General features: G+C 64.2%; 55 protein-coding genes and 1 tRNA gene (2 of these 56 running past the window's edge). 30 read left to right on the forward strand and 26 right to left on the reverse strand.

The annotated features are described in order from the left end of the window. A protein-coding gene (locus H1B27_RS22475) for a vanadium-dependent haloperoxidase (RefSeq protein ID WP_246515613.1) crosses the window boundary here: on the forward strand, positions 1 to 803 show its 3' portion. Its footprint begins 448 nt before the window's first position; the window shows 803 of its 1,251 coding nt (coding positions 449–1,251); its start codon lies beyond the left edge, outside the window; it ends in the stop codon at positions 801 to 803. Between the two features lie 142 nt (positions 804 to 945). Here the strand turns inward: H1B27_RS22475 and H1B27_RS22480 are convergent, their stop codons facing one another. Both H1B27_RS22480 and H1B27_RS22485 read right to left on the reverse strand, forming a co-directional pair. After that, on the reverse strand, positions 946 to 1,869 hold the full coding sequence (locus H1B27_RS22480) for an HpcH/HpaI aldolase/citrate lyase family protein (RefSeq protein ID WP_197967563.1): 924 nt from the start codon (positions 1,867 to 1,869) through the stop codon (positions 946 to 948). A gap of 2 nt (positions 1,870 to 1,871) precedes the next feature. Then, positions 1,872 to 3,038 carry a CaiB/BaiF CoA transferase family protein gene (locus H1B27_RS22485; RefSeq protein ID WP_197967564.1) on the reverse strand — a complete coding sequence of 389 codons (1,167 nt, stop codon included), beginning with the start codon at positions 3,036 to 3,038 and terminating at the stop codon, positions 1,872 to 1,874. A 527-nt stretch (positions 3,039 to 3,565) separates the two neighbouring features. On the opposite strand from H1B27_RS22485, the gene H1B27_RS22490 reads away from it, so the two are divergent. Then, complete coding sequence (locus tag H1B27_RS22490; protein WP_197967565.1) at positions 3,566 to 3,901, forward strand: hypothetical protein; 336 nt, start codon at positions 3,566 to 3,568, stop codon at positions 3,899 to 3,901. A 339-nt stretch (positions 3,902 to 4,240) separates the two neighbouring features. Next, the gene (locus H1B27_RS22495; RefSeq protein ID WP_061880428.1) at positions 4,241 to 4,918 is read left to right on the forward strand and encodes an AAA family ATPase; all 678 of its coding nucleotides are present in this window, start codon (positions 4,241 to 4,243) and stop codon (positions 4,916 to 4,918) included. A 159-nt stretch (positions 4,919 to 5,077) separates the two neighbouring features. On the opposite strand, the gene H1B27_RS22500 is transcribed toward H1B27_RS22495, so the two are convergent. The 5 genes from H1B27_RS22500 to trxB form a co-directional block, all read right to left on the reverse strand. Beyond that, on the reverse strand, positions 5,078 to 5,224 hold the full coding sequence (locus tag H1B27_RS22500; RefSeq protein ID WP_197488731.1) for a hypothetical protein: 147 nt from the start codon (positions 5,222 to 5,224) through the stop codon (positions 5,078 to 5,080). Positions 5,225 to 5,353: 129 nt separating this feature from the next. Further along, positions 5,354 to 5,503, reverse strand: a complete 150-nt coding sequence (locus H1B27_RS22505) for a hypothetical protein (RefSeq protein ID WP_165935876.1) — start codon at positions 5,501 to 5,503, stop codon at positions 5,354 to 5,356. 169 nt (positions 5,504 to 5,672) lie between these two features. Beyond that, positions 5,673 to 6,581 (reverse strand): 4-hydroxy-tetrahydrodipicolinate synthase family protein, encoded by a 909-nt coding sequence (locus H1B27_RS22510; RefSeq protein WP_197967566.1) that lies wholly within the window; start codon positions 6,579 to 6,581, stop codon positions 5,673 to 5,675. Positions 6,582 to 7,026: 445 nt separating this feature from the next. After that, on the reverse strand, positions 7,027 to 7,950 hold the full coding sequence (locus tag H1B27_RS22515; RefSeq protein ID WP_028178742.1) for a LysR family transcriptional regulator: 924 nt from the start codon (positions 7,948 to 7,950) through the stop codon (positions 7,027 to 7,029). A 4-nt stretch (positions 7,951 to 7,954) separates the two neighbouring features. Continuing rightward, entirely contained in the window at positions 7,955 to 8,920 is a 966-nt protein-coding gene (gene trxB / locus H1B27_RS22520; protein ID WP_061880430.1) for a thioredoxin-disulfide reductase, read from the reverse strand. Positions 8,921 to 9,187: 267 nt separating this feature from the next. Between trxB and H1B27_RS22525 the strand changes: the two genes are divergently transcribed. Next, positions 9,188 to 9,667, forward strand: coding sequence for an Lrp/AsnC family transcriptional regulator (locus H1B27_RS22525; protein ID WP_028178740.1), 480 nt, complete (start codon positions 9,188 to 9,190; stop codon positions 9,665 to 9,667). Between the two features lie 152 nt (positions 9,668 to 9,819). On the opposite strand, the gene greA is transcribed toward H1B27_RS22525, so the two are convergent. The 3 genes from greA to H1B27_RS22540 all read right to left on the reverse strand — a co-directional run bounded on the left by greA (position 9,820) and on the right by H1B27_RS22540 (position 15,077). Next, the gene (greA, locus tag H1B27_RS22530; protein ID WP_035710309.1) at positions 9,820 to 10,293 is read right to left on the reverse strand and encodes a transcription elongation factor GreA; all 474 of its coding nucleotides are present in this window, start codon (positions 10,291 to 10,293) and stop codon (positions 9,820 to 9,822) included. Between the two features lie 214 nt (positions 10,294 to 10,507). Then, positions 10,508 to 13,972, reverse strand: a complete 3,465-nt coding sequence (gene carB / locus H1B27_RS22535; RefSeq protein ID WP_061880431.1) for a carbamoyl-phosphate synthase large subunit — start codon at positions 13,970 to 13,972, stop codon at positions 10,508 to 10,510. A gap of 403 nt (positions 13,973 to 14,375) precedes the next feature. Next, on the reverse strand, positions 14,376 to 15,077 hold the full coding sequence (locus H1B27_RS22540) for a class I SAM-dependent methyltransferase (protein ID WP_061880432.1): 702 nt from the start codon (positions 15,075 to 15,077) through the stop codon (positions 14,376 to 14,378). 114 nt (positions 15,078 to 15,191) lie between these two features. Here H1B27_RS22540 and H1B27_RS22545 point away from each other — a divergent pair, with 114 nt between their 5' ends. Further along, the gene (locus tag H1B27_RS22545; RefSeq protein ID WP_197967567.1) at positions 15,192 to 15,713 is read left to right on the forward strand and encodes a Dps family protein; all 522 of its coding nucleotides are present in this window, start codon (positions 15,192 to 15,194) and stop codon (positions 15,711 to 15,713) included. Between the two features lie 110 nt (positions 15,714 to 15,823). Here H1B27_RS22545 and H1B27_RS22550 read toward each other — a convergent pair whose 3' ends face one another. Beyond that, on the reverse strand, positions 15,824 to 16,345 hold the full coding sequence (locus H1B27_RS22550) for a hypothetical protein (protein ID WP_197967568.1): 522 nt from the start codon (positions 16,343 to 16,345) through the stop codon (positions 15,824 to 15,826). A gap of 146 nt (positions 16,346 to 16,491) precedes the next feature. Here H1B27_RS22550 and H1B27_RS22555 point away from each other — a divergent pair, with 146 nt between their 5' ends. Further along, positions 16,492 to 16,707 carry a hypothetical protein gene (locus H1B27_RS22555; protein WP_061880434.1) on the forward strand — a complete coding sequence of 72 codons (216 nt, stop codon included), beginning with the start codon at positions 16,492 to 16,494 and terminating at the stop codon, positions 16,705 to 16,707. Between the two features lie 46 nt (positions 16,708 to 16,753). Here the strand turns inward: H1B27_RS22555 and carA are convergent, their stop codons facing one another. Continuing rightward, positions 16,754 to 17,944, reverse strand: a complete 1,191-nt coding sequence (gene carA / locus H1B27_RS22560) for a glutamine-hydrolyzing carbamoyl-phosphate synthase small subunit (protein WP_197967569.1) — start codon at positions 17,942 to 17,944, stop codon at positions 16,754 to 16,756. 146 nt (positions 17,945 to 18,090) lie between these two features. Between carA and H1B27_RS22565 the strand changes: the two genes are divergently transcribed. The 7 genes from H1B27_RS22565 to H1B27_RS22595 all read left to right on the forward strand — a co-directional run bounded on the left by H1B27_RS22565 (position 18,091) and on the right by H1B27_RS22595 (position 23,677). Continuing rightward, complete coding sequence (locus H1B27_RS22565; protein WP_197967570.1) at positions 18,091 to 18,801, forward strand: alpha/beta fold hydrolase; 711 nt, start codon at positions 18,091 to 18,093, stop codon at positions 18,799 to 18,801. Positions 18,802 to 18,852: 51 nt separating this feature from the next. After that, positions 18,853 to 19,308, forward strand: a complete 456-nt coding sequence (locus H1B27_RS22570) for a GatB/YqeY domain-containing protein (protein WP_131869263.1) — start codon at positions 18,853 to 18,855, stop codon at positions 19,306 to 19,308. A 126-nt stretch (positions 19,309 to 19,434) separates the two neighbouring features. Then, the gene (locus tag H1B27_RS22575; RefSeq protein WP_197967571.1) at positions 19,435 to 20,571 is read left to right on the forward strand and encodes an epoxide hydrolase family protein; all 1,137 of its coding nucleotides are present in this window, start codon (positions 19,435 to 19,437) and stop codon (positions 20,569 to 20,571) included. A gap of 129 nt (positions 20,572 to 20,700) precedes the next feature. Continuing rightward, positions 20,701 to 22,311 (forward strand): acyl-CoA synthetase, encoded by a 1,611-nt coding sequence (locus H1B27_RS22580; protein ID WP_197967607.1) that lies wholly within the window; start codon positions 20,701 to 20,703, stop codon positions 22,309 to 22,311. Between the two features lie 9 nt (positions 22,312 to 22,320). Next, a complete protein-coding gene (locus H1B27_RS22585; RefSeq protein WP_197967572.1) occupies positions 22,321 to 22,788 on the forward strand; it encodes a MarR family winged helix-turn-helix transcriptional regulator in 468 nt (155 codons plus the stop codon). A 74-nt stretch (positions 22,789 to 22,862) separates the two neighbouring features. Beyond that, positions 22,863 to 23,231 (forward strand): nuclear transport factor 2 family protein, encoded by a 369-nt coding sequence (locus H1B27_RS22590; protein ID WP_197967573.1) that lies wholly within the window; start codon positions 22,863 to 22,865, stop codon positions 23,229 to 23,231. 2 nt (positions 23,232 to 23,233) lie between these two features. Beyond that, on the forward strand, positions 23,234 to 23,677 hold the full coding sequence (locus tag H1B27_RS22595; RefSeq protein ID WP_028178727.1) for a hypothetical protein: 444 nt from the start codon (positions 23,234 to 23,236) through the stop codon (positions 23,675 to 23,677). Between the two features lies 1 nt (position 23,678). Here H1B27_RS22595 and H1B27_RS22600 read toward each other — a convergent pair whose 3' ends face one another. Continuing rightward, a complete protein-coding gene (locus H1B27_RS22600) occupies positions 23,679 to 25,910 on the reverse strand; it encodes an ATP-binding protein (RefSeq protein ID WP_197967574.1) in 2,232 nt (743 codons plus the stop codon). Positions 25,911 to 26,149: 239 nt separating this feature from the next. Here H1B27_RS22600 and H1B27_RS22605 point away from each other — a divergent pair, with 239 nt between their 5' ends. Further along, positions 26,150 to 26,923, forward strand: a complete 774-nt coding sequence (locus H1B27_RS22605; protein ID WP_197967575.1) for a DUF2189 domain-containing protein — start codon at positions 26,150 to 26,152, stop codon at positions 26,921 to 26,923. Positions 26,924 to 27,104: 181 nt separating this feature from the next. On the opposite strand, the gene H1B27_RS22610 is transcribed toward H1B27_RS22605, so the two are convergent. The 3 genes from H1B27_RS22610 to H1B27_RS22620 are packed head-to-tail and all read right to left on the reverse strand — an operon-like array spanning position 27,105 to position 28,391. Then, positions 27,105 to 27,617, reverse strand: coding sequence for an SRPBCC family protein (locus H1B27_RS22610; protein WP_197967576.1), 513 nt, complete (start codon positions 27,615 to 27,617; stop codon positions 27,105 to 27,107). Beyond that, the gene (locus tag H1B27_RS22615; protein WP_197967577.1) at positions 27,614 to 28,084 is read right to left on the reverse strand and encodes an SRPBCC family protein; all 471 of its coding nucleotides are present in this window, start codon (positions 28,082 to 28,084) and stop codon (positions 27,614 to 27,616) included. The genes H1B27_RS22610 and H1B27_RS22615 overlap by 4 nt, the downstream gene beginning before the upstream one ends. Further along, positions 28,077 to 28,391 carry an ArsR/SmtB family transcription factor gene (locus H1B27_RS22620; protein WP_061880471.1) on the reverse strand — a complete coding sequence of 105 codons (315 nt, stop codon included), beginning with the start codon at positions 28,389 to 28,391 and terminating at the stop codon, positions 28,077 to 28,079. Before H1B27_RS22620 ends, H1B27_RS22615 begins: the two co-directional genes overlap by 8 nt. Before the next feature lie 126 nt (positions 28,392 to 28,517). On the opposite strand from H1B27_RS22620, the gene H1B27_RS22625 reads away from it, so the two are divergent. After that, positions 28,518 to 29,138 (forward strand): LysE family translocator, encoded by a 621-nt coding sequence (locus tag H1B27_RS22625; protein ID WP_082822079.1) that lies wholly within the window; start codon positions 28,518 to 28,520, stop codon positions 29,136 to 29,138. A 3-nt stretch (positions 29,139 to 29,141) separates the two neighbouring features. Here H1B27_RS22625 and H1B27_RS22630 read toward each other — a convergent pair whose 3' ends face one another. After that, the gene (locus H1B27_RS22630) at positions 29,142 to 29,945 is read right to left on the reverse strand and encodes an N-formylglutamate amidohydrolase (RefSeq protein WP_061880445.1); all 804 of its coding nucleotides are present in this window, start codon (positions 29,943 to 29,945) and stop codon (positions 29,142 to 29,144) included. 76 nt (positions 29,946 to 30,021) lie between these two features. Here H1B27_RS22630 and H1B27_RS22635 point away from each other — a divergent pair, with 76 nt between their 5' ends. Beyond that, positions 30,022 to 30,420 (forward strand): gamma-glutamylcyclotransferase family protein, encoded by a 399-nt coding sequence (locus tag H1B27_RS22635; protein WP_197967578.1) that lies wholly within the window; start codon positions 30,022 to 30,024, stop codon positions 30,418 to 30,420. On the opposite strand, the gene H1B27_RS22640 is transcribed toward H1B27_RS22635, so the two are convergent. Next, complete coding sequence (locus H1B27_RS22640) at positions 30,417 to 30,980, reverse strand: chlorite dismutase family protein (protein ID WP_197967579.1); 564 nt, start codon at positions 30,978 to 30,980, stop codon at positions 30,417 to 30,419. The genes H1B27_RS22635 and H1B27_RS22640 overlap by 4 nt on opposite strands. A gap of 242 nt (positions 30,981 to 31,222) precedes the next feature. Between H1B27_RS22640 and dnaG the strand changes: the two genes are divergently transcribed. Together dnaG and rpoD are read left to right on the forward strand one after the other, a co-directional pair. Continuing rightward, positions 31,223 to 33,241 (forward strand): DNA primase, encoded by a 2,019-nt coding sequence (gene dnaG, locus H1B27_RS22645; RefSeq protein ID WP_197967580.1) that lies wholly within the window; start codon positions 31,223 to 31,225, stop codon positions 33,239 to 33,241. A 375-nt stretch (positions 33,242 to 33,616) separates the two neighbouring features. Next, the gene (rpoD, locus tag H1B27_RS22650; protein ID WP_197967581.1) at positions 33,617 to 35,761 is read left to right on the forward strand and encodes an RNA polymerase sigma factor RpoD; all 2,145 of its coding nucleotides are present in this window, start codon (positions 33,617 to 33,619) and stop codon (positions 35,759 to 35,761) included. 153 nt (positions 35,762 to 35,914) lie between these two features. Here rpoD and H1B27_RS22655 read toward each other — a convergent pair whose 3' ends face one another. The 3 genes from H1B27_RS22655 to H1B27_RS22665 all read right to left on the reverse strand — a co-directional run bounded on the left by H1B27_RS22655 (position 35,915) and on the right by H1B27_RS22665 (position 37,713). Continuing rightward, positions 35,915 to 36,151, reverse strand: a complete 237-nt coding sequence (locus H1B27_RS22655) for a hypothetical protein (protein WP_197967582.1) — start codon at positions 36,149 to 36,151, stop codon at positions 35,915 to 35,917. A gap of 496 nt (positions 36,152 to 36,647) precedes the next feature. Next, a complete protein-coding gene (locus H1B27_RS22660) occupies positions 36,648 to 36,992 on the reverse strand; it encodes a hypothetical protein (protein WP_197967583.1) in 345 nt (114 codons plus the stop codon). A gap of 211 nt (positions 36,993 to 37,203) precedes the next feature. Further along, on the reverse strand, positions 37,204 to 37,713 hold the full coding sequence (locus H1B27_RS22665; protein ID WP_197967584.1) for a hypothetical protein: 510 nt from the start codon (positions 37,711 to 37,713) through the stop codon (positions 37,204 to 37,206). Positions 37,714 to 37,872: 159 nt separating this feature from the next. On the opposite strand from H1B27_RS22665, the gene H1B27_RS22670 reads away from it, so the two are divergent. Next, complete coding sequence (locus H1B27_RS22670) at positions 37,873 to 38,679, forward strand: lytic murein transglycosylase (protein WP_197967585.1); 807 nt, start codon at positions 37,873 to 37,875, stop codon at positions 38,677 to 38,679. Positions 38,680 to 38,805: 126 nt separating this feature from the next. On the opposite strand, the gene H1B27_RS22675 is transcribed toward H1B27_RS22670, so the two are convergent. Continuing rightward, positions 38,806 to 39,636, reverse strand: coding sequence for an SDR family NAD(P)-dependent oxidoreductase (locus tag H1B27_RS22675; protein ID WP_197967586.1), 831 nt, complete (start codon positions 39,634 to 39,636; stop codon positions 38,806 to 38,808). A 120-nt stretch (positions 39,637 to 39,756) separates the two neighbouring features. On the opposite strand from H1B27_RS22675, the gene H1B27_RS22680 reads away from it, so the two are divergent. The 4 genes from H1B27_RS22680 (at position 39,757) to H1B27_RS22695 (ending at position 43,395) form a co-directional block, all read left to right on the forward strand. Then, on the forward strand, positions 39,757 to 40,131 hold the full coding sequence (locus H1B27_RS22680; protein WP_061880456.1) for a response regulator: 375 nt from the start codon (positions 39,757 to 39,759) through the stop codon (positions 40,129 to 40,131). A gap of 55 nt (positions 40,132 to 40,186) precedes the next feature. Further along, positions 40,187 to 40,798, forward strand: a complete 612-nt coding sequence (locus H1B27_RS22685; protein ID WP_197967587.1) for a LysE family translocator — start codon at positions 40,187 to 40,189, stop codon at positions 40,796 to 40,798. A 734-nt stretch (positions 40,799 to 41,532) separates the two neighbouring features. Beyond that, the gene (locus tag H1B27_RS22690; RefSeq protein WP_197967588.1) at positions 41,533 to 42,735 is read left to right on the forward strand and encodes a GGDEF domain-containing protein; all 1,203 of its coding nucleotides are present in this window, start codon (positions 41,533 to 41,535) and stop codon (positions 42,733 to 42,735) included. A 33-nt stretch (positions 42,736 to 42,768) separates the two neighbouring features. Then, positions 42,769 to 43,395: a peptidoglycan recognition protein family protein gene (locus H1B27_RS22695; RefSeq protein ID WP_197967589.1), complete on the forward strand. Its 627-nt coding sequence runs from the start codon at positions 42,769 to 42,771 to the stop codon at positions 43,393 to 43,395. A gap of 189 nt (positions 43,396 to 43,584) precedes the next feature. Here the strand turns inward: H1B27_RS22695 and H1B27_RS22700 are convergent, their stop codons facing one another. Then, positions 43,585 to 44,481, reverse strand: coding sequence for a LysR family transcriptional regulator (locus H1B27_RS22700; RefSeq protein ID WP_197967590.1), 897 nt, complete (start codon positions 44,479 to 44,481; stop codon positions 43,585 to 43,587). A gap of 269 nt (positions 44,482 to 44,750) precedes the next feature. On the opposite strand from H1B27_RS22700, the gene H1B27_RS22705 reads away from it, so the two are divergent. From H1B27_RS22705 to H1B27_RS22715, 3 genes are read left to right on the forward strand one after another with little or no spacing between them, the layout of a single operon-like run. Beyond that, positions 44,751 to 45,485 carry an SDR family NAD(P)-dependent oxidoreductase gene (locus tag H1B27_RS22705; RefSeq protein ID WP_197967591.1) on the forward strand — a complete coding sequence of 245 codons (735 nt, stop codon included), beginning with the start codon at positions 44,751 to 44,753 and terminating at the stop codon, positions 45,483 to 45,485. Between the two features lie 49 nt (positions 45,486 to 45,534). Continuing rightward, the gene (locus H1B27_RS22710; RefSeq protein ID WP_197967592.1) at positions 45,535 to 46,287 is read left to right on the forward strand and encodes an SDR family NAD(P)-dependent oxidoreductase; all 753 of its coding nucleotides are present in this window, start codon (positions 45,535 to 45,537) and stop codon (positions 46,285 to 46,287) included. A gap of 32 nt (positions 46,288 to 46,319) precedes the next feature. Further along, positions 46,320 to 46,919, forward strand: coding sequence for an NADPH-dependent F420 reductase (locus H1B27_RS22715; RefSeq protein ID WP_197967593.1), 600 nt, complete (start codon positions 46,320 to 46,322; stop codon positions 46,917 to 46,919). Between the two features lie 321 nt (positions 46,920 to 47,240). Here H1B27_RS22715 and rpoH read toward each other — a convergent pair whose 3' ends face one another. Then, the gene (gene rpoH / locus H1B27_RS22720) at positions 47,241 to 48,140 is read right to left on the reverse strand and encodes an RNA polymerase sigma factor RpoH (RefSeq protein WP_061880464.1); all 900 of its coding nucleotides are present in this window, start codon (positions 48,138 to 48,140) and stop codon (positions 47,241 to 47,243) included. Between the two features lie 219 nt (positions 48,141 to 48,359). After that, positions 48,360 to 49,178 carry an RluA family pseudouridine synthase gene (locus tag H1B27_RS22725; protein WP_210343449.1) on the reverse strand — a complete coding sequence of 273 codons (819 nt, stop codon included), beginning with the start codon at positions 49,176 to 49,178 and terminating at the stop codon, positions 48,360 to 48,362. On the opposite strand from H1B27_RS22725, the gene H1B27_RS22730 reads away from it, so the two are divergent. Together H1B27_RS22730 and H1B27_RS22735 are read left to right on the forward strand one after the other, a co-directional pair. Beyond that, positions 49,177 to 49,521 (forward strand): hypothetical protein, encoded by a 345-nt coding sequence (locus H1B27_RS22730; protein WP_061880466.1) that lies wholly within the window; start codon positions 49,177 to 49,179, stop codon positions 49,519 to 49,521. The two genes, H1B27_RS22725 and H1B27_RS22730, sit on opposite strands and share 2 nt — an antisense overlap. A 57-nt stretch (positions 49,522 to 49,578) precedes the next feature. After that, positions 49,579 to 49,653: transfer RNA gene (locus tag H1B27_RS22735), tRNA-Glu, on the forward strand. A 438-nt stretch (positions 49,654 to 50,091) separates the two neighbouring features. Here the strand turns inward: H1B27_RS22735 and H1B27_RS22740 are convergent. Beyond that, on the reverse strand, positions 50,092 to 50,238 hold the full coding sequence (locus H1B27_RS22740) for a hypothetical protein (RefSeq protein WP_197967594.1): 147 nt from the start codon (positions 50,236 to 50,238) through the stop codon (positions 50,092 to 50,094). A gap of 183 nt (positions 50,239 to 50,421) precedes the next feature. Between H1B27_RS22740 and H1B27_RS22745 the strand changes: the two genes are divergently transcribed. Next, positions 50,422 to 51,756: an alpha-amylase family protein gene (locus H1B27_RS22745; RefSeq protein ID WP_197967595.1), complete on the forward strand. Its 1,335-nt coding sequence runs from the start codon at positions 50,422 to 50,424 to the stop codon at positions 51,754 to 51,756. A 1,188-nt stretch (positions 51,757 to 52,944) separates the two neighbouring features. Beyond that, positions 52,945 to 54,192, forward strand: partial view of an ABC transporter substrate-binding protein gene (locus tag H1B27_RS22750; RefSeq protein ID WP_197967596.1) — the 5' portion only. Its footprint extends 111 nt past the window's final position; the window shows 1,248 of its 1,359 coding nt (coding positions 1–1,248); its start codon is at positions 52,945 to 52,947; its stop codon lies beyond the right edge, outside the window.

The following is a 54,192-nucleotide window of genomic DNA, read 5'->3' on the forward strand; positions in this document are numbered from 1 at the left end:
GTGACGTCCAGGAGACTTATCGTCCCTATACGGCCCCGGGGGCCTATGTGCCGACCGTGGTGCCGATCGGCACGACGGCTGGAAGAATGTTCCCTTGGGTCATGACATCGGTCTCACAATTCCGTCCAGCGCCACCACCGACGCTTGATTCCGAGACCTGGACCAGAGACGTCAACGAAATTCGGGAGCTCGGCGCTCGCAACAGCACCACCCGAACGGCAGAGCAGACCGCCATCGGACGAGTCTGGTTTCTGGTCGGGCCTCCCAGCTTCAATCCGATCGTCCGGCAGGTCGCCTTGGCCAAGCAGTTGGACGTCGTTGACTGCTCGCGCCTCTTCGCCCTCACTGAGATCGCTGCGAACGACGCAATCGTTGCCGTCCTTGATGCGAAGTATCACTACAACTTCTGGCGGCCTGTAACGGCCATACGCAACGCGGACATCACGCACAATCCGATGACGCCACGCGAACCGTCCTGGTTGCCGCTGGGTGAAACGCCGATGCATCCCGAATACCCCTGCGCTCACTGCATCGTATCGGCGGCGGTTTCCACGGTTCTCCGGTCCATCACGGGCGACGAGGTCGGAGAGCTAACGATGACCAGCCCCACTGCGCCAGGGGTGACTCGTAAATGGACCAAGCTCCAGGATTATAGCGATGAGGTCGCCAATGCCCGCATCTATGCCGGTTTCCATTACCGTTTCTCGACAGAGGTCGGAAAGGACATGGGCCGTAAGATCGGTGACTTGACTGTCGGGACACAGCTTCGCGGGCTGGAAGCGCGAGCTGAACCGAAGCAGTAAACCGCTTCGCAGCCTCCTCAGGATGAGGCTCAACGGCATTGGTGCCCATCGAAACTGCCGCTGCGCACTCCGTCCTCATCCTGAGGGCCCGCGAAGCGGGCGTCTCGAAGGATGCGCCGCAGGGGACTCGACCCCAATGCCGCTACGACCCCAACCCAATAATCCTCCGCGCCATCCGCACATTGGCATAGTCGATCATCTTGCCGTCCAGCGTCACCGCGCCCTGGCCTTGCGCCTCAGCCGTCTCCATCGCCTCGACCACCCGACGCGCCTGGGCCAATTCCTCGGCCGACGGCGTGAACGCGCGCAGCGTCGGTTCGATCTGGTCGGGGTGGATGACCTGCTTGCCGTCAAAGCCCATCGCGGCGGCCTTCTGCGCGCTGGCCTCAGTCAGCCTGGCGTCACGGAATGCGCCGCAGGGACCGTCGATGGCGCGCAGGCCGCACGCGCGGGCGGCCACGAGCAGGCGCATCATGGGATAGGCGAACAGGTCGAGCGGCGCTGTGGCGTAGCCGCTTTGCGCCGAGCCAACGTGGCGGTAGCCGTCCGGCGAGATTCCGATGTCGGAGGTGCGGGCGCCGAGCGAGGCCGCGAGATCGCCGACGCCGAGATGCAGCGCGGCGACGCTGTCGTGCGCAGCGGCGAGCGTGTCGACATTGACGAGGCCGAGTGCGGTCTCGATCAGCAGTTCGAGCGTAACAGGCGCAGCGCGATCCGGCGCGGCGGCGCGCAGCTGCTCGGCGATGGCGGCGATGTCGCCGGCGCGCTCCGCCTTCGGCACGATCACCGCATCCAGCCGCGGCAGTGCCGCCAGCGTGCGGATCTCCTCTGCGATGAACGGGCTGTCGACGGCGTTGAGCCTGACCGTAACGCGCTTGTTGCCCCAGTCGAGCGAGGACAGCGCGCCGGCGGCTTCCCCCAGCGCAACGCCTTTCTCGGCGGGCGGCACGGCGTCCTCGAGGTCCATGAACACGGCATCCGCGCCTGACGCCGCCGCCTTGGCGACGAGGCGGGCGCGATGCGCGGGAACAGCCAGATAGGCCCGGCTCGGGCGCTGCAAAGCCATCGTCACGTCTCCCTGGCCAGGCCGAGTTCGGCGAGGATGGCCTCGTTGTGCTCGCCGACATCGGGCACCGGATCCATCCGCGGCGTCACGCCGGGAAGGGTCAGCGCCGGCAGGAAGCTCATCACCGGCCCGCTCGGCGATCCCACGCTCTGCACGCGCCCGCGTGCATGAAGCTGCTCGTGCTTCAGGAAGGCCTCGACCGAGTTCAGATGCGCATTGGCGATCGCGGCGTCATCCAGCAGCCGCAGCACCTCTTCGCTGGTCATGGAGGCGAAGCGCTGCTCGATATGCGCCTGCAGCTCGTCGCGGTTCTGCATGCGCAGCGGATTGGTGCGGAAGCGCAGGTCGTCGGCAAAGCCGGCATCGCCGAGGACGATGCGGCACAGCGACCGCCATTCCCGGTCGTTCTGGATGCCGAAGAAGATGGTGTTGCCGTCGCCGACCCGGAACGGGCCGTAAGGCGCGATCGTCGCATGCTTTGCGCCGGTGCGCGGCAGCGGCCGGCCGGTGCTCTCGGTGTAGAACGCGGGATAGCTCATCCAGTCCGTGATGGAATCGAACAGCGAGGCCTGAAAGGCCGTGCCCTTGCCGGTCCGCTCGCGGGCGTACAGCGCCATCAGCACGCCGTTCAGGATGTACATGCCGGTTGCGATGTCGACTACCGATAGCCCGACCTTGGCGGGCTCCGCCTCGGTGCCGTTGACCGCGAGCACGCCGGCCTCGCACTGCACCAGCAGATCATAGGCCTTCTTGCTGCTGTAGGGGCCGCCGGTGCCATAGCCCGAAACGTCGCAGGCGATGAGGCGCGGAAATTTTCGCACCAGCGATGCCGCATCGAGGCCGAGCCGCTCCGCCGCGCCGGGCGCGAGGTTCTGGATGAACACGTCGGCGCGCGGCAGCAGCGCGTCGAGCACCTTGCGGCCGCCCTCGCTCTTGAGGTCGATGGCGAGGCTTTCCTTGGAACGGTTGGTCCAGACGAACTGGCTCGATAGGCCGTTCATGACATGATCGTAGTCCCGGCAGAAATCGCCGCTTCCGGGGCGCTCGATCTTGATGACACGCGCGCCCCAGTCCGCCAGATGCCGGCTGGCCAGCGGCGCGGCGATGGCCTGTTCGAGCGAGACAACCGTTACGCCCGCGAGCGGCAGTTCCGCCTCATTCCCATCCATGCGATCGCCTCCACTCCCGCCAACGCTTTCGACCGGCGCAGGAGACAGGCCGACCACCCCACGCGCATCCTTTTTTGATGATGCCATCATGCCCCTGTTTTGCCCGACAAGTCAAATTCGGATTCGCTAAATCCTAAGAACGGAAATGCCGAGGGATTGCCGTCACTTGGCTACTGTGCATGGGGTTGTTTTCGCAGTTTGTGTTTGGCGGGCTCGGAAACTGGTCGAGGTGACCCACGCTCTCTTCCGGCGCACGACTGTCATCCTCCGCGAAAGCGGGGGATCCAGTACGCCGCGGCGTCTCGTGGAACATTCGGTGTCTCTGGAATACTGGATCCCCGCCTTCGCGGGGATGACGCCGATGGGCGGAAACGACTCCGCATCACACGGAGTCCTTGCCCTCTCTGGTGCCAGAGCCCGGCCCCTGTTGCCGAGACCGCACACGTCGCGGCTTTCGCATCTGCCCTCGTTGCCAACGCACCTCCGTTCACCCACTATTCCCAAGGACTCATCACGTGGGGACATCGATGCCGGCATTTCGCTTCAAGACGTCATTGGCCGTTGCAAGCCTCTCGCTTGCCCTGGCCGTCCTGGCCCTGCCGCGCCCCGGCTTCGCCTACACCCAGGAGGAGCAGCAGGCCTGCTCGCCGGATGCGATGCGGCTGTGCAGCGAGTTCGTTCCGAACGTCGATGCCATCACCGCCTGCATGATCAAGAAGAAGTCGCAGCTCTCGCCACAATGCCGGGTGTTCTTCCGCCCCGGTCCCGAGCCGGGCGAGGCCCGCGCCGGCAAGCCGACCAACATCGCGCCCAAGAAGAAGCCGGCGCCGAAGGTGGCCAGGAAGAAATCCAGCGAAGGCTGAGCGCGGACGCCGGCTTCGCGACAGCCACTGGACTCCTTTTGTTCACGCGAGGCCGCGCGAGGCGTGCGGCCATGACAGCCCCGGGCGACGGAAAAGAGGCGCCCGCAGGTTTGCCCGGCAAGGTTGCGTTGTCCCGCTTGTTGCTCAAATAACGCACAAATGCCCGCGCGAGCGGTGTTTCGCCTGGGTCCGCGTCTCCGTCCGGCGATGCAGTGTGACTCAAAAGCCAACACGCCTTGTTATTTCGTGGCCGTAACGCAACCCCTGATAAATTTTTCTTTCCCGAATCAGCGCGCTGATTCATTTTCACGGCCTGGGGTCAATCTGGAGGCCGAAGGTATGAACGTTATTGTTTTTGCATCGCGTAAGGGCGGCTCGGGCAAGAGTACCCTGGCTGCACATCTCGCCGCGCAGATCAAGGCGAGCAAGCAGGTCATGCTCGTGGATGCGGATCCGCAGGGCTCGCTCACGCTGTGGCACAAGCTGCGTGGCACCAACGAGCCGCCGATCAAGGCTGCCGTGAACTCCGTCAGCGGCATCGTCTCCGCCGCCAAGCGCGACGGCTATGAATGGGTGTTGATCGACACGCCGCCGAACCTGTCGGCCGTCGTCGACGACGCGATCAAGAACGCCACCATGGTGGTGATCCCCGCCCGTCCCGGCGTGTTCGACGTCAACGCGGTGCAGGAAACCATCCAGATGTGCCGCGCCGCGCGCAAGCCCTATGCGGTCGTGCTCAACGGTGCGCCGGCCAAGCGCGACGAATCCGAAAGCCCGATCGTCACCATCGCCCGCGAAGCGCTGGCGAAATTCCGTGCTCCGGTGTGGGGCGGCCAGATCACCAATCGTTCGGACCTGCTGATGGCGCTGAGCCACGGCGAGGGTGCGCGCGAGTATCAGGCCGAGAGCCGTGCAGCCCAGGAGATTGCAAGGCTGTGGGCTGCGATCGAGCGTTCGGTCAAGGCTATTCGCGGCACGGCGTCGGCTTCCGGCGCAATGCACAAGCAGGCAGCTTAATTTTCATTGTTCATTCCCCGGACGACAAACGCGCGGACAAGCCGCGCGTTTTGCGTTTCTGCCTGGCCCGTCATTCCGGGATGGCGCGCACGCGCCAGACCCGGAATCTCGAGATTCCGGATTCGCCCTTCGGGCGCTCCGGAATGACGGGATGAAACCTCACGCCACCATCAGCATGTAGAACACGATGACCGGCGACAGGGTCAGGATCACCGACCAGATGCCGGCGGCCCAGAGAATGTCCTCGGTGGTAAAGGCCTGCTGTCCGGCGTCGTAATGCGACGCCAGTTCATTATGATTATTCACAAACGCCTCCGCGATTTCTTCGCTTATGGGCGTCCGTGTTAGCGGGGATGTTTTAAGATCCGGATCGCAGCTGTCCCTGCTTTTTGAACACAGGCGCTACCGCGGGTTAACCATCCCGCGCCGCGTCCGTCAGCCGACCAGCCAGAGGCGAAACAGCAGCACCGGCATCAGGCCGAGCATCACCGCCCAGAACCCGAACGACGACACCACCAGAATTCCCTGCAAGAGATCGGCCGGCGCGAATTGCCGCGCGGCCGTCGGCCGGATGCGATGTCCCATGGTCATTCCCCCTCTGTAGGTCCCGGAGGGTAGGCGCGATTGTGTAAACGAGCCGTGGATGCGCCATGCGGCAACAGCGAAGGCCGTTGATGCGCGGTTAACCACAGTCTCCTCTTGCCCTCTCCAACAAGCGGAGAGGCAGCGCAGCGAGCGCGTTGAGAGAGAGCCGCTACGCCGCGACCTTCGTCCGCCGCTCGATCTCGCGATCGATCGCGGCTGCGAGCTCGCTGCTCACTTCAACCATCGGCAGGCGCACTTCGGGGCTGTCGATCAGGCCGCTGCGCCAGAGCCAGTACTTCGCCGGCGCGGGGCTCGGCTCGGCGAACAATAGCCGCGTCAGCCCGGCGACTTCGTTCCAGCGCGCCAGCGCAGCATCATGATTGCCGCGCTTCAGCTCGGCATGGACGGCTGCGAACGTCGCGGTCTCGACATGGGCCGACAGCACGATGCCGCCGTCGGCGCCGTCGCTGAGCGCCTCGAAATAGTTGGCATCCTCGCCGGTGAGCACGCGGAATGACTTGGGACGGTCGCGCAGCAGCGCGATCGACTGCTCGCGGCTCGCGCCGCAATCCTTCAGCCCGACGATGTTCCTGTGCTCGGCGAGCCGCAGCAGCGTCTGGTTGGTGATGTTCACGGAGGTGCGATAGGGGATATTGTAGAGCGCGAGCGGCCATGCCGCGTGGTCGGCGAGCGCCTCGAAATGCGCCAGCAGCCCGCGCTGCGACGGCCGCACATAGTAGGGGCTGGCGATCAGGTAGCCGTCGATCGGCCAGTCCGCGGTCTCGTCGAGGCGCTCCTTCAGCCGCGCGGTGTTGGCACCCGAGAGCCCGAGGCAGATCGGCACGATGCGGCCGCTCGCCGCCATCTCCTCGCGCACGACGGCGACGAGGCGTTCGAGCTCGGCCTCGCGCAGCGTCATGCCTTCGCCGGAGGTCGCGCCGAGGATGAAGCCGTCGACGGCGCCCGCGCCGTAGTGCCGTGTCAGCCGCCGCAGCGATCTCTCGTCGAGCGCGCCGTCCTGAAACGGCGTCACCAGCGGCAGCCACAGCCCGTGCAACTGATCTTCAAGTCCGGTCATGTTCCATCTCCTTCCAGGGAAGAAGCCTGAGACGGAGGGCACATGAAAAAACCCCGTCCAGGCGGCGGGGTTTTCGGGATTTGCAGCGATGACGAAGTCAGCTAGTGCGCGCAAAAATCCGAGGTCCCCGGATGGGGACCTTTTTTCGAGACGACTGCGCACGACTTCGTGATCATGCGCAAATGATGCGAGGTATGCCTGGAACTGTCAATACACGCGGAGGGTGAAGGCCGGATGCGACAGAAAAAAAGCCGGACCCGAAGGGCCCGGCTTAGGTATTGGCCACGTGAGGCCGACACAATCACCTTCCAAGAGGGATTACTGAACTCCCGCGCCACTGGAGGAGGGGGACAAATGCGCAACGCGAAGGCTCAGCGTGCAAACATTATGGGCTTGGCCAGCGTCATGCAGCAACAGCCGAGGCCGCATGTCAGTCATGCGGAAATCAGGACGGCCAGCGCTGCGCCTTGCTCACCACGAAGTCGCGGAACACCTGCACGCGCGCGACCGTCTTCAATTCCTCGGGATAGACGAAGTAGGTGTCGAGCTGGATCGAATCCGACTCGCCGAACAGCTGCACGAGTTTGTTCTGCTCCTCGACGAGATAGTCCGGCAGCGCGGCGATGCCGAGGCCCTGCTGACAGGCGCGCACGAGACCGAGGATGTTGTTGACCTTGAAATAGGCTTCGCGCGGGCCGGAGCCGTTGCGTCCGGCTTCGATCAGCCAATTGCGATTCTGAAGATGCGGCGCGAAGCTGCCGTCGCTCAGCGTGATGATGCGGTGGGAGTCGAGCTCCTCCAGCGTGCGCGGCGTGCCGAAGCGCTTGATGTATTCCGGCGAGCAATAGGCGTGGAAGCCCATCGCGAACAGCTTGCGCTGGATCAGGTCCGGCTGCGTCGGCTTGCGGGTGCGGATCGCGACATCGGCCTCCCGCATCGACAGATCGAGCTCCTCGTCGGTGACGATCAGCGAGATGCGGATCTCCGGATAGAGCGCGGTGAACTCGCCGAGCCGCGGGATCAGCCAGTTGATGCCGACGCCGGGCGTGGTGGTGATCTTGAGGTCGCCGCTCGGCCGCTCGCGGCTGTCGGTCAGCTTGGCGCGCGCCGCCTGCAGCTGCATGAACACGTCATGCGCGGTGCGGAAGAGCAGGTCGCCCTGCTCGGTGAGGATCAGGCCGCGGGCGTGGCGGTGGAACAGCGAGACCGAGAGCTCCTGCTCCAGCGCCGAGACCTGGCGCGACACCGCCGATTGCGACAGGCCGAGCTGCTCGCCCGCATGCGTGAAGCTGCCCGCTTCCGCCGCAGCGTGAAACACCTTCAGCTTGTCCCAATCCATATCCGTAAATCCGTCGCGTGTTCGAGGCATGATGTTATTCCGCTGCCGCGCGCTCGCTGGCGCGAAGGGCCAAGAAACGTTCGGCTTCGAGTGCGGCCATGCAGCCGAGGCCGGCGGCCGTCACGGCCTGGCGATAGGTTTCGTCGGCGACGTCGCCGGCGGCGAACAGGCCGGGCACCGAGGTGGCGGTCGAGTTCGGGGCGACCTCGACATAGCCCGACGGTTTCAGCTTGACCTGGTCCTTGACAAGCTCCGTCGCCGGCGCGTGGCCGATGGCGATGAAGACGCCGTCCGCCTTCACGTCCGTGAGCGCGCCGGACTTGACGTTCTTGAGCCGGACATGGGTGACCTTGTTCGGGTTCTCGGTGCCGCAGATCTCGTCGACGGCCGAGTCCCAGATCACCTTGATCTTCGGGTGCTTGAACAGGCGTTCCTGCAGGATGCGCTCGGCGCGGAAGTGATCGCGACGATGCACGATGGTGACCTGCGAGGCGTGGTTGGTGAGGTACAGGGCTTCCTCGACCGCGGTGTTGCCGCCGCCGACCACGATCACGTCCTTGCCCCTGTAGAAGAAGCCGTCGCAGGTGGCGCAGGCCGACACGCCGCCACCCTGGAACTTGGCTTCGGACGGCAGCCCGAGCCAGCGCGCTTGCGCGCCGGTGGCGAGGATCACGGTGTCGGCGAGATAGACGTCGCCGCTGTCGCAGGTGAGGCGGAACGGCCGCTGCGCCGTCTCCAGCCTGGTAACCAGATCGGTGACGATCCTGGTGCCGACATGGACCGCCTGCTTCTCCATCTGCTCCATCAGCCAGGGGCCCTGGATCACGTCGGCGAAGCCCGGATAATTCTCGACGTCGGTGGTGATGGTGAGCTGGCCGCCGGGCTGGATGCCCTGGATCAGGATCGGCTCGAGCATCGCCCGCGCGGCATAGATCGCCGCCGTGTAGCCGGCGGGGCCGGAGCCGATAATGACGACCTTTGCATGAACAGGAGCGGACATTTCGATGGACGCCTTTTCACGGGGGATTTGCAGCGCGGGCGCGGAAGGTGCCGGGAGGCCTCGCGGAGGCGCTGAAATATCAGAGCTAATCTAAGCCTTCTGGTGAGCTATGCAAGAATTGCATTCCCTCTCGGCGGATTTTTCCAACAGGGAACAAAAGTCGATTGCGTTGCACGCGCAATAAAATTGCGCTGCCCGTGCCGACTGGGCTATGAGGATTTCGACAAACCATCCAATACCGCTGCAAAGGGCAGGAGTTCCAATCACGTGTCGCGGAACCTAGACGAGATCGACCTGAAGATTCTCACCGAGATTCAGGCCGACGGTCGAATCACGAATGTCGAGCTGGCCAAGCGCGTCGGCATCTCGCCGCCCCCCTGCCTGCGCCGTGTCCGGGCGCTGGAGGAGGAGGGCTACATCCACGGCTATCGGGGCCTGCTCGACGCCCGCAAACTCGGCTTCGACGTCACCGTGTTCGCGGCCGTGCACCTGTCCAGCCAGGCCGAGGCGGATTTGCGCGCTTTCGAGGATTTCGTCCGCGCCGAGCCCCTGGTGCGGGAATGCTGGATGCTGTCGGGCGAGGTCGATTTCATCCTCAAATGCGTTGCGCCCGACATGGCGACCTTCCAGGATTTCGTCACGCACCTGACGGCCGCGCCACATGTCCGCAACGTGCGGACATCATTGGTGCTGCACAATTCGAAGTATGAAGCCGCCGTGCCGCTGGACGTGAAGGGACGAAGGTAGATTTTCCGTTCTCGTGCCCCGGACGCAGCGCTCCGGGACAGGAAGAGATGCTGCTGCTCCACGCTCCGTCATAGAGAGCGACACGCAGATACGAAAAAGGCCGCGCGTCGCGCGGCCTTTTGAAGACATCGTCGTACGCAGGCGGCAAATCCTTACCGCCACTCCACCTTGGTGATCTCATACGCCTTGGCGCCGCCGGGTGCGTTGACTTCGACGGTCGATCCCTTCTTCTTGCCTATCAACGCGCGCGCGAGCGGCGAGGTGATGGAGATGCGGCCCTTCTTGGCGTCGGCCTCGACCTCGCCGACGATCTGCCACACCGTCTTCTTCTCGGTGTCCTCGTCGACCAGCGTCACGGTGGCGCCGAACTTGATGGTGTCGCCGGAGAGCTTGGAAATGTCGATGATGTCGGCGCGCGCGAGCTTGTCCTCGAGCTCGGCGATGCGGCCTTCATTGTGGGACTGCTCTTCCTTCGCGGCATGATATTCCGCGTTTTCCGACAGGTCTCCGTGCGAGCGCGCCTCCGCGATATGCTCGATGATCCGCGGACGGTCCACGGACTGGCGCTGCTTCAATTCTTCCCCGAGCGCGACAAAGCCGGCCTGGGTCATCGGAACCTTTTCCATCGTCTCTCTCGTCCTTCGATCGTGCGCCCCAAACGCGGATGGGCGCCGCAACCTTGATTCGTCAGTGTTTCCGGAGCCCAACGCAGGGACTGCCAGACGTTGACAGATATGGGCTTTTAGCGCCGGAACAGAACCACCACCTGGCCGGACAGTTCCTCCGGCCATTGTGGCTTCATCGCCAATCACTTAGCAGCGGCTTCGCCGGAGCTAGCGATCAGGTTTCCGAAAAGTAGCTCTGCAGGGTACGAACCTCAAGGTCCCCGCCCAAATAGGCGCGGATGCCCTGCGCGGCCGCCACGGCCCCGGAAAGAGTGGTGTAATACGGCACTTTATGCAAGAGGGCCGCGCGCCGCAGCGAACGGCTGTCGGCCAGCGCCTGCGGGCCTTCGGTGGTGTTGAAGACGAGCTGGACGTCCCCGTTGGTGATGGCATCGACGATGTGCGGCCGCCCCTCCAGCACCTTGTTCACCTTTTCGGTCGGGATGCCCTGGTCGGTCAGGAAGCGCTGGGTGCCCGAGGTCGCCAGCACCTTGAAGCCGAGCGAGTGCAATTCGCGAACGGCCTCGGCGATGCGCGTCTTGTCGCTTTCGCGCACCGACACGAACACCGTGCCCTTGCGCGGCACCCGCGTGCCGCCGCCGAGCTGGCTCTTGGCGAAGGCCACCGCAAACGAACGGTCGATGCCCATGACCTCGCCGGTCGAGCGCATCTCGGGGCCGAGCACGGTGTCGACGCCGGGGAAGCGCGCGAACGGGAAGACCGATTCCTTGACGCCGACGTGCTTGAGCCTGGCCTTCTTCAGCTTGAAATCGGCGAGCTTCTCGCCCGCCATGATGCGCGCGGCGATCTTGGCGACCGGCGTGCCGACCACCTTGGCGACGAACGGCACCGTGCGCGAAGCGCGCGGATTGACCTCGAGCACGTAGATCTCGCCGTCCTTGATGGCATATTGCACGTTCATCAGGCCGACGACGTCGAGGCCGAGCGCGAGCTCGCGGGTCTGGCGCTCCAGCTCCTCGATCATCTCAGGCTCGAGCGAGTGCGGCGGCAGCGAGCAGGCGCTGTCGCCGGAATGGATGCCGGCTTCCTCGATGTGCTCCATGATACCGACGATGAACGTGTCCTTGCCGTCGGAGAGGCAGTCGACGTCGATCTCGGTCGCGTCCGACAGATAGCGGTCGAACAGCAGCGGGTTCTTGCCGAGCACCGTGTTGATCTGCCCGGTCTTGTCGTTCGGATAGCGCGCCTTGACGTCGGCCGGCACCAGCTCCGGCAGCGTGCCGAGCAGATAGTCGTTGAGCTGGTTCTCCTCGCGGATGATCTGCATGGCGCGGCCGCCGAGCACGTAGGACGGGCGGACCACCAGCGGCAGGCCGAGGTCGGCGGAGACGAGCCGCGCCTGTTCGACCGAATAGGCGATGCCGTTCTTCGGCTGCTTGAGACGAAGCTTGTCGAGCACGCGCTTGAAGCGGTCGCGGTCCTCCGCGAGGTCGATGGCGTCCGGGGAGGTGCCGAGGATCGGCACTTCGGCGGCCTCCAGCGCGCGCGCCAGCTTCAGCGGCGTCTGGCCGCCGAACTGCACGATCACGCCGTGCAGCGTGCCCTTGCTGCGCTCCTTCGCGATGATCTCCAGCACGTCCTCGGCGGTGAGCGGCTCGAAATAGAGCCGGTCGGCGGTGTCGTAGTCGGTCGACACCGTCTCCGGATTGCAGTTGACCATGATGGATTCGTAGCCGGCGTCATGCAGCGCGAAGCAGGCGTGACAGCAGCAATAGTCGAACTCGATGCCCTGGCCGATGCGGTTTGGACCGCCGCCGAGAATGATGACCTTCTTCTTGTCGGACGGCGTGCTCTCGTCGGCAGGGGCGCCCGCAAACGGCGCCTCATAGGTCGAATACATGTAGGCGGTGGGGGAGGCGAACTCGGCCGCGCAGGTGTCGATGCGCTTGTAGACGGGGCGAACGCCGAGCGCGTGGCGCTTCGCCGTCACCTCCGCTTCCGTCGTCTCGGCGAGCACGGCGAGGCGTGCATCGGAGAAGCCCATGGCCTTGAGCGTGCGCATGCCGAAGGCGTTGCCCGGCAGGCCGTTCTTCCTGACCTTCTCCTCCATGTCGACGATGCCGCGCATCTCGCCGAGGAACCAGGGATCGATCTTGCAGGACTTGAAGATGTCCTCGTTCGACCAGCCGAGCCGCATGGCCTGGGCGACCTGGAGCAGACGGTTCGGCGTCGGCGTGCCGAGCGCGGCGCGGATGGCGTTCTTGTCGTCGTCGCGGCCGAGGCCCTCGATCTCGATCTCGTCGAGGCCGGTCAACCCGGTCTCGAGCCCGCGCAGCGCCTTTTGCAGGCTTTCCTGGAAGGTGCGCCCGATCGCCATGACTTCGCCGACCGACTTCATCGACGTGGTCAGCGTGGTCGAGGCGCCCGGGAATTTCTCGAAGGCGAAGCGCGGCACCTTGGTGACGACGTAGTCGATGGTCGGCTCGAACGAGGCGGGCGTGGCGCCGCCGGTGATGTCGTTGGCGATCTCGTCCAGGGTGTAGCCGACGGCGAGCTTGGCGGCGACCTTGGCGATCGGAAAACCGGTGGCCTTAGAGGCCAGCGCGGAGGAGCGCGACACGCGCGGATTCATCTCGATGACGACCATGCGGCCGTCTTCGGGATTGACGCCGAACTGCACGTTGGAGCCGCCGGTCTCGACGCCGATCTCGCGCAGCACCGCCAGCGAGGCGTCGCGCATGATCTGGTATTCCTTGTCGGTCAGAGTCAACGCCGGCGCCACCGTGATGGAATCGCCGGTGTGCACGCCCATCGGATCGAGGTTCTCGATCGAGCAGACGATGATGCAATTGTCGTTCTTGTCGCGCACGACCTCCATCTCGTACTCTTTCCAGCCGAGCACGGATTCTTCGATCAGCACTTCGTTGGTGGGAGACGCATCGAGGCCGCGTTCGATGATGTCGAGGAACTCTTCCTTGTTGTAGGCGATGCCGCCGCCGGTGCCGCCCATGGTGAAGGAGGGGCGGATGATCGCGGGCAGGCCGATCTCGGACAGTGCCATCATCGCCTGTCCGAGCGCATATTCCTGATAGCGCTTGCGCCGGTCGCCTTCGCCGAGTGTCCATTGCCGGTCGTGCTCTTCGAGCGCCGCGCCCGACAGCTTCTCGCGTTCGGCTTGGTGTTTGTCGCGGAACGACTTCTTCAGCTCGGACGCGTTGGCGAGCCGCGACTTCGGCGTCTGCAGCCCGATCTTCTCCATGGCATTGCGGAACAGCTGGCGGTCTTCGGCCTTGTCGATCGCGTCGGCGGTGGCGCCGATCATCTCGACGTCGAACTTCTCCAGAGTGCCCTGACGGCGCAGCGACAGCGCGCAGTTCAGCGCGGTCTGTCCGCCCATGGTCGGCAGCAGCGCGAAGCCGCCGGGAATGACGTGACGTTCCTTCTCGATGATCTTGGCGACGATCTCGGGCGTGATCGGCTCGATATAGGTCGCATCGGCCAATTCCGGGTCGGTCATGATGGTGGCCGGGTTGGAATTGACGAGGACGATGCGATAGCCCTCTTCCTTCAGCGTCTTCACCGCCTGCGTGCCCGAATAGTCGAACTCGCAGGCCTGGCCGATCACGATGGGACCGGCGCCGATGATCAGGATGGTCGAGATGTCGGTTCGTTTGGGCATCACCGCTCACGGGCTGGAATCTGGGCACAAAAAAAGGGCGCGCTTGCCGCGCGTCCCCATTTGGCGAGAGCGCGGGGTCTCCCTCGCGCGCGGGTGGGTCTTAGACCAGTTTTAGGGGCGGCGAAACCCCGAAAAATGCCCATCAACCGGCAATTTTCAGGGGTTTGGGGGGCAGTCCGCCGAGCGCGCCCAGCTTCGCCCTTCGGGCTTCGCCGCGGCAGCCTTCGCCACGATAGGGCTTGCCGAGCCGAAGCTGGCGGAGCCAGCGAAGGCTGGAGACCCGGCCTGGATTTGAACCAGGATGAAGAGCGATGCACCGCCCCCGCGTAGACACTTCCGCCACCGGGCCGCGGCGATTATGTCCGATTGCAGTGCGACAAGCTACAACGGCTAATTGTTATGCTTAACGAACCAGAGGTGGCCGGGCGATGAAGGTCATGCGCCAGCGATTGTGGCCGATATTGCCTTGGGCGCGCTGGACCGCGAATCCGGCCGCCTTCAGCTTGGCGGTGATCTCGTCCTCGCTGTAGCGCTGCAGCCCGATTTTCGAACGCAACTGCCGGTAATCCGACAGCGCGGTGCTGATCAGCCCGATCAGCGCGTCCTTCAGGAAGCCATGGCGCAGGCCGAAGCCGAGCAGCGCCATCACGTCCCTGCCCATGCCGACATTGGGCTGGAGAATGTCGCCGAGCACCAGCTTGCCGGAAGGCTTCAGGATACGGCGGATGTTGAGGAGGGCGGCGTCGAGCTCCTCCGGCGTCATGTATTGCGCGACCGAGTTCATCACCACGAGGTCGATCGACTGGTCCTGCATCTTGCGGATGTCGTCGAGCGAGCGGACGCGGATCTTGGTGTTCGGGGCAAACCGCGCGATCAGCCGCCCACGCACGCCCGGCGCAGGCTCGGCCAGAATCAGCTTGCCGCAGGCGGCCGCCACCTCGCTCGCCGACAGCGCTTCCCCACAGGCATAGTCCAGCACCGTCGCATCGGGCGAGGGGATGTAGCCGATGATGTCCCGCGCAATGATCTGGAAGTGCAGGTCGCGATGCAGCTTGCTGACATAGATCGTATGCGTCGAGTCGTAATAATCGATCCAATCGTCCATGCTATTCAAAGGTCCCGGCCAAACGGTTCCGATGGAGGAACCGGCGCTGCCCGCCTTGCGTTAGGGGTGCGACGGCGTGCCGTCAATGTCCGCGTCCTAACAGGAAGGTCTCCCGTGAGCAAAACCAGCAAGGTCTCGCCCGATCTCGATACCCCCACTGACCTGTCGTCCGATGGGGTCAAGAAGGTCTCGGAGGCGCTCAACGTGCTTCTGGCCGACGCGTTCGCGCTTTACCTCAAAACCAAGAATTTCCACTGGCACATCAGCGGGCGCCACTTCCGGGATTATCATCTGCTGCTCGACGAGCAGTCCGACCAGATCTTCGCCACCACTGACCAGCTCGCCGAGCGCGTCCGCAAGATCGGCGGCGCCACGCTGAAGTCGATCGGCCAGGTCGCAAAGCTCCAGACCATCAAGGACAACAACGAGGACTACGTCCCGCCGCGCGAGATGCTGCGCGAGCTGATGCAGGACAACAAGCACGTCGCCGCCGCGATGCGCAAGGCGCACGAGGTCTGCGACGAGGCCGGTGACGTTGCCAGCGCCAGCATCCTCGAAAACTTCATCGACGAGACCGAGCGCCGCACCTGGTTCCTGTTCGAGGCGACGCGGCAGGAAGGTGCGAACGAGGCGTAGCAGGGATCCTTGGGTGGGTTAGCCAAAGGCATAGCCCACCACGTCTGTCTCGGCGGAACGGAAGAGGTGGATTGCGCTTTGCTAATCCACTTGCGGCACCGCTTTTGCGGCTACCGCCACAGCCGCATCAGCGCGCCATCCTTGCCCGTCACCGGATCGGCCGGCGGCAGCGCGACTTGCGGAATCGTCTTCAGCGCCTTGGCGTGGTTGTCCGGCGTCGCCCTCGTGATCTCCATCCGGCTTCCCGGCGGATAGGCGCCGATCACGCAGAAATCATCGCTCGCCTGGATGCGCTGATGCCCGGTGCCGGCCGGCAGGATCGCGACGTCGCCGGCCTTGATCTGAAGCTCCTGGCCATGATCGCCGCCGAAACGGACGCTTGCACTGCCGCGCGCGACGCCGAGCACTTCGTGCACCGTCGCGTGATAATGCAGATAGCCGTAGACGCCGTTGCGCCACGTCCCGCCCCAGCCATTGCGTTCGAACAGGTCTTCGTTGGTCTCTTCCGGATGCTTCGGATCGAGCTTCACCGCGCCCTGGTAGACCAGGAACGGAAGGATGTTGTTCGGCACGAGGCCATCGTCTTCGAACACGATGGCGAGCGGCTCGGCATTGTCGCGGACGACGGACATGGGGGCCCCTAACTGGCAACGGACCGGAATCAAGAGAGCGCAGGCCCTCTTGTTCCTCACGACACTCCATATGCCGGCTTGACCGAGATCAAGGCGCTGGCGGCCAATGGCGGGCACGCAGATCGAAGCGAAGGAGGGGGAACGCCATGTACGCATCCGACGTTGCGCAGCGTCATTTTTCGGCGGCCGTCGACGAGGCGGAGACGGCCGGCCTCGGGCACGAAGCCGTCTGCCGGGCGTTGCTCGGTTTGGTGATTTCGAAATATCTGGAGACGAGGTCGGTCGCCGACATCCAGGCAGAGCTGCGCTTCATCGCCGAGAACTGCGATCCCGACACGGATTTCATGTTCATGCGTCCGTGACAGAGCCCCACCCCGGCGGACTCGTCCGCCGGGCGATCTTGTCGCCTTACGCGCTTTTTCTCTGCCGCATCAGGTCGGCGAAGCGCTTGAAGAGATAGTGCGAGTCGCGCGGGCCCGGTGAGGCCTCCGGGTGGTACTGCACCGAGAACACCGGTTTGCCGTCGAGCTGGATGCCGCAATTTGAGCCGTCGAACAGCGAGATGTGGGTCTGCGTCGCGCCCTTCGGCAGCGTCGTCTCGTCGACGGCAAAACCGTGGTTCATCGAGGTGATCTCGACCTTGCCGGTGGTCTCGTCCTTGACGGGATGATTGGCGCCGTGATGGCCCTGGTGCATCTTCTTCGTCTTGGCGCCGACGGCAAGGCCCAGCATCTGGTGGCCAAGGCAGATCCCGAAGGTCGGCGTGCCCGACTTGATCACGTCCCGGATCACAGGCACGGCATATTTGCCGGTCGCAGCCGGATCGCCCGGGCCGTTGGACAGGAACACGCCGTCCGGCTTCATCGCCAGAATGTCCTCGGCTGAGGTCGTCGCCGGCACCACCGTCACCTTGCAGCCGACCCCGGCGAGCAGGCGCAGGATGTTGCGCTTGATGCCGTAGTCGATCGCGACGACGTTGAATTCCGGATTCTCCTGCCGGCCGAAGCCTTTGTCCCACAGCCAGGGCGTCTCGTCCCAGCTGAAGCGCTGGCCGGAGGTGACCAGCGGCACGAGATCCATGCCCTCGAGGCCCGGCCATTCGCGCGCTTCTTCCTTCAGGCCATGCAGATCGAACTCGCCGGTCCTGGAATGCGCGATCACGGCGTTGGGCATGCCCTTGGAGCGGATCAGCGCGGTCAGCGCGCGGGTGTCGATGCCGGAGAGACCGATGATGCCGCGCGCCTTCAGCCAGCCGTCGAGATGCTTGGTGGCGCGGTAGTTCGAGGGATCGGTGATCGCGGTGCGCAGGATCACGCCGCGCGCGCCCGGCGTCGCCGCCATGTTCACCGTCTCGATGTCGTCCTCGTTGATGCCGACATTGCCGATATGCGGGAAGGTGAAGGTGATGAGCTGTCCGGCATAGGAAGGATCGGTGAGGATCTCTTCATAGCCGGTCATCGCGGTGTTGAAGCAGACTTCACCGACGGCGTGGCCTTCGGCGCCGAGACCGAAGCCCTCGAGCACCGTACCGTCGGCAAGCACGAGGAGCGCGGTCGGTTTGTGGTCCGGCCAAGCGGTATCGTTGTCATGTTGTGTCATGAGCCCGCTTCATAGTCCCCGCAGGCGCCGCCGTCAAAGCGGAGAAGCGCCGATTCACATGCGTTTTTGCATATTTGACAGCTCGTCTCGGGCACTTAAGCTCGGCCGCACAATTTCCGGCAATTTCCTGGGCTTGCGAGGCAATAATGGACCAGACCACCCCGATTCTGCTGGTTCCGGGGCTGGCCTCCTCGGCCCGGATCTACGCCCCGGTGATCCCGCCGCTATGGCAGTTTGGCCCCGTGACGATCGCCAACCACATCCGCGACGACAGCATCGCGGCGATCGCCCGCCGCATCCTCGCCGAGGCGCCGCCGCGCTTCGCCCTCGCCGGCCATTCCATGGGCGGCTACATCGCCTTCGAGATCATGCGCCAGGCGGGTGAGCGCGTGACCAGGCTTGCGCTGATCAACACGCAGGCGCGGCCCGACACGCCGGAGGCGACCGCGCGCCGATATGCCCAGATGGAGCGCGCCAGGCGCGGCGAGCTTCGCGCCGTCCGCCAGGAGAGTTTTCCGGAGCTCGTGCATCCGTCGCGGCGCGATGATGCCGATATTCTCGCGCTCGTGCATGCGCAGGACGAGGACGTCGGCGTCGAAGGCTATCTGCGGCAGCAGACCGCGATCATCGCACGGGTGGATTCGCGCCCGACGCTTTCAGCCATCAGGTGCCCGACGCTGGTGCTGACGGGCGATACCGACAACACCATCCCGAACGCACTCTCCAAGGAGATGGCCGAAGGCATCGCCGGCGCCAGGCTCGTGATCCTGGATCGTTGCGGGCACCTGCCGCAAGCCGAACAGCCGGAAGCGACAGTGCGGGCGCTCACCGAATGGCTCGGAACCGAGGTTGTCTGAAGGCCACGAACGGCCTAGATCAGGCGTCGGATATTCGAAGGGATCACGATCATGCTGCGCGACGACATCAACAATGCGGTCAAGGAGGCCATGAAGGCCAAGGACGAGCGCAAGCTGTCCACGCTGCGCATGGTCAACTCGACCATCAAGAATGCCGACATCGATGCCCGCGGCAACGGCAAGCCGCCGCTGTCGGATGCCGACATCCTCGCCGTGCTTCAGAAGATGATCAAGCAGCGTCAGGAGGCGGTCGAGCTCTACGACAAGGGTGGCCGCGCCGAGCTTGCCGCGCAGGAGCGCGAGGAGATCGCGGTGATCTCGGCCTACCTGCCGAAGCAGATGTCGGAGGATGACGTGAAGAAGGCGATCGCGGATGCGATCGCAGAGACCGGCGCTAGCGGCATGAAAGACATGGGCAAGGTGATCGCCGTGCTGCGCGCGAAATACGCGGGACAGATGGACTTCGGCAAGGCCAGCGGTTTGGTGAAGGCGGCGCTGTCGGGCTAGCCGTCATTCCGGGGCGTGCGAAGCACGAGCCCGGAATCCATCGGGCCGCCAACTCTGTTGATCAATGGATTCCGGGCTCGCGCTACGCGCGCCCCGGAATGACAAGAAGAACAAGGGAGGCAACCGATGACCGCCATCAAACCGTTTCGCATCGACATCAGCGACGATATCCTCTCCGATCTCAGGTCACGCCTCGCTCGCACGCGCTGGCCGGATGCCGAGCTGGTCGACGACTGGAGCCAGGGCGCGCCGTTGCGATGGATCCGGGAGATCTGCACCTATTGGGCCGACAGTTATGACTGGCGCTCGCGCGAGGCAAAACTCAATCGCTTCGCGCAGTTCACCGCCGAGATTGACGGGCTCGACATCCATTTCATTCACGCGCGCTCGAAGGAGCCTTCGGCGCTTCCGTTGATCATCACCCACGGCTGGCCCGGCTCCATCGTCGAGTTCCAGAAGGTGATCGCGCCGCTCACCGATCCCGCCGCGCATGGCGGCAATCCTGCCGATGCCTTCCACGTGATCTGTCCGTCGCTGCCGGGCTTCGGCTTCTCCGCCAAGCCGAAGACCACCGGCTGGGGCGTCGACCGCATCGCCGCGGCCTGGGCGAAGCTGATGGACCGGCTCGGCTATGCGCGCTACGGCGCGCAAGGCGGCGATTGGGGTTCGGCGGTGACGACCTCGCTCGGCGCGCAGGACCCCACGCATTGCGCCGGCATCCACATCACGCTCGCCTTCAATGCGGCGCCCAAAGTCGAGGGCGAGCCGACGGCTGAGGAGAAGCGCGCTCTCGCCGGCCTCAAGCACTATGTCGATCTCGACTCCGGCTACTCCAAGCAGCAGTCCACGCGCCCGCAGACGCTCGGCTATGGCCTCACGGATTCACCGAGCGGGCAGGCGGCCTGGACCCTGGAAAAGTTCTGGGCCTGGACCGACTGCAACGGGCACCCTGAGAACATCTTCAGCAAGGACGAACTGCTCGACAACGTCATGCTGTATTGGGCGACGCAGACGGCGACCTCCTCGGCGCGGCTCTACTGGGAGAGCTTTGGCAAGCGCCGCACCACGCCCGTGGTGAAGGTGCCGACGGGCGTCGCGGTGTTTCCCAAGGAGATCGTCACGCCGGTGCGGCGCTGGATGGAGCCGAACTTCCCGGACATCACCCACTGGAGCGAGATGGAGAAGGGCGGTCATTTCGCCGCCTTCGAGCAGCCGGAGCTGTTCGTGCGCGATGTCAGGAAGTTCTTCGCGACGGTGCGGTGAGCTGCGTCCCCAATCGTCATGCCCGGGCTTGTCCCGGGCATCCACGGCCTTAAACTGATTGCCAAGAAGAGCGTGGATGGCCGGAACAAGTCCGGCTATGACGCCGAGACGGTGGAAACGACCAGGCCCATGCTCACCGAAGCCGCAACCTACGACGAGCTCTACCGCAATTTTCGCTGGGACATCCCCGCGCGCTTCAACATTGCGGAAGCGTGCTGCGATCGCCATGCCGACGGCACGGGGCGACTTGCGCTGATCTATGTCGACGAGAACGGCGCTACCAGCCGCACCTCCTTCGACGAGATCGCCGAGATGTCGCGCCGCTTCGCCAATGTGCTGAAGGCAGACGGGCTTTCCCGTGGCGACCGCGTCGCGGTGTTCCTGTCGCAGTCCCGAGAATTGCCGATCGCGCATATGGCGGCGTTCCGCTCCGGCATGATCTCGATCCCGCTGTTCGCGCTGTTCGGCGAGGACGCGTTGGAATTCCGCCTGTCGAATTCGGAGGCGAAGGCCATCGTCACCGACGAGGGTGGCTGGGAGAAGCTCGCAAAAATTCGCGATCGTCTGCCCGACCTGAAGACGATCTATGTGGTCGGCGAGCGCGCGCCGGCGGGAACGACGTCGTTCTGGGATGCGGTCAAGGCGGCATCGGCCGACTTCGCGCGGATCGACACCTCGTGCGATGATCCCGCGCTGATCATCTACACCTCGGGCACGACGGGCAATCCGAAGGGAGCGCTGCATGCGCACCGCGTCGTGCTCGGTCATCTGCCGAATGTCGAGATGTGTCACAACTTCCTGCCGCGCCCCGGCGATCTCATGTGGACGCCGGCGGACTGGGCCTGGATCGGCGGGCTCATCAATGGCCTGTTCGCGTTCTGGTATCACGGCATTCCCCTCGTCGGTCACCGCGCACGCAAATTCGAGCCGCAGGCGGCGATGCAGATGATGGCCGAGCTCGGTGTCCGCAACGTCTTCCTGCCGCCGACCGCGCTGAAGCTGATGCGGCAAGCCGGCGTGAAGCACTCCGGCGTCAAGCTGCGCAGCATCTTTACGGGCGGCGAGTCGCTGGGCGGCGAATTGCTCGGCTGGGTGCGCGAGACGTTCGGCATCGACGCGCATGAAGTGTTCGGCCAGACCGAGTGCAATCTCGTGATCGGCAGCAACTCGAACCTGTTTCCGATCCGCCCCGGTTCGATGGGCAAGGCGACGCCGGGCTTCGATGTCCGCGTCGTCGACGACAGGGGCGAGGAATTGCTGCGCGGGCAGCGCGGCATCATCGGCGTGCGCCAGCCATGCCCCGTCACCATGCTCGAATATTGGCGCAATCCGGAGGCGACGGCGAAGAAATATGCCGGCGAGTTCCTGCTGACCGGCGATCTCGGCGTGCAGGACGAGGACGGCTATTTCTGGTACGTCAGCCGTGAGGACGACGTCATCACCACCGCCGGCTATCGCGTCGGGCCGTCCGAGATCGAGCACACGCTGATGAAGCATCCGTCGGTGGCGATGGCCGCCGTCGTCGGCATCCCCGATCCGATCCGCACCGAATCGATCAAGGCCTGGATCGTGCTGCGGCCCGGCTTTGCCGGCAGCGATGCGCTCGCGCGCGAGATCCAGGAGTTCGTCAAGGTGCAGCTCGCAGCCCACGAATATCCGCGCTTCGTCGAGTTTGCCGAGACGCTGCCGATGACGGCGACGGGCAAGGTGCTGCGGCGCGAGCTGCGGGCGAGAGGCTAGCGTCCTGCAATGGCAAAGGCGCCTCAAGCCGCGGGACTCCACCGCGCCTCACTGACGAAGCTGCACGATCTGGATGCGGCGCTCGAGCTCATGTATTACGGCTGGCGCGGGATGACGCTGGAGGCCGACGCATATCTTGCGAAGCAGGGCCTGTCGCGTCCGCACCATCGTATCCTCTACGTGGTGGCGCGCCGGCCCGACATCGCGATCGGCGCGCTGATCGAGATTCTCGGTATTTCCAAGCAAGCCCTCAACCGGCCGCTCAATCTGCTGGTGGAGCGCAAGCTCGTGACGTCGAAGCGTTCGCCCGAGCAGCACCGCTCGAAATTGCTGCGCCTGACGGAAGCGGGGCGGCGCATCGAGCAGCGGGCCTCCGACCACGAGCGCAAGGTGCTGCGCGAGGCGTTCGATCGCGTCGGGGCGTCGGGTGCGGCCGGCTGGATCGGCGTGATGGAGGCGATCGCCGACAACAACTGACGGAATCCTCAAGTCAACATGGTTGACATGAGCCGCGGGCTTTGCCACCTTCCCGGCCAGGGAGGATCCGTGTCATGAGCGGACAGGCAATGAGCCGCGCGACTGCCGAAGGCTTTGTCGCGGCATGGTGCGCGAATTGGTGCAGGGTCGACATCGACGCGGTCGTCGCGCATTTCGCCGACGATGCGCGGATGCGCAGCCCTCTCGCTCTCACACTGACGGGTTCTCCTGTCGTCACCGGCGCCGAGAACATCCGCGCCTACTGGCGGAAGGCCTATGGCCACGTCGAAGGCGCCGACCTGAAGATCCTGAGCTGGAGCTGGGACGAGGCGATCGCGCGCCTGACGGTGTGGTGGCAGCTGGGCGACACGCGCGCCAGCGAATTCATGGATTTCGACGAAATGGGGCGCGTCGTGCGCAGCGAAGCCTTCTATGGAAAATGACGATGCACGTTTCTGATTTCGTCCTGCTTCTCAACACGCTCTGGTTCGTCGGCGCCTTCATCCAGTTCAGCATCGCGCAAGCCAACACGTTGAAGATCCTGCTGCCGCGGGAAGAGCGCAGCAATCCGATCGCGCCGACCCTGGCGGCCAGCGTGGCGTTCCTGGGCGGGATGAATCTGCCGATCGGGCTCCTGTCGCTCTATCTTCTGGCCGCCCGTCCATCGTTCTTCCAGCCGAGCGAGGCGCAGCTCGCTCTGTTCCTGTTCTTCGCCGCCTGCCATTTCAGCCAGTTTGCCTATAACGTTCCGGTGCTGATGCGCGGCGGCCGCGTCGGGGTGGCCTACTGGCCCGTGTTGAAGGGCCCGATGCTCCGGATCTTCGTCATCGACGCGGTCCTGTTCGCGGCCAATCTCGGCGTGGCGCTCCAGCTCGCGATCGGCTCCTGATCTACCGCGACGGCTCCGAGAGGGCGGCCCGCAGCATCGCAGCAAGATCCTTGCGCCGGAACGGCTTGGTCAGAATGCGGGCGTCGCCGATCTGGTCGGGCGTCCTGACGGGGCTCTGGCTGTAGCCGGAGGTGAAGAGAACCTTGAGACCAGGCCGCAGGCCGGTTGCCTGCCTCGCCAGCTCCGGCCCGAACATGCCGCCGGGCATCACGACATCAGTGAACAGCAACTGGATGTCTCCGGGCCGGCGCAGCACATCCAGCGCCGCCGGCCCGTTCGATGTCGCGATGATGCGGTAGCCGAGCGCCTTCAGCTCGCTCTCGACGTAGGCGCGCACCATGTCGTCGTCTTCAACGACGAGGATCGTCTCGTGTCCATCGGGTGCGGCAACCTGCTCTGCCGGCAGCGGTTCCTCATTCGGCGGCGTCGCGAGGCGGGGAAAGAACAGCCTGACGACGCTGCCTTGACCCGGTTCGGATTGCATTTGCACCAGTCCGCCGGATTGTCGCGCAAACCCGTAGACCATGCTGAGGCCGAGCCCGGTGCCCTTGCCGACCTCCTTGGTGGTGAAGAACGGCTCGAACGCGCGCCCCAACACCTCGCGGCTCATGCCGGTCCCCGTATCCTTCACGGCCAGCATCACGTAGTCGCCCGGCCGCGGCTCGCCGTTGACGTCGAGGTCGGATTCGCTGAGCGAGATGTTTCGTACCTCGACCATCAGCTTGCCGCCGTCGGGCATCGCATCGCGCGCGTTGAGCACGAGGTTGAGCACGGCCGTCGCCAATTGGCTGGGATCGACGCTGGCGAGCCATAGATCCGGCGCGAGCGTGAAGCTGCAGTCGATGTGTTCGCCCAAGGTCCGCCGCAGAAGCTGCTTCATGCCGGTCACCTGCTCGGCGATGTCGATCTCTCGCGGTTGCAGCGGCTGCTTGCGCGCGAAGGCGAGCAGGCTCCGCGTCAGGTCGGAACCGCGCTCGGAGGCGGTCGCAATGTCGTCAGCGATCCGCTGCAATTCCTTGTTGCCCGCAAGCCTATCGGCGAGGTGCTCCGCGTTGCCGAGAATGACGGTCAGAAGATTGTTGAAATCGTGCGCCACGCCGCCGGTGAGCTGGCCCATGGCTTCCATCTTCTGGGACTGGCTGAGCTTGTGGCTGAGATCCGCGATGGCGGCGCGCTGCTGCTCGAGCGATTCGGCCGTGCTGTTGAGCAGGGTCATCAATCCGCCGAGTTCGCCGCCCGGGTGGGGCTCCGGAATGCGCGCGCTGAGATCGCCGCGCCCGAGACTCTTGGCCATGGCGGCGAGCCGTCCGACTTGGCGCCCGACGCTCACGGTCGCAAGGATCCAGACACCGGCGAGCAACAGAAGCGAAGCCACCGCAAGGATTGCCGTGTCCTCCAGCAGCCGGCGATTGGCCGCCGCCAGCAGTCCGTCCTTGGGTCGTCCGACCAGGATGGTGAGGCCGGCCTTGCGGATCGAAGGTGAGCGGGCAACGGCCCAGATCTGTGTATGGCCCACGCGGTCGCTCACCTCGCGAAACGGCTCGCGATCGGGCACTGCCGCAAAGCGGAACAGGTCGGAACCTGCAATGGATCCGCCGACGGGCACACTCCAGCCGCCACCCTTGGGGGCGACCAGCACCGTACCCTTGGCGTCGATCAGCAGGACGTCCTTCTCGGCGAGCAGCCGCTTGTCGTGAAATTCTGCGAACTTGTTGAGGTTGAATGAGGCGAGCAGCACGAATTTCAGCGCACCCGCCTCCGATCGCACGGGATAGGCGATCTGCAGCACCGATAGCCCGGTGAGCCGGCCGAACACCGGCTCCACTGCGACGACGCCATGAAGACCTTTCACCTGCTTGAAATAGCCGCGGTCATTCAGGTCGAGCGAGCGGTTGGTCCGCAGTGAGTCGCAAAACAGACTTCCGTCGGGATCGATGGTCAGGATGCCCGTGAACTGCGGATATTCTTCGCGGACGTCGGACAGAAATGCCGAGCACGCCGCCTTGTCGCGCGTGTCAAGATCGCGGGCACGGGCGAGCCCATAATGAAGCTGGGCGGTGCCCTTGATCTTCTCGTCCAGATCTCCCGCGATGTCGTCGGCGGATGCGACCAGATTGGCCAGCGCCGCGTCGATCTCACTGGCCCGGTTCTGCACGAAACGGAGCCCGACCAGGATCGCCGGCACGAGCATGGCCGCGATGACGAGGATCAGTAACCGGGTACGCAGGCTCATCGGTGGGCGATCGGCTCTCAGGCGAGGGTGCTCGGAGGTACAATTTGAGGCACGATCAGCTGCCCCGTCCATAGTGGTAGGCGCGAATATCGCACCAAAGGCCAAGATTTCGCATTGGGACTATCGTCTCGTCGCCGTTCTCTTCGCACCGGCCGGCATCAAGTTGCGCCTCCGCGTGGCGGCGCTAATATCGCGGCAAGCGCGCAACAACAAAACGCGCCGGTTTGCGGAGGAAGCTGATGTCCATCTCGGGCAAGGTCGATCCGGTGGTGCGTCCCGTGGCGGTGACCGACATCGCCGAGGCGCTGGTCGAAGGCCTGCGCGACTTCCAGGCGCTGCCTCTTTACGGCGTCTGCTTCGGCGCGCTCTACGCCGCCGGCGGCATCGCCATCATGCTCTGCCTCACCGCCTTCGGCATGGTCTATCTGGTCTATCCCCTTGCCGCCGGTTTTGCGCTGATCGGGCCGTTCGTGGCGATCGGCCTCTACGAAGTCAGCCGGCGCCGCGAGCGCGGCGAGCCGGTCTCGTTCGGTGCGATCTGGTCCGCGATACGCTCGCGCAGCGAGATCGGCTGGATGGCCTTCGTGACGCTGTTCGTGTTCGTGGTCTGGATGTACCAGGTGCGGCTCCTGATCGCGCTGCTGCTCGGCCTCAATGCCTCGTTCTCGAGCTTGCAGGAGTTCATGACGGTGGTGCTGACGACCAACGAGGGCCTGCTGTTCCTGGCCATCGGCAACGCGGTCGGTGCCGTGCTGTCGCTGATCCTGTTCTCGCTGACCGTGGTGTCGTTTCCGCTGCTGCTCGATCGCGACGTCGATTTCGTCACGGCCATGGTGACGAGCGTACGTGCCGTCGTCGTGAGCCCGCTGCCGATGATCTCGTGGGCCGCGCTGATCGTGATGCTGCTGATCGTCTCGGCGCTGCCCTACTTTCTCGGGCTGGTGGTCACGCTGCCGGTGCTGGGGCATGCGACCTGGCATTTGTATCGGCGGCTGGTGGCGCCGGTTGTTTAGGTGTTGTCCCGGACAAGCGAGCGAAGCGGAGCGCTGGTCCGGGACCCATAATCCCGAGCGAAGTTGTTGGCGCGAAGTCGTAACCACGAGCCGTCGCCAAACTTCGTTCTGTGGCTATGAGTCCCGGATCGGCACGCGCTTGAGGCGCGTTTGTCCGGGACGACAGCGGAGATTGCCGCGCCTACGGCGTCTTGATCCCCATCGCCTTCAGCGCCTCCAGCAACCGCACCGGCGGGGACATCTCGATCTGCGGCGCCTTGCCGGTCTCCAGCAGGCTCTTCAATCCGGAGAGGATCGCGGGCCAGCCGGTGCGGCCGCCGGAAAGGATGTCGTCGCTGAGCTCGCGGTCGTGGCGTTGGCTCAAGGTGAGGCGGACGGCTTCGCCGGCCTGCTCGATCTCGTAGGTGACAATGGTGGTGCCGAGCTTTTCGACGAGGTCGGGCCAATTGACGTTCCAGCTCACCGTGAGCCTCCTCGGCGGATCGTATTCGAACACTTCGCCGCGGATGTGCTCGGAGCCGTCGGGCGCGTGCACGATGAAACTGCCGCCGAGCTTCGGCTCCATCTCCACCGCAAAGCCGGAGAAATATTTCCGGCTGAACTCGGCGGACGTGAGCGCCTCCCACACCTTCTCCGGCGTCGAGGCGATGTAGATGGTGTAGATGGTCAGCGGCTTGAATTGATCGAGGTTCATTTTGCGTCGAATCCTTTGTTGAGTGCCGTGCGCGGGATGGAAAGGATCTGGCCTCTCTCGAGCAGGCTCTTCAGTCCGGACAGGATCGCTGGCCAGCCGTTGGAGATGGCGCCGAGATATTTGCCGCCTTCAACGAAGCCATCGTGCAGCACGGTCAAACGCACGAGCGAGCCGAACGGTTCGAGCGTGAAGACGACGCGCGAGATCGGCTCGCCGCTCAGCTCTTCGAATTTTTGGTGCTTGAAGCTGTAGGACAGGCGCCGCGGCGGATCGGATTCAAGGATCTCGCCGGAATCTGTGACCTCGCCGTCGAGCGTGAGCGCGAAGGGAGAGCCGACCTTCCAGTCGGACCTGACCTCGGCGCCGAACCAATATTGCCTGGTGAACTCGCTTGACGTCAGCGCCTGCCACAGCCTCTCGGGCGTGGTCTCGATGTAGGTCACGTAGACGAACTCCGGCTTACTCATCGCGTTTCTCCAACTGACGTTTCAATTCGCTGAGCGCAGCTAACTTGCCGCGCTCGAACTTCTTGATCCAGCGTTCGCCGATCTGATGGATCGGCACCGGGTTGAGATAATGCAGCTTCTCGCGGCCTTGCCTGATGGTGGTCACCAGGTTGGCCTCTTCGAGAATGACAAGGTGTTTCGTGACGGCCTGCCGCGTCATGGCGAGGCCCTCGCAGAGCTCGTTCAATGTCTGGCCGTTCCTGGCGTGAAGCCTGTCGAGCAGCGACCGTCGTGACGCATCGGCGAGCGCTTTGAAGACTTCATCCATGGTCGCAACCATAGGCAACCAAATGGTTGCATGTCAAGCCGTGAAAGCGAGGAGGGAGGGAACGTCTTCCGTTCCAGCGCTCGCCATGCATTAATGCGGCAAAACCGCCTTCAGCGAGTCCCTTCCATGATGTCCATGCAAGCCTACCTCGCCTTCGTCGCCGCCTGCATTGCGCTGGCGCTGCTGCCGGGGCCGATCGTCACCCTCGTCATCGCCAATGGCTTGCGCCATGGCACGCGTGCGGCGCTCATCAACGTGGTCGGCGCGCAAGCGGGCCTTGCCATCGTGATCGGCATCGTTGCGGTCGGCCTGACCTCGCTGATGGCAACCATGGGCTATTGGTTCGACTGGGTGCGCTTTGCCGGCGCCGCTTATCTCGTCTGGCTCGGCATCAAGCTGATCTGGGCGCCGGTCGAAGGCGTCGACATCGACGCGCCGCCACCGCCGCCGCGCGGCGGCTTCTTCCTGCAAGGATTCCTGGTGCTGCTGTCGAACCCCAAGGTGCTGGTGTTCTTCGGCGCCTTCATTCCGCAGTTCATGGACATGAACCAGCCGCACTTTCCGCAAGTCGCGCTCTTGGGCGCCACCTTCATGGTGACGGCGGTCATGACAGATGCGCTCTACGCCATCGCCGCCGGCCGCGCCCGAAAATTCTTCTCGGCACGCCGCACGCGGATGATGTCGCGCATCTCCGGCGGCTTCATGATCGGCGGCGGCATCTGGCTGGCGCTGACACGGGCGAAGTGAGCATCACGCCATTCCGTCCCTGCGCAGCGTTGCTGCGATCTCGCGCAGGATCCGCGCCAGCCGCTCGGCCCATTGCTGCTGGCCGGTCTCGTCGGAGATCAGGTCCTGGCGGATTTCGAGGCCGGTGTTGATCAGCCCGCGCGTCTCGCCGTGGACCGGGATGGTGTAGTCGGTGACGTCGCTCACCGCATAAGGCTGGTTGTCGCCGACGACGAGGCCGCTCTCGCCCCGCAGGTGCTGCAGCATCAGCCGCGGCAGCACGGTGTCGCGGTGATAGAGCGTGCCGATGTGCCAGGGTCGCGGATCGCCGTGATAGACGGGCGTGAAGCTGTGCAACGCCACCAGCACCGTCGGCTTGCCCGCCCGCCCGCGCGCATCGATCGCCGCGCCGATCCGGCCGTGGTAGGGATCAAAGATCTCGCGCCGGCGCATCTCCTTGGCCGCGGCCGATAGATTTTCATTGCCGGGGATCACGGTCGCCTCGGAGATCACGGGGATCGAGCTCGCGCCGCCCGGCGGGCGATTGCAGTCGATCACGAGGCGGGAATAGCGCTGCGCGATCAGATGCGCATCAAGCATGCGCGCGAGCCGCTCGGCGACACCGGCGATGCCGACGTCCCAGGCGATGTGCCTGACAAGCTCGCTTTCCGCGAGGCCGAGATCGCCGAGCGCGCGCGGCAGCTCCCGTCCGTAATGATCCGCGGTGAGCAGGAAAGGCGATGCGCCTGCCGCATTCACCTCATGCACGGGCGGAATGTCGCCCTCGCCGAGCAGCTGGTCGGTCGCCTCGGCCGTGTCGAAAGCCATCCTGATTTGCCTATGGAAGAACAACGTGTGTAAACGGATTAACGGTATCGCGCCGTCGTCGCAACGTTGGAACACCATGAGCTCCGATCGCCTCTTCGTCTACGGCACCCTGATGCGCGGCTTCGACCATCCGATGGCGCGGCTGCTCGCGGGCCACGCGGAATTCCTGTGTGAAGCGACCTGCCGCGGCCGGCTCGTTCTGGTGAAGCACTATCCGGGATTGCTGCTCTCCGACGCGCCGACGGACATCGTCCATGGCGAGCTCTTCCGCCTGCGCGTGGCGGGCGAGCTCCTGCGCGAGCTCGACATGTACGAGGCCTGCGGCGAGGGGTTTCCGGAGCCGACCGAATATCTGCGCCAGTTGGTCGATGTGGCGCGCGCCGACGGCGCCCCCGAGAAGGCCTGGACCTACGTCTACAACTGGCCCGTCACCGGTCTGCCGCGCATCGAGTCGGGCCGCTTCCTCGAGCGTTAGGCCGACAGCACTTCCTTCACCATGCGCACGTCGACCTCGCGCTCGACATAGGCCCATTCCTCGGTCTGCCTGAGCATTGCCACCAGCTCCTCGAACAGTTCGGCGTCCGCGGGAGCGAATTCGAACCAGGTGAGAAAGTCGAAAGGCCCGCCGAGGTCGCGGCAGTGATAGAGCTGTCGCGCAATCGCAGGCAGGAAGCGCAGGCTGCTGGCAATGTGGTGCGACTTGTCCTCGAAGATCCTGCGGCGCTCTTCCTGCGTCAGCTCCCACCAGGCCTGCGACTTGCGGATCGGAATCAGCGCCGCGCTGGTCGCCTCGATGCGGCCGAGGCCGGCCTGCACGGCGACGAGCTGCTGCTTCTCGGACCGCTCGGTGTAGCGCAGGCTGCTCGCGACGCCGACCAGCCGCCAGGCATTGCGCGAAGGCACCAGCGGCAACGAGATGGCCTCGCTGTCGGTGACCGACAGCGCCGGCACGAAGGGCAGGGGCTCGCCCGTCACTGGCGAAATCGAGGTGATGCGCCAGCCCCCGCTGTGGCCGCCTCGAAACGTCCTGAACATGAGGCTATGGAAGCGTGGAACCGGGGCGGATTCAAGCTTTTCCAGTCATTCCGGGGCGATGCGTAGCATCGAACCCGGAATCTCGAGATTCCGGGTTCGCCCTGCGGGCGTCCCGGAATGACCGGAAGGAAAGCAGGCTGTGAACAGCGCGTATAAGCCCGACAAACCTGACTTCTGGCCAGCCCGCACCTATATCCCTGATCTTTCGCCCGACTCACCCGGTTTCGCGCTAGACACAGCCCATGCGCTTCACGCCCCAGTTCCTCGACGAGCTTCGTGCCCGGCTTTCGGTCTCCGAAGTCGTGGGAAAGCGCGTCAAGCTGAAGAAGGCGGGGCGGGAGTGGAAGGGGCTGTCGCCGTTCCAGCAGGAGAAGACGCCGTCCTTCTACGTCAACGACCAGAAGGGTTTTTACCACGACTTCTCCTCGGGCAAGCACGGCGACATCATCACCTTCGTGATGGAGACCGACGGGCTGCCGTTCGCCGAGGCCGTCGAGCGGCTCGCCAACATGGCGGGCCTGCCGCTGCCGGCGGTGACTCCTGATGCGGCGCGGCACGAGCAGCGGCGCAAGTCGCTGCATGACGTCATGGACCTCGCGGCGAAGTTTTTCGCGGAGACGCTGGCCTCGCGGCTCGGCGCCAAGGCGCGCGGCTACCTTGCCGACCGCGCCATCTCGCCGGCGACGCAATTGCAGTTCCGCCTCGGCTATGCCCCGCCCGACCGCTTCGCGCTGAAGGAGCATCTCGGCAAGCTCGGCGTCTCCGTCGACGACATGGTCGAGACCGGCCTGTTGATCGGCGGTGACGACATCCCCGTGCCGTACGACCGCTTCCGCGATCGCGTGATGTTTCCGATCACGGATCTGCGCGGCCGCGTCATCGCCTTCGGCGGACGCGCGCTGGAGAAGGACGTTCCGGCAAAATACCTGAACTCGCCGGAGACGCCGCTCTTCCACAAGGGCGACAATCTCTACAACCACCAGACCGCGCGCAAAGCCACGCATGACGGCAGCGCTCTGATCGTGGTCGAAGGCTATGTCGACGTCATCGCCATGGTCACCGCGGGCTTTGCGGGTGCGGTGGCGCCGCTCGGCACCGCGCTGACCGAAAGCCAGCTCGCGCTGCTCTGGAAGATGGCGGACGAGCCGATCCTCTGCTTCGACGGCGACCGCGCCGGACAGAAGGCGGCCTACCGTGCCGCGGACCTCGCGCTGCCGTTCCTCAGCCCCGGCAAGAGCCTGCGCTTTGCGCTGCTGCCGGAGGGGCAGGACCCCGACGATCTCGTGCGCTCCGGCGGGCGCGGCGCGATCGAGGAGGTGATCGGGGCGGCCCGTCCGCTTGCCGACATGATCTGGTCGCGCGAGCTCGAAGGCGGCAATTTCGCCACGCCCGAGCGCCGCGCCGCGCTGGAAGCGCGCATCAAGGAGCTCACGAACGGCATCCGTGACGAGGTGGTGCGGCGCTACTATCGCGACGAGTTCGTCGAGCGGCTGCAGCGCACCTTCGCGCCCGAAGGTGGGCGCGGCTTTGGCGGCCGGGGCAATTTCCGCTCCGGCGGCGGCCGGCCGTTCCAGCCGCGGGCAGGGGGAAGTGCGAATCGATTCGGCGGCCAGGGGTTTGGCGGCCAAGGATTTGGCGGCCGCCGCGGCGCCCCCGGCCCGATCCCGCTCCCGTCCGGCCCCTACCAGGCGGCGAGCCCCCAGCTGGCGGCAAGCCCGATCATGAAGGGCCAGCGCAGCGCCATGTCCCGCCGGGAAGCCCTGATCCTGCAATGCCTGATCAACCACCCCTGGCTGCTGCACGACCACCTTGAGGAGGTCGCCGCCCTGGAACTGGCCCATCCCGAGGCCCACAAGCTCCGGGCCGGCATCATCGCCGCCTTCGCCAACGACCACCACCATTTGCCGGAACCCGGGGAGCTGGCCGAAAAGATGCGTAGCGATCTCGATCGGGGCGGATTTTCCCAGGCTCTTCAAAGAGTTGAGAACGGCATCACGACCCAGGCGGTGTGGGGTGCCCGCGAAGGCGCGGCGCGGGATGACGTTCTTGCGACCTGGCACCAGCTCGTTGTCTTGCATCGGCAATGGCATTCACTACTTAGGGAGCTGAAGGACGCTGAGCTGGCCTTGGGGGAGGACCCCAGCGAGGCCAATTTGGCGTGGCTGCGTGACGTCAAGGCCCGGATGGCCGAGGTCGACGGCACCGAGGCCCTGATCGAGGGTTTTGGCGAATTGTCGGGCCGGCTTCAGAAGAGCGTGTGATGAAAGAATCATGCGGACGGACGGGGCCGGAACCGCTAAAAGACTCGCCAAATCCAAGGTTTGGCGGCAGAAACAGGGTTAATCGAGGCTTAACGGTCTTGTAGCACTTTGGCCCAGAGGCGGCCGCAGGCAGAACAGACGCGTCAGGAATGAATCCGCGCAATCGCTGTTGGCACTACACCTGCATCCGCCGCGACAAAGAGGCTGACGAAGCGTTAGGCAATTCCGGCGAGAGAAAGTTGGGGGTGGCGAGAGGTTTGTGCGCCGCCCTTTCCGTGTCGAGAGCTGCCGAAGCGAGAGCGTCGAGCAACAGGTTCAAGTGAATTCAGGCAGGCGCGGCGGGCGTCTCGCATGAAGCGCGTTTAGGAGCAATGGATGGCCACCAAGGCAAAGACGCTGCAGGCGAAGGACAAGGAAAAGGACGACAAGGCAGCGGACGCGCCGGAGAAGGACTCCCAGGACGCGCCCTCGCCCTTGCTCGACCTGTCCGACGCCGCCGTGAAGAAGATGATCAAGCAGGCCAAGAAGCGCGGCTTCGTGACCTTCGATCAGCTCAACGAAGTCTTGCCGTCCGACCAGACCTCGCCCGAACAGATCGAGGACATCATGTCGATGCTCTCGGACATGGGCATCAACGTCACCGAAGCCGACGACACCGAAGGCGAGGAGGAGAAGGACGAGGCCGACGACGAGACCGATAACGAGCTCGTCGAGGTCACCCAGAAGGCCGTCACCGAGGTCAAGAAGAGCGAGCCGGGCGAGCGCACCGACGATCCGGTGCGCATGTATCTGCGCGAGATGGGCACGGTCGAGCTGCTCTCCCGCGAAGGCGAAATCGCGATCGCCAAGCGCATCGAGGCCGGCCGCGAGGCGATGATCGCAGGGCTGTGCGAAAGCCCGCTGACCTTCCAGGCCATCATCATCTGGCGCGACGAGCTCAACGAAGGCAAGATCTTCCTGCGCGACATCATCGATCTCGAAGCGACCTATGCCGGCCCGGACGCCAAGGGCGGCATGAACACCGCGATGATCGCAGGTCCGAGCGGCGAGGCCGGTGAAGCCTCGGCCGAGGGCGGCGAGGCCGCCGCCGTCTCCACCGCTGCGCCCGCGCATGTGGCGCCGCCTGCGGCGCCGCCGGCGCCGACCCCGTTCCGTGCTGCGCCTGCCGCTGCTGGCGCCGAGGCCGGCGAGGAGAAGGATCCGGGCGAGGCCGCCGCCGAAGCCGACATGGACGACGACGAGTTCGAGAACCAGATGTCGCTCGCCGCGATCGAGGCCGAGCTCAAGCCGAAGGTGGTCGAGATCTTCGACAAGATCGCCGACAGCTACAAGAAGCTGCGCAAGCTTCAGGAGCAGGACATCCAGAACCAGCTCCAGAACGAGTCGCTCTCGCCGCACCAGGAGCGCAAGTACAAGAAGCTCAAGGACGAGATCGTCGTCGAGGTGAAGTCGCTGCGCCTCAACCAGGCCCGCATCGACTCGCTCGTCGAGCAGCTCTACGACATCAACAAGCGCCTCGTCTCGCATGAGGGCCGCCTGATGCGCCTTGCCGACAGCCACGGCGTCGCGCGCGAGGACTTCTTGCGCAACTACACCGGCTCGGAGCTCGATCCGCGCTGGCTCAACCGCGTCTCGAAACTTTCCGCAAAAGGCTGGAAGAATTTCGTCCATCACGAGAAGGACCGCATCAAGGACCTTCGCCACGAGGTGCATCAGCTCGCCGCCCTCACCGGCCTCGAGATCGTCGAGTTCCGCAAGATCGTGCACTCCGTGCAGAAGGGCGAGCGCGAGGCCCGCCAGGCCAAGAAGGAGATGGTGGAAGCCAACCTCCGTCTCGTGATCTCGATCGCTAAGAAATACACCAACCGCGGCCTGCAGTTCCTCGACCTGATCCAGGAAGGCAACATCGGCCTGATGAAGGCGGTCGACAAGTTCGAGTACCGCCGCGGCTACAAGTTCTCGACCTACGCGACGTGGTGGATCCGGCAGGCGATCACGCGCTCGATCGCCGACCAGGCCCGTACCATCCGCATCCCCGTGCACATGATCGAGACGATCAACAAGATCGTGCGCACGAGCCGGCAGATGCTCAACGAGATCGGGCGCGAGCCGACGCCCGAAGAGCTCGCCGAGAAGCTCGGCATGCCGCTCGAAAAGGTCCGCAAGGTCCTCAAGATCGCCAAGGAGCCGCTGTCGCTGGAGACGCCCGTCGGTGACGAGGAGGATTCGCATCTCGGCGATTTCATCGAGGACAAGAACGCGATCCTGCCCATCGACGCCGCGATCCAGTCCAATTTGCGCGAGACCACCACGCGCGTGCTGGCGTCCCTGACGCCGCGCGAAGAACGCGTCCTGCGCATGCGCTTCGGTATCGGCATGAACACCGACCACACGCTGGAAGAAGTCGGCCAGCAGTTCAGCGTGACGCGCGAGCGTATCCGCCAGATCGAGGCCAAGGCGCTACGGAAGTTGAAGCATCCGTCAAGGTCGCGGAAGCTGCGGAGCTTCTTGGATAATTGATCGCAGGCAGCGATCCAAAGCAAAACGGCGGGCCTTGGCCCGCCGTTTTTGCTTTGCTGTCATTGCGAGCGTAGCGAAGCAAGCCAGAGTCTTTCCGCGGAGGCATTTCTAGATTGCTTCGCTGCGCTCGCAATGACGTGGAGCAGCCGTGCCCTACTTCTTCTTCGCCCCCGCCCTTTCGAGCCGCTTGATCTCCAGTGGCGGGCGGCCGCTCTTTTCGGCGATCTCGCGGTCCTGCTCCATGATGAAGCCGCGGGCGGGTTCGTCGCCGTCGAGGCCGCCGAGCAGCTCAGTGGGCACGCGGCGGTTGGAGCGTTGGGAGTCGTCTTCATAGACGACGTTGAAGAAGGCGAATTCGCCTTTGGGATTGGTTCCGGGTTTCTTGGCCATGGCGGCTTGTCGTCGATCATCGCGCCACAGTCAAATAACTTCGCCACCGCCGTAACCGAATGCGGCAGGCTTGACGTGGCTATGAAGGTACCTGATGCGGGGAGGAGCCAGAGATCTGCGACCCTTCGAGGAGGCTTTCGCCTCCAATAAACGGCGGGCCTGAAGCCCGCCGTTTATCTTGGTCTTCAGCGTCGCCCGGGGCTGGCAGGGCGACAACCTAAAATAGAAGACTATAGAAGGCGCGCTGCGATGGCAAGGCAAATCGTGGTGGTGTCGATGTCGCAGCGAGCGCATCAGATATGCGTTTGTTCCGATGTGCGACGTGGCCATACATCGAGACATGCTTTGGGCTGCCAAATCATTTTGTTCATCTCGCTTGCTGTTGCGACCCTGCGAGAGCGACGCGCTCTGTAGGAACGTGCGTTGGCCTGCACGTATTCCCGTCAGCGTGCCCTTGATCGCAAAGCAAGGCCGGTGCCATCCTCCGAGCCGTATCTCAATACGTGTGTGTGCGCCGCGTCAATTCCTGCGCGGCGAGTTGCGATCCGTACCCGCCGCCCTTGTCGTTGTCCTCCTTGCGTCCCTCGGCCATGATCGCGCTGCCCATCGCGGCCGAGCCGAAGGTGATGAGAAAGGAGGCGAGCAGCAGGAAAAGCGCCACGCCGGGCGCACGGTCGGCGAAGATCAGCTCGCGCAGATGCCCGGGATTGAGCCAGAGCAAGCCGCCGACCAGCAGCGCGGCGGCGCAGGCGCCGATCGCGAGGTTAATGGCGAGCAGGCGGAACAGCGGAATGCGGAGGAGGGAGGGGCGAGGGGTTTGAGCGGGCTGATGGTTGGACATGGCTGATCGTTTCATGCTGGATCAGTGCAGTGATTGATGGCTACTTGGAGATCGACATTCTAGGGCCAACTCTCCCTTCGTCATTCCGGGGCGCAATGAAGTCGCGAGCCCGGAATCCATTCGTCCACCCACTCTGCGGCCCAATGGATTCCGGGTTCGCGCGTTGCGCGCCCTGGAATGACGAGCGGTGGGTGCGGCGAAACCATCCACCTCACGCCGCCGGCACGGTGCGCGCCGCTTGCTGCCGTTCCATCATGGTCTGCCACAGCGTTGCGATGCTCACCTGCGTCTGCGGCGCGATCAGGCAGTGCCCCTCATTGTCGAAGCCGCAGAACCGAGCCGATGGGTCCTTCTTCACCTCGGTCAGCGCCTGGTTGATCATCTCAAGGCATGTCATCACCAGGCCGACGTCCTGCAGGCGCGTGTGATGCAGGATGTCCATCAGGCGGAACGTCATCACCGCGGGGCGGCCGAAGCTGATGCCGGGGCGGCCGAGCTCGAACAGCACGTTCACCGCCGGAAGCACGCCGCGGATGTGCTCGAGCACGCCGGCCATGTCTTCCACGCTGCAGGCGACGAGATGGGCCGCCTGTGGTGGCGGCGCGGCCTCCGGTGTCCGTGGCGCCAGCCCGAGTGTGGCGATCACCTCCTGCTCGATCCATTGCCGCACCGGGGCGGGGGCATTGCGGATCTGCTCGGCGGTCAAGGTGATTCCGGTCATGTGCGGTTCTCCTGTTTGCCTCAATCTAGAAAGCACGGCGTGAGACGGCTTGATGCGGATCAAGCCTTGCGCTTCAAGGTCTTGCGCTTTGACGATCGCTGTGTTCCCGGGCATGATCGGCCGCCTGCTTCGCGCAAGGAATTTGGGGAACTGCTGCACATGTTGAGATCGCTTCTCGCCGCCGCCGTCGTCGTTTGTCTGGCCGGCGGGTCGGCGCAGGCCGCCCGCTGCGGCGGCGATTTCGACAGTTTCGTCGCCAGCATGGCGCAGGAAGCACAGGCCGCCGGCGTCTCGGCGGGCGTGACCAATGCGGCGCTCGGCGGCGTGACCCAGGACGCTGCCGTGCTCGCCTTCGACCGGCGTCAGCGCTACACCTTCAAGAAGAGCTTCGAGCAGTACGTCGCGACACGTGTCGGCCCCGGCCGTATCAATGGCGGCCGCGCGATGCTCCAGCGTCACGCTGCGCTGCTCTCCCGCATCGAGCAGCAGTTCGGCGTGCCCCGTCATATCCTGGTCGCGATCTGGGGGCTGGAGAGCGATTTCGGCAAGGGCGACACCGGCAAGCTGCCGGTGGTCCGCACGCTGGCGACGCTCGCGCATGATTGCCGCCGCACCGACCTGTTCCAGGGCGAGCTGCTCGCTGCGCTCAAGATTGTGCAGCGTGGCGACCTGCCGCTGCGCGACCTCATCGGCGCCTATGCCGGCGAGATCGGCCAGACCCAGTTCCTGCCGTCGTCCTACATCAAGTACGGCGTCGATTTCGACGGCGACGGCCACGTCGATCTCCGCCATAGCGTCCCCGATGTGCTCGCCTCGACTGCGAACCTCCTGCACACCAACGGCTTCAAGATGGGCCAGCCCTATGGCGAAGGCACGCCGAATTTCGAGGCGATGCGCGAGTGGAACAGGGCGGTGGTCTATCGCAAGACGATCGGGTATTTCGCCGATCGGCTGGCGGGGCAGTGAGGAGCGGCGCGCCGCCAGCCACACTCGTCATTGCGAGCGCAGCGAAGCAATCCAGAGTCTTTCCGCGGAGACAGTCTGGATTGCTTCGCTGGGCTCGCAATGACGGTGGAGAGACATTGTCTCTCCTTACGTCCCCTTCGCCAACTTCTCCAGTCGCCTCTGCAGCGGCGCCCAGTACGTTCCCGGGCGGAAGCGCTGCAACAGGTCCATGAAGCGGGCGTCGTTGCCGATCAGGATGCGCGGCTCGTTGTTCTCGATGCCCCTGATGATGCGCAGCGCGGCATCCTTCGGCGTGGTCTTCGCTGCGTTCTCGAACCGCTCGATCGATTGCGCGCGGCGGGCATTGTCGGTGACGCCGACCCCGGTGCGCGCGTTGCGCGCGATCGCGGTGGCGACGCCGCCGGGATGGACCACCGACAGCTTCACCGGGCTTCCTGCCGCCGAAAGCTCATGCCGCAGGCTCTCGGAGAAGCCGCGCACCGCGAACTTCGCCGCCGCATAGGCCGCTTGCCCCGGCGGCGCGATGATACCGAAGATCGAGGAGAGATTGACGATGTGCGCCTCTGCCAGCGTCTTCAGATGCGGCAGGAAGGCGCGCGTGCCGTGCACCACGCCCCAGAAATTGATGTCGAACAACCAGTCCATCTGCGCCTGGTCGATCTCCTCGAACGAGCCCATAAGCGCCACGCCGGCATTGTTGAAGACGATGCCCAGGGCGGGATGCGCGGTGGTCGCCTCGCTCGCGAACCGCGCGATGTCGGCGGGCTCGCCGACGTCGACGCGATGCACGCTGACCTTGCGCGCCGTTCCGATCTCCGCGGCGAGCGCCTTCAATCCGGCCTCGTCGCGATCGGCCAGCGCGAGATCGCAGCCGCGCTGCGCCAGCTCGAGGGCCAGCGCCCTGCCGATGCCGCTCGCCGCTCCCGTGATGGCGGCAGCTCCCCGAATCGTCGTCATGAATTCCCCCGTCAAGTCCCCGTTCATGGAACTATGAGTTACTTTTTTTGAAATGAAACCGAACCGTTGCCGGCCTCGGTTTTTAACATGCGTTATGGGGGCACGCATTGGGAGCCGCCGATGGGACAAGCAGAGCCGTTTCGCGCGACAGCGCTGATCGTTGAAGACGACGCCATGCAGCGGGAGATGCTTTGCGTTCTCCTGGAAGAAAGCGGCTACCAGGTCATCCAGTGCGACAGCGCGGAGGCCGCCGAGCGCGTCCTCGACAAGAGTGCCGGCGTGCTGTGTCTGATGCTGACCGACGTCCAGCTTGCCGGCCGCATGAACGGCGTCGAGCTCGCGCATGTCGCCAAGCACCGCAATCCGAACCTCGACGTCGTCGTCACCTCCGGCCGCCCCTTGAAGCAGCCCTTGCCCGATGGCGCCAAGTTCTGGGCCAAACCCTGGGCGCCGCTCGACGTGCTGCGCGAGGCGGAGATCGCTCAGCTGTCCTGATGCTCCCCCCGCGGGCTCGCTTTCTCGCCGCGAGCCGCGGTGGTAAGGTCCGCTCATGACCTTGTCCTTCCTGCTCACCTCGCTCATCGTCGTCGCTTCCCCGGGCACAGGCGTGCTCTACACGCTGGCTGCGGCGCTGACCCGCGGCTCGCGGGCCAGCATAGCGGCCGCCTTCGGCTGCACGCTCGGCATCGTGCCACACATGGTGGCGGCGATGCTCGGCCTTGCCGCCGTGCTCCACACCAGCGCGCTCGCCTTCGCCATGCTGAAATGGTGCGGCGTCGCCTATCTGCTCTATATGTCCTGGCAGGCGCTGCGCGAGACGGGGACGCTTGCGGTTGACGGCGAGATCAAGGAGCGGTCGAGCGGCCGCGTCATCGTCACCGGCTTCCTGATCAACATCCTCAATCCGAAACTGTCGATCTTCTTCCTCGCCTTCCTGCCGCAGTTCATTGCGGCGGACGAGGCCCATGTGCTGGCGCGCATGCTGGAATTGAGCGGCGCCTTCATGGCGATGACGTTCGCCGTGTTCGTCCTCTACGGCCTCTGCGCCGCCTCGGTGCGCGAGCGCGTCATCTCCCGCCCCCGCGTCATGGCCTGGCTGCGGCGGAGTTTTGCCGCAGGATTTGCTGCGCTCGGCGCCAGGCTCGCGTTTTCGGAGAGGTAGCTTCTTCGTCACCTCTCGAAAGGTCTCGTCATGCCCCGGCTTGTCCCGGGCATCCACGTTCTTCGGACTGTGCGGCAAGGCGTGGATGGCGGGGACAAGCCCGGCCATGACGCTGCAGAGCAGATGCGCCTCGAACATTCACGCAATAAAAAAGCGGGCCTTGCGCCCGCCACCATCAAACCCGCCCGATCCGACCTGACGCCCGGGCGGAGCGAGACTCCACCCGGGCAAAGAAACAGAAGCCTCGTTACTTCTTCTTCGCCTTCTTGGCCTTTTTCGCCTTCTTCTTCGCCGCCTTCTTCGCTTTCTTAGCCATAGTATCCTCTCAAGGGTTTAATGGTGGAACGCGACACGAGGGATGCTCGGCGGAGGGCCAGCCTCGCAATATCCTCGATGACAAACTCAGCAGATTCGGAGCCGGCTGCCCCGCGCTGTCATATCTCCGTCATTGCGTTATCCACAGCTCAGATGCATTTTCGGGTGATTTTTGGCCGCGAATCCGCCTCGCAGCGCTCCAGCGGCGTGGCCCGCCCGTCCGCAGCAAGGCTTGATTAACGATGCCGCAATCCGTTTCGCTGATTCATCAATCCAAAACCAATGCCCGAGTTTACGCGATTGCGGTGAGACTCCATTAAGCGCACCGCGCACATGATCGCCCGCAAGAACACGGGGGCGGTGATGGACGGAGTTTTGCCAAACGGAGAGGGCGGGTTGCTGCGCGTCCTGCGGCCGTCATGCTGAGCGTGCCGACACTTTGGACGGTGTTCATCGTCAACTTTCTCGCGCTCGGGCTAATCTGGGCCTATGTAGCGCGTTCCTATCCGAAATTCATGGCGGCGCGGTTCTGGATGGGATCCGCTTTCGTCGGCTCGGCCGGCGCGATGACCGCGCTGCTGCGCCTGTTCATCGACTCTGCCGTGCCAACCGTGGCCGGCGCCGTCGGCATCATCATGGCCTGCTGCCTCGCCGCCATGGGCATCCAGCGCTTCTACGACCGGCCGGTGTCGTGGCGTTTGATGGCGGCAACGACGATGCTGAGCCTCGCCGGCATCGTGGTGTTCCTGTTCGTCGTCGATCACATGCTGCTGCGCATGGCGAGCTACACGCTCGGCCAGGCCGTGCCGCTGGTGCTGGCGTTACCTTTGTTGCTGTCGCCGCCTGAAGGTCGCGCCAGCCCCGGGGCGCGGCTGTCCGCTATCGTCATTATGGCCGTCATCGGAATGTTCGCGGTGCGAACGGCGGGCAACCTGTTCGGCTACGACTTCTCGGCGCAGGGCGCCGGTCAGGTCCATGGCTTCCTGGTTCTGGTGCTGCTGTTCCTGTCGATGACGCTCAATTTCGGCTTCCTGCTGATGGCGATCGATCGCTTGCGCAACGAAGTCGCAGACCTCGCGCTGCTCGACGATCTCACCGGCGTCGCGAACCGGCGGCACCTGCTGCAGCGTCTGACCGAGGAATGTGCCCGCTCGGAGCGCTCTGGCGCGCCGTTTGCGCTATTGCTGATCGATCTCGACGGCTTCAAGACCATCAACGACACCCATGGCCATGCCGCCGGCGATGCCTGCCTGAAGCACTTCACCCTGATGGCACAGACGCGCCTCCGGCCCGGCGACATGCTCGCCCGCACCGGCGGCGACGAGTTCTGTGTCGTGCTGCCGTCCTCGTCCTTGCGCGAGGCGGCCGCGATCGCCCGCCGCGTGATCGAGGTCTGCCGTCAGGATGCCGCCACCTGCACCGGCAGTGACATTCCGATCGCGATCTCGATCGGGGTCGCGCAGTGGGACCGCGACATCGGGAAATTCCCGGATCGCCTGATGGCCAATGCCGACCATGCCCTCTATGCCGCCAAGAAGAACGGCAAGAACGATTTCGCGATCCATGATCCCGCCCCGCCGCTTTCGCCGGAGATGGTCGAGACGCTGAGGCAATTCGCGTAAAGTCGGCTAGCCTCGGGTCGCATTGGACCTCGCATGATGATGCTTCGCCTGCTCGCGGCCGTTTTCGCCGCTCTCCTTCTGATCGCTCCTGCCGCCGCCACCGACGCCGAGCTCGCAAAGCTCGCGCGCGCCTCCGGCACGCCCGACATTCCCGGCTTGAGGATCGTCTGGCTGGCGCCATGGGGCGACGTCCGCAACGCAAGACCCTGGCGCAACATCATCGTGCACCAGACCGAGGGACCGGCGGGCTCGGCGCGCGGCGGCGCGCAAGCACAGGCGAAGAACCCGACACGGCGCGGCGTCACGGTCTGGGTCGAGACCGACGGCACGGTCTATTGGGCGGTCGCGGAGAATCTGGTGCCGACCCATGGCGACGGCGCCAATCGCAACGACAACAAATACATCGACAACCGCTCGACCTACCGCCAGGTGGTGCGCGACAACTCGATCGGCGTCGAGTTTGCCGGCAACTATCCCGACGTGACGGCGGGCCCGACCGAAGCCCAGGTCGCGGCGTGGAAGATCCTCGTGCAGGTGCTGCGCGCGCGCTATGGCATCCCGCTTGATCGCGTCTATGCGCACAACTGGATCGACTACAAGGACGCGCGCTATTGCGAAGGGTGCACGCTCGCGACGATGGCGAGGGAGTGGGGGGAGTAGTCGAACAGGCACGTCCGGCAATCGGAGGCCGAAACCACCAATGCCGGACGGCCATCGAGCGCGATGCGCTTCAACGGGCGTTAGCGCGAGATGGACCTGCAGACCGTTGATGTCGGCCACATGTCGGCGTTGGGATGTGCGCTTGCAGGCCTTGTCCACCGCAAAGCGCCGCGGGTGAGCTGCCGGGCGTCAGTCGGGCGATGTGGAGAGCCCCGCGAGAAGCGGAGCGTACGCGGCGAGCCTGCGGGATACGAATTCCCTGAAGAGCCGCACGCGCTTCGTCTTGCGTGTCTCTCCCTGTGTGAGAAGCCAGACCGTTCCGTACATGTGCAGGTCGGTGCCCGGCACCCTCACCAGCAGAGGGTCGGCATCGCCGACGAAGCAAGGCAGTGTCGTGATCCCGAGCCCTTGCCGTACAGCAACGATCTGCGCTCCGGCGTCACTGGTTCTGAATGGAACCCCCGTGGTGCGAACCTCACCCTCGCTGGCCCAATCCGGAATTCCATGAATGCTGATGACGATCCAGCGGATGGGATCAAGCGCGCCCGCACGCCACGCGGCGAGTCGATCGCGGGACATGTAGACGCCGCCGAACAGCTCCGGTCCCTTCAGGCCGTGAAGATTGAGCGGCAGGGTTTTGCGGTCGTAGACGACGCGGATCGCCACGTCGGCCTCCCGGTTGGTCAGATTTGCCAGCTCGCCGAACGAGAGGATTTCCATCTCGATGTCCGGATGCAGACGCGCGAAATCCGCGAAGTCCGGCATGAGCAGGTGTGTCGCGAGCGGCGGCGACAACGTCACCCGCAGACGCCCGCGCACGCTCTGGTCGCGCCCGAAGACGCGCGTCTCCAACTGGTGCGACGACGCTTCCATCTGGTCCGCGAACTCGAGGACCTCCTCGCCTGCAACCGTCAGGCGGTAGCCCGAAGGCAGCTTTTCGAACATGTGCACCCCGAGGCGTTCCTCGAGCTGGGCGATGCGTCGCAGCACTGTCGCGTGGTTCACACCGAGGCGCTCGGCGGCAGCCCGGACCGAGCCTCCGCGCGCGACGGCAAGAAAGAAGCGAACGTCATCCCAGTCGATCATGGTGCGATCCCGCACCGCGCGGTGCGCCTTCCAAAGTCCATATCTGCGCCTCCTACAGCAGTATGGGCGGTCATCATAGCCTGTGCCGACCACGCAAGGCCCAATTCCGAAACGGCGAACGGCGATCGTCGCGGCTGGCGTCAGTCGCCCGGCCGGATCGATTTCGCACCACCGATGTGCGCGCTTCCGCACTCAACGCCCGACGCCGGGGGACCTATGTCGAGGTTCTCGGGGGCAGATGCTGCTCCGACACCACGAAAGGAGAAGTCATGGGAAAGCTGGAGGGTAAGGTTGCAGTCATCACGGGCGGCGCCACCGGTATCGGCCGCGCCGCAGCAAAGCGCTTCATCGATGAAGGCGCCTTCGTCTTCATCTTCGGCCGCAGACAGGAAGCGCTCGACGCGGCTGTGGCCGACCTCGGGCCCAATGCCCGCGCAGTGAAGGGCTCGGTCTCCGATCTGGCCGACCTCGACCGGCTCTACGGGGCGGTGAAGGCCGAGCACGGATCCCTCGACATCGTCTTCGCCAATGCCGGGGCGGGAAGCCAGCTTCGGCTCGGCGAGATCACCGCCGAACACGTTGACGAAACTTTCGACACCAATGTGAAGGGTACGATCTTCACCGTCCAGAAGGCGCTGCCGCTGATGGGCGAGGGCGGTTCGATCATCCTGACCGGATCGAGTGCCGGCACCACGGGCGCGTCGGCAATGAGCGCCTACAGCGCGAGCAAGGCGGCCGTACGCAATCTCGCACGGACCTGGGCCGAGGACCTGAAGGGCAGCGGCATCCGGGTAAACGTGCTGTCGCCCGGGGCGACAGCGACCGAACTCGCGAAGGAAGCGCTCGGCGAGGAGGGGCAAAAGGTCTTCGCCTCGATGACTCCGCTCCAGCGCATGGCCGATCCGACGGAGATCGGGGCCGTGGCCGCCTTTCTCGCGTCGTCGGACAGCAGCTTCATGACCGCCAGCGAAGTCGCCGTCGATGGCGGCTTAGCGCAACTCTGACCCCCGGCGCGGTCCCGTGCCTGGCCCACATAACGAAAGATAAGAGATCATGAAAAAACTGGAAGACAAGGTCGCAGTCATCACGGGCGGAAGCAGCGGGATTGGGTTGGCCACAGCCAAGCGCTTCGTGGAAGAAGGTGCGCACGTCGTGATCACCGGGCGACGAGAGAAAGACCTGAAGGAGGCCGCGGCCTTCATCGAGAGAAACGTTACGACGGTGGTGGGCGACGTGTCGCACCTGGAAGATCTGGACCGGCTCTATGCCGTCGTGAAGGAGAAACATGGTCACATCGACATTCTCTTCGCAAACGCGGGCGCGGGGACGATCGCACCGCTCGCGGCAGCTACCGAGGCCCATTTTGACCAGACCTTCGATGTGAACGTGAAGGGACTGTTTTTTACGGTGCAGAAGGCCCTTCCCCTCTTCAAAGACGGCGGTTCGATTATCCTGAACTCTTCCGTCTCGAACGTGTTGGGGCTGCCAGGGTTTAGCGCCTACGCCGCGAGCAAGGCGGCTGTGCGCAACTTCTCGCGCGCTTGGACGCTGGAGCTGAAAGACCGCAAAATCCGCGTGAATACGATGAGCCCCGGACCAACCGAGACCCCGGCCTTGGAGACAACGACCGGCCTTACCCCTGAGCAAGCCGAGCAAGCGGCCGGCCAATTTGCTTCACAGATCCCAATGGGTCGCAGGGGCAAGCCAGAGGAAATCGCGGCTGCCGTCATGTTCCTCGCCTCCGATGAAAGTTCGTTCATCACCGGCGTGGATCTCGCCGTCGATGGGGGCATGGCGCAGGTCTGACGCCGACATTAACACGACATCGGAGAGACATCATGAGCTACGCAATTATCGGCTTCGGCAATATCGGCCGGGCTCTGGCGAAAGCGTTTACCCGCAAAGGCATCGAAGTATCGGTTGCAACCACGCGCGACCCGGAAAGCTTTGCATCCGCCGCGGCCGCGATCGGACCCACGATCATTCCCAAAAAACTGGAGGAAGCGGTAAAGGCGGACATCGTCCTTTTGGCCGTCCGTTTCGAGTCGCATCAGGATGTTGCGAAGGCGCTGCCTAGCTGGCAGGGGAAGACGATCGTCGATGTGACCAATGCCTACGGCGTGTCCCCTGAGAAACTGGGGGGACAACCCTCCTCCAAGGCCGTCGCGCAGGCCTTCGCTGGCGGTCGACTGGTCAAGGGCTTCAATCATTTGGCCGCTGCCGTCCTTGATCAAGATCCGGCCGTACATGGTGGCAGAAGAGTCGTGTTCCTGGCGAGCGACGATGACGACGCCGCAGCGGAGATTGGCGCGTTTGCGGAAGTTCTCGGCTTCGCGCCGATCAAGCTTGGCGGGCTTTCGGAAGGTGGGCTGCTGGTCCAGGCGCGCGGAAATAGCTGGGGCCAGCTGATCTTCAAGGACCTGGTCAAGTTCGACTGATGAACACGCGACGTCCCCACCGGCCGGGACATGATGCACGCGAGAAGAACATGCAACCGTGAAGGACTTCTTCGCCGCGATCGGTCGCGGTGATAGGGGGACTACCGGACCCTCGCGACCCGTCAGCTCGGCCGATTTATGGGTTCACGGCCTGGAGCGCGAGATCTCTCTATGAGCGTCGCGGAGTGGATGCCTAACATTCGCGGAGGCATGGCATCGATCGTGAAGTGAGGCTCACAAGGCCGAACAAAAAAAGCCGGCGTTGCCGCCGGCTTTTCGTCTCGATCGATCCGCCAATCTCTCTCCGCGGCGAAAGCCCGCTTAATGCGCGGCTTCCAGCGCGGCCTGTTCCTGCCTTGCGATCGTGCCCTTGACCGCGGACTGCACCTTCTCGAAGGCGCGGACCTCGATCTGGCGGACGCGCTCGCGCGACACGCCGAACTCGGCGGCAAGGTCTTCCAGCGTCATCGGCTCATCGGCGAGGCGGCGCGCCTCGAAGATGCGGCGTTCGCGCGGGTTGAGCACGCCCATGGCGCCGTTCAGCGCGTCACGGCGGTGATCATACTCCTCGTGCTCCGCCATCATGGCTTCCTGGTTGGGCGTGTTGTCGACCAGCCAGTCCTGCCATTCGCCGGCTTCGCCGTCGTCGCGGATCGGAGCGTTGAGCGACGCGTCGCCACCGAGGCGACGGTTCATGTCGATCACGTCCTGATCGGTGACGCCGAGGCGCTTGGCAATCATCTTCACCTGGTCGGGGCGGAGATCGCCTTCGTCCAGCGCGTTGATCTTGCTCTTCGCCTTGCGCAGGTTGAAGAACAGCTTCTTCTGGTTCGCGGTGGTGCCCATCTTCACGAGCGACCAGGAACGCAGGATGTACTCTTGAATCGACGCCTTGATCCACCACATGGCGTAGGTGGCGAGACGGAACCCCTTCTCGGGTTCGAAACGCTTCACCGCCTGCATCAGGCCGACATTGCCTTCCGAGACGACCTCGGAGATCGGCAGGCCGTAGCCGCGATAGCCCATGGCGATCTTGGCCACGAGGCGGAGGTGGCTGGTAACGAGTTGGTGCGCCGCGTCGCGATCGTCATGCTCGCGCCAACGCTTGGCGAGCATGTATTCCTGCTGGGGTTCCAGCATCGGAAACTTGCGGATCTCGGCGAGGTAGCGAGAAAGGCCGGATTCTCCATTGAGGACCGGCAAAGCAGCGGTACGGGCCATAGTGCGCCCTCCAAAAAGGTTCAGGCCCCCGATAGCGGCGGGCCAGGCAGACGACCGCTGTGTTAAAGCCGGCCGTAGCTGCGATGTTCCGCGTTGGTCATTTCAACGCACACGCAATATACCCTATCGGGGGTCGAAAAGGGAAGGATTGCTGACGTCACGTCCCCGTGTGGCAGCTATAACTTTTTGTAATGTAAAGGCTTTCTGAAGCGGCCTGCGTCATAGCGCCGCTTTGAGGGCGCGTTCGAGGAGAAGCAAATCCTCCGGCAGAGCCGCCTCCCAGTGGAGTAATTCTCCTGTCCTCGGGTGCTCCAATACCAGCAGGTAAGCATGTAGGGCCTGCCGTCCCAGCGCCGCCAAAGCAGCCTGCGCCTCAGGGCCGAGCTGGTTGGCCTTGGTCTTGAAATGCGGGCCATAGACGGCATCGCCCATCAGGGGGTGGCCGATATGAGCGAGGTGCACGCGGATCTGATGGGTGCGGCCGGTCTCGAGCTCGCAGGCGAGCAGGGCGGCGACGGGCTTGCCGTCGCGCCCGGCAAAGCTGTCCAGGATCTCCCAATGCGTCACCGCCTCGCGGCCGCCCTGGCGCACCGCCATCTTCTCGCGCGCATGCGGGTGGCGATCGATCGGCGCGTCCACCGTGCCGCGATGCCGGTTCGGCACCTCCCAGGCAAAGGCCATGTAGCCGCGGCGCATCGCGCCGGTGCGGCCGTGGTCGGCGAATTGGGCCGATAGCGAGGCATGCGCCAGGTCGTTCTTGGCGACTACCATCAGCCCCGTCGTGTCCTTGTCGAGCCGGTGCACGATGCCGGGCCGGCGCACCCCGCCGATGCCCGACAGCGAGGCGCCGCAATGGGCGATCAGCGCGTTGACCAGGGTGCCGGTCTCGTGCCCGGCCGCGGGGTGCACCACCAGCCCTTTCGGCTTGTTGATGACGATGATGTCGTCGTCCTCGAACACGATATCGAGGGCGATCTCCTCCCCCTTGGGCTCGGCGGGCGCGACCTCCAACCTTTGCGCTGACCCAGAGCTTTCCATGACGACGTCTGATACCGCTGTTCCCGAACCGACCCCCGAGCAGGCCGCGCTGTTCGCGCGGGTGCGGCGGATGATGCTGATCGCGGGGTTGACCACGGCGCTGGCGATCTGCGCCGTGCTGATCGCGGTGGGCTACCGCCTTTTCAAGTCGGAGGGAAGGGCGCCCGAACCGGTAGGCGACGTCATCGCCACCCTGCCGAAGGGCGCCAGGATCGTCTCGACCGGCGTCGCCGGGGACCGGCTCGTGGTCACGCTGGACGTCGGCGGCATCACCGAGATCCGCACCTTCGACGCCCACACCCTGAAGCCCGCCGGAAAGCTGAAATTCGCCAATGAGCCGTAAAAGGCCCGTCGGGGTCCTTGCGGCGGACAAATTTCGAGGTTATTGGCTAGCCCTCACGCTCCCTTCGTCTAGCGGTTAGGACGCGGCCCTCTCAAGGCTGAAACAGGGGTTCGATTCCCCTAGGGAGCGCCAGATTTCAATGAAATAGGTGGGTAGGGACGACGCGTGTCCAGTGGTGTCTCGTTGACAGCGAGGACAATTGCCGCTCACCTGGCCCTTTGTGGCAGTCGAATCCTTGAGCTTCTGGCGTGCGGATTGCCTGCGGGAAGGGTTGAGTTCACGAACCCCTCCGCAACGAGCTGCGCTGCTTGACGGAAGCCGTACATGCGCCAAAGCATCCTGACTCATTGGTCAAGTACCTTGGGTCAAGTACCCTGGGTCAAGTACCTTGGGTCAAGTACCTTGGACGCGTCCATGTTGTCCGCGTTGGTTCGCAGGTGATCCCCGTTCTGAGGGTTAAGCCGAGAATGCACAGGAATCATAGTCCTGGGGTCGGGGGTCCGAGTCCCTCTCCCGCTACCAAAGCTACGATCCGTCCTACCTCGTAGCCAGGACCTCGTGCTGCCTGCCTCATTTGTCTTCTGGCTCGATACTGCACAGCAGGCAAATCGAACGGTCTTCTTCCACTTCCGCCGCGGCGACGACCTCGTTACCTTTGGAATCGAGCGCGACGAGCTGTTGAAATTCCAGGGCAGGGGAGCGAGCCGGATCACGCATGCGCTTGGCGAGCAGCGGGCACTCCGAGTCAGGCAGTACGGAGTGCACAAGACCAAGGGGGAGCGTTCAGATCGGTCCGGATAGGCAGATTGAATTGACGCCGGGCGACGCCTCCTCGGTCAGATTCGGCGCAAGCTTCGTGGTTCCGTGATTGAGGACCTGCAACGCCGCAAGCGAGGGAACGTGAGAAACTGGATCGAACATGCTGTCTGGTGGCACGTGTACCCGCTCGGCTTCGTCGGGGCGGAGCGGGACGCTCGTGCATGCGATGGCGTCGTCCGCCGCTTTGGCCAGCTCACCGCATGGCTCGATTATGCCGCGAATCTTGGCGTCTCGGGCATCTTGCTGGGGCCTGTCTTTGCCTCGTCCACTCATGGATACGATACGATCGATCGTTTTCAAATTGACCCGCGGTTGGGGGATGATGGCGACTTCGACGCATTCATCGACGCGGCTCACCGCCGCGGCCTGCGGATCGTTCTTGATGGTGTATTCAATCATGTCGGTCGCGAATGCCCGATCTTTCGGCGTGCGCTTGCAGGCGGTCCGGCTTGCAGGGAAGCCTCATGGTTTCATTTGCGCTGGCCGCCGGAAGGCTCCTCGGAGGAGGAGCCCGACTATGCGACGTTCGAAGGGCATCGCCAGCTGGTTGCCCTGAACCATCGGGAGCCCGCCGTCGCCGAGTATGTGGCGCGCGTGATGACGCATTGGCTCGACCGTGGCGTCGATGGATGGCGGCTCGATGCCGCCTATTCGGTCCCAAGACAGTTCTGGAGCGCTGTCCTGCCCGCGGTTCGTGCCCGTCATCCGCAGGCCTACATTTTCGGCGAGTTGATTCATGGCGACTACAGCGGCTTTGTGCGCGAAACGGGCGTCGATGCCGTCACCCAGTACGAATTGTGGAAGGCGATCTGGAGTTCATTGAACGATCGCAACATGTTCGAGCTCGCCTGGGCCCTCAAGCGCCACAACGAGATGATCAATGCGTTCGTGCCGCAGACATTCATCGGCAATCATGACGTCACGCGCATCGCAAGCCAGTTGCGCGATGAGCGACACCTCGCCCATGCGCTTGTCATTCTCATGACTTGCGGTGGAACGCCCTCGATCTACGCGGGAGACGAGCAGGCATTCCGCGGGATCAAGGAGCACCGCGTTGGCGGAGACGATGCTATTCGTCCGGTATTTCCGGCAACGCCGGGCGATCTCGCGCCGTTCGGCTGGCCAACCTATCGCCTGCACCAGGAACTGATCGGGCTGCGGCGGAGATATCCCTGGCTTCACCGGGCACGTGGCCGTGTGATCGAACTGCGCAACACCGATCTTCTGCTTGAGGCATTTCACGAGGAAAATCGGCTGTTGGTCGCCTTGAATGTGGCTGATGCGCCGGTGGTGTACGTTATCACCACAAGTGTCGTCAGGCTTGCTGGCAACCTCACAACGCAGCGGAAACCCATAACGACCGAGATTGCATTGCCGCCGCATGGTTGGGGAATTCTGGCTTCAGATGCCTCGTGATTGCATCGTCGATCCTCTGCGCTATTTTCTTGTTCAACCAGGCCAGAAAGCGCAGATCTCTTGTCGAGACGTTGGCGGATCTTCGAACCCCTTTCTAAGCAGCATTGCTCCTTTCAGAATGAAGCGGTCATTATGCCGGGTTTGACTCAGGCGATAGAGAAGTCGCTCGAGAACATAATTGTTGAGTAGTAGGTCGAATGGCTGTCGACTCTGCTTCGAGAGACCGCGGAGGCCTGGCAGATCAGATTTATCAGTCGGTCCAGTGATGGATTGGAACGAGAGTTCAAATTTTTCAGCCAGTTAGAAGTTTGGCGTGTGCGCGACGTGTGCACCGGGAGCTCAAGAAAGATCTCATCACAACTAATGTGAGCAGACCCTGTGAGCACAATCACCTTTTCCGAGGGCTGGAGAGATAGGTGAGTGCTGACATCAGTGTCACTTGCGGGAGGTAGAAGGCGTCATGCCTTCACCTCGCATTCGCGTAGGTCTGCTAGTCCAACGAAGAAACGCATCTGTTGCGGTGTGGGTTGGTAGCGCTTCCGTGACACGCCTCGACGTCGCCCAAGCCCGGACAGAGCTAGCGGCCCGCCTTGCAGAAGGTTTCGACGATACGCTACATGCTCGCAGCCTGCCGCCCGTGAAATGTCTGCGAGGTAGGTAGCGAGTGGCAGCACTGACCGCACAGACGCGACGAATCCGAACGTAAGCGGCCATCGTCAGCTCTCGGACGACGAGGGGACTCCTCGCGCCTCCTTCATTGAACATTCAGTAAAGCAGTTTGCTAAACACGCGGCTATGGCCGGCCTTCCTGCTCTCCTGTTGTTCGGAGGGGCTGGATTCTCCTGGCCGGGCGACATCGGCGGTCGCATTCGGCAAGATTCTCCGACGTTTTCGCTGCGACTGCGAACATTCCGCTTGCGCGCGAACGCCGTAAGTCTTTTGCCAGACTCGTGACAAGCGGGGCTTGACGATCTCCAAAATTTAGTAATACGTTTAGTGCTACAAAAAACTAAACATCACGCATCGGGCCGATGTGTGGGAGGAGCCCAAGTCATTCCGGAGCCGTCTCCGGAAGCGGTCCGTCTCGTCCTTCACTCATCGCTCCTCAAACTCGGTTTCAGGGTCTTGGCGTCGTCCCGGCAGGGAGCGCCGAGCGGGTTAGCTGCTTCAACGAGAGAGGAAACGGATATGCGGACATTCAATTGGTTTAGAAGCTCGGCGGCAACCACTGTCCTCGGCGCGGCGCTGCTGGGGATATTTGGCGGAGGCGAAGCCGCAGCTCAGGGCAGGCAGCTCACGCTGTGTTGGGCGGCATGGGATCCGGCCAACGCGCTGGTCGAGCTCGGCAAGGACTTCACCAAGCGATCCGGCATCGAGATGAAATACGAGTTCGTTCCATGGACGAGCTATGCCGATCGCTTCCTCAATGAGCTCAACTCCCACGGCAAGCTCTGCGACCTGATCATCGGCGATAGCCAGTGGATCGGCGGAGCCGCCGAGAACAAGTGGTACGTCAAGCTCAACGATTTCTTCGACAAGGAAAAGATATCGATGGACGACTTCGTCCCGGCGACGGTCGTCGGCTATTCGCAGTGGCCGAAGAACTCGCCGAACTATTGGGCGCTACCGGCCATGGCCGATGCGGTGGGCTGGACTTATCGCAAGGACTGGTTCTCGCGGCCCGAAATTCAATCCGCGTTCAAGGTCAAGTACGGCCGCGACCTAGCGCCACCGAAGACCTATGACGAACTGAAGCAGATCGCCGAGTTCTTCCAGGGCCGCGAGATCGATGGCAAGAAGGTCTATGGCGCCTACATCTTCACCGAGCGCGGCTCCGAAGGCATCACCATGGGCGTGACCAACGTGCTCTACAATTACGGCTTCGGCTACGACAATCCCAAGAAGCCGTACCAGATGCAGGGCGTCGTCAATTCGGCCGACGCGGCCAAGGGGCTCGAGTTCTATAAGGAGCTCTACAAGTGCTGCACGGCGCCGGGCATGACTAACGCCTACATGCAGGAGGGGCTCGACGCCTTCAAGTCCGGCCAGGTGGCGATGCAGATGAACTGGTTCGCCTTCTTCCCCGGCCTCTACAAGGATCCGAATGTCGGCGGCGACAAGATCGGCTTCTTCGTCAATCCGGCCGGCGCGAACGGACACTTCACCCAGCTCGGCGGACAGGGCCTCTCGGTCGTCGCGACGTCCGACCGCAAGGACGACGCACTCGCCTACATCAAATGGTTCGCGCAGCCCGCCGTGCAGCAGAAATGGTGGCAGCTCGGCGGCTACTCGGCCCTCAAGGCGGTGGTCGACGCGCCCGACTTCCCGAAGAGCGCGGCGTTCGCACCGCAATTCCTGGAGTCGATGGGCATCGTCAAGGACTTCTGGGCCGAGCCATCCTACGCGCAACTGCTGCTCGACATGCAGAAGCGGGTG

Source organism: Bradyrhizobium diversitatis (genome assembly GCF_016031635.1).
Classification (GTDB): Bacteria; Pseudomonadota; Alphaproteobacteria; order Rhizobiales; family Xanthobacteraceae; genus Bradyrhizobium; species Bradyrhizobium diversitatis.

Excerpts from the sequence above, each read along its gene's own strand:
- H1B27_RS22480 (WP_197967563.1), bottom strand. The coding sequence starts at position 1,869 with ATGGCTTTGCAGCGCCCGAGCCGGGCCTATCTGGCTGTTCCCGCGCAT.
- H1B27_RS22485 (WP_197967564.1), bottom strand. The coding sequence starts at position 3,038 with ATGGATGGGAATGAGGCGGAACTGCCGCTCGCGGGCGTAACGGTTGTC.
- H1B27_RS22490 (WP_197967565.1), top strand. The coding sequence starts at position 3,566 with ATGCCGGCATTTCGCTTCAAGACGTCATTGGCCGTTGCAAGCCTCTCG.
- H1B27_RS22495 (WP_061880428.1), top strand. The coding sequence starts at position 4,241 with ATGAACGTTATTGTTTTTGCATCGCGTAAGGGCGGCTCGGGCAAGAGT.
- H1B27_RS22505 (WP_165935876.1), bottom strand. The coding sequence starts at position 5,503 with ATGGGACATCGCATCCGGCCGACGGCCGCGCGGCAATTCGCGCCGGCC.
- H1B27_RS22510 (WP_197967566.1), bottom strand. The coding sequence starts at position 6,581 with ATGACCGGACTTGAAGATCAGTTGCACGGGCTGTGGCTGCCGCTGGTG.
- H1B27_RS22515 (WP_028178742.1), bottom strand. The coding sequence starts at position 7,950 with ATGCCTCGAACACGCGACGGATTTACGGATATGGATTGGGACAAGCTG.
- trxB (WP_061880430.1), bottom strand. The coding sequence starts at position 8,920 with ATGTCCGCTCCTGTTCATGCAAAGGTCGTCATTATCGGCTCCGGCCCC.
- greA (WP_035710309.1), bottom strand. The coding sequence starts at position 10,293 with ATGGAAAAGGTTCCGATGACCCAGGCCGGCTTTGTCGCGCTCGGGGAA.
- carB (WP_061880431.1), bottom strand. The coding sequence starts at position 13,972 with ATGCCCAAACGAACCGACATCTCGACCATCCTGATCATCGGCGCCGGT.
- H1B27_RS22540 (WP_061880432.1), bottom strand. The coding sequence starts at position 15,077 with ATGGACGATTGGATCGATTATTACGACTCGACGCATACGATCTATGTC.
- H1B27_RS22550 (WP_197967568.1), bottom strand. The coding sequence starts at position 16,345 with ATGTCCGTCGTCCGCGACAATGCCGAGCCGCTCGCCATCGTGTTCGAA.
- H1B27_RS22555 (WP_061880434.1), top strand. The coding sequence starts at position 16,492 with ATGTACGCATCCGACGTTGCGCAGCGTCATTTTTCGGCGGCCGTCGAC.
- carA (WP_197967569.1), bottom strand. The coding sequence starts at position 17,944 with ATGACACAACATGACAACGATACCGCTTGGCCGGACCACAAACCGACC.
- H1B27_RS22565 (WP_197967570.1), top strand. The coding sequence starts at position 18,091 with ATGGACCAGACCACCCCGATTCTGCTGGTTCCGGGGCTGGCCTCCTCG.
- H1B27_RS22570 (WP_131869263.1), top strand. The coding sequence starts at position 18,853 with ATGCTGCGCGACGACATCAACAATGCGGTCAAGGAGGCCATGAAGGCC.
- H1B27_RS22575 (WP_197967571.1), top strand. The coding sequence starts at position 19,435 with ATGACCGCCATCAAACCGTTTCGCATCGACATCAGCGACGATATCCTC.
- H1B27_RS22580 (WP_197967607.1), top strand. The coding sequence starts at position 20,701 with ATGCTCACCGAAGCCGCAACCTACGACGAGCTCTACCGCAATTTTCGC.
- H1B27_RS22585 (WP_197967572.1), top strand. The coding sequence starts at position 22,321 with ATGGCAAAGGCGCCTCAAGCCGCGGGACTCCACCGCGCCTCACTGACG.
- H1B27_RS22590 (WP_197967573.1), top strand. The coding sequence starts at position 22,863 with ATGAGCGGACAGGCAATGAGCCGCGCGACTGCCGAAGGCTTTGTCGCG.
- H1B27_RS22595 (WP_028178727.1), top strand. The coding sequence starts at position 23,234 with ATGCACGTTTCTGATTTCGTCCTGCTTCTCAACACGCTCTGGTTCGTC.
- H1B27_RS22600 (WP_197967574.1), bottom strand. The coding sequence starts at position 25,910 with ATGAGCCTGCGTACCCGGTTACTGATCCTCGTCATCGCGGCCATGCTC.
- H1B27_RS22605 (WP_197967575.1), top strand. The coding sequence starts at position 26,150 with ATGTCCATCTCGGGCAAGGTCGATCCGGTGGTGCGTCCCGTGGCGGTG.
- H1B27_RS22610 (WP_197967576.1), bottom strand. The coding sequence starts at position 27,617 with ATGAACCTCGATCAATTCAAGCCGCTGACCATCTACACCATCTACATC.
- H1B27_RS22615 (WP_197967577.1), bottom strand. The coding sequence starts at position 28,084 with ATGAGTAAGCCGGAGTTCGTCTACGTGACCTACATCGAGACCACGCCC.
- H1B27_RS22620 (WP_061880471.1), bottom strand. The coding sequence starts at position 28,391 with ATGGATGAAGTCTTCAAAGCGCTCGCCGATGCGTCACGACGGTCGCTG.
- H1B27_RS22625 (WP_082822079.1), top strand. The coding sequence starts at position 28,518 with ATGATGTCCATGCAAGCCTACCTCGCCTTCGTCGCCGCCTGCATTGCG.
- H1B27_RS22630 (WP_061880445.1), bottom strand. The coding sequence starts at position 29,945 with ATGGCTTTCGACACGGCCGAGGCGACCGACCAGCTGCTCGGCGAGGGC.
- H1B27_RS22635 (WP_197967578.1), top strand. The coding sequence starts at position 30,022 with ATGAGCTCCGATCGCCTCTTCGTCTACGGCACCCTGATGCGCGGCTTC.
- H1B27_RS22640 (WP_197967579.1), bottom strand. The coding sequence starts at position 30,980 with ATGTTCAGGACGTTTCGAGGCGGCCACAGCGGGGGCTGGCGCATCACC.
- dnaG (WP_197967580.1), top strand. The coding sequence starts at position 31,223 with ATGCGCTTCACGCCCCAGTTCCTCGACGAGCTTCGTGCCCGGCTTTCG.
- rpoD (WP_197967581.1), top strand. The coding sequence starts at position 33,617 with ATGGCCACCAAGGCAAAGACGCTGCAGGCGAAGGACAAGGAAAAGGAC.
- H1B27_RS22655 (WP_197967582.1), bottom strand. The coding sequence starts at position 36,151 with ATGGCCAAGAAACCCGGAACCAATCCCAAAGGCGAATTCGCCTTCTTC.
- H1B27_RS22660 (WP_197967583.1), bottom strand. The coding sequence starts at position 36,992 with ATGTCCAACCATCAGCCCGCTCAAACCCCTCGCCCCTCCCTCCTCCGC.
- H1B27_RS22665 (WP_197967584.1), bottom strand. The coding sequence starts at position 37,713 with ATGACCGGAATCACCTTGACCGCCGAGCAGATCCGCAATGCCCCCGCC.
- H1B27_RS22670 (WP_197967585.1), top strand. The coding sequence starts at position 37,873 with ATGTTGAGATCGCTTCTCGCCGCCGCCGTCGTCGTTTGTCTGGCCGGC.
- H1B27_RS22675 (WP_197967586.1), bottom strand. The coding sequence starts at position 39,636 with ATGACGACGATTCGGGGAGCTGCCGCCATCACGGGAGCGGCGAGCGGC.
- H1B27_RS22680 (WP_061880456.1), top strand. The coding sequence starts at position 39,757 with ATGGGACAAGCAGAGCCGTTTCGCGCGACAGCGCTGATCGTTGAAGAC.
- H1B27_RS22685 (WP_197967587.1), top strand. The coding sequence starts at position 40,187 with ATGACCTTGTCCTTCCTGCTCACCTCGCTCATCGTCGTCGCTTCCCCG.
- H1B27_RS22690 (WP_197967588.1), top strand. The coding sequence starts at position 41,533 with ATGCTGAGCGTGCCGACACTTTGGACGGTGTTCATCGTCAACTTTCTC.
- H1B27_RS22695 (WP_197967589.1), top strand. The coding sequence starts at position 42,769 with ATGATGATGCTTCGCCTGCTCGCGGCCGTTTTCGCCGCTCTCCTTCTG.
- H1B27_RS22700 (WP_197967590.1), bottom strand. The coding sequence starts at position 44,481 with ATGATCGACTGGGATGACGTTCGCTTCTTTCTTGCCGTCGCGCGCGGA.
- H1B27_RS22705 (WP_197967591.1), top strand. The coding sequence starts at position 44,751 with ATGGGAAAGCTGGAGGGTAAGGTTGCAGTCATCACGGGCGGCGCCACC.
- H1B27_RS22710 (WP_197967592.1), top strand. The coding sequence starts at position 45,535 with ATGAAAAAACTGGAAGACAAGGTCGCAGTCATCACGGGCGGAAGCAGC.
- H1B27_RS22715 (WP_197967593.1), top strand. The coding sequence starts at position 46,320 with ATGAGCTACGCAATTATCGGCTTCGGCAATATCGGCCGGGCTCTGGCG.
- rpoH (WP_061880464.1), bottom strand. The coding sequence starts at position 48,140 with ATGGCCCGTACCGCTGCTTTGCCGGTCCTCAATGGAGAATCCGGCCTT.
- H1B27_RS22730 (WP_061880466.1), top strand. The coding sequence starts at position 49,177 with ATGACGACGTCTGATACCGCTGTTCCCGAACCGACCCCCGAGCAGGCC.
- H1B27_RS22725 (WP_210343449.1), bottom strand. The coding sequence starts at position 49,178 with ATGGAAAGCTCTGGGTCAGCGCAAAGGTTGGAGGTCGCGCCCGCCGAG.
- H1B27_RS22740 (WP_197967594.1), bottom strand. The coding sequence starts at position 50,238 with ATGCGTGATCCGGCTCGCTCCCCTGCCCTGGAATTTCAACAGCTCGTC.